47 protein-coding genes, 2 tRNA genes and 1 pseudogene (2 of these 50 cut by a window edge) are annotated in these 57671 nt (G+C 61.1%); 24 read left to right on the plus strand and 26 right to left on the minus strand.

Annotation, left to right across the window (positions count from 1 at the left end):
• Window positions 1-326, minus strand: the 5' portion of a protein-coding gene (locus tag AAHA41_RS06380) for a DUF2750 domain-containing protein (protein WP_071911694.1). The gene continues 67 nt to the left of window position 1, outside the view; 326 of the gene's 393 nt are visible here — the first part of the coding sequence; it begins with the start codon at window positions 324-326; its stop codon lies off the left edge, out of view.
• Window positions 327-485: 159 nt separating this feature from the next.
• Entirely contained in the window at window positions 486-1040 is a 555-nt protein-coding gene (locus AAHA41_RS06385) for a hypothetical protein (protein ID WP_323068797.1), read from the minus strand.
• Window positions 1041-1285: 245 nt separating this feature from the next.
• Between AAHA41_RS06385 and AAHA41_RS06390 the strand changes: the two genes are divergently transcribed.
• Window positions 1286-1534 (plus strand): TIGR02647 family protein, encoded by a 249-nt coding sequence (locus AAHA41_RS06390; RefSeq protein WP_033113423.1) that lies wholly within the window; start codon window positions 1286-1288, stop codon window positions 1532-1534.
• Here the strand turns inward: AAHA41_RS06390 and AAHA41_RS06395 are convergent.
• The 11 genes from AAHA41_RS06395 to AAHA41_RS06445 form a co-directional block, all read right to left on the minus strand.
• Window positions 1521-1754, minus strand: a complete 234-nt coding sequence (locus AAHA41_RS06395; RefSeq protein ID WP_225628434.1) for a hypothetical protein — start codon at window positions 1752-1754, stop codon at window positions 1521-1523. The two genes, AAHA41_RS06390 and AAHA41_RS06395, sit on opposite strands and share 14 nt — an antisense overlap.
• Before the next feature lie 164 nt (window positions 1755-1918).
• Entirely contained in the window at window positions 1919-2128 is a 210-nt protein-coding gene (locus AAHA41_RS06400) for a cold-shock protein (RefSeq protein ID WP_005302803.1), read from the minus strand.
• Window positions 2129-2334: 206 nt separating this feature from the next.
• A complete protein-coding gene (locus AAHA41_RS06405; protein WP_323068795.1) occupies window positions 2335-3435 on the minus strand; it encodes a dihydrolipoamide acetyltransferase family protein in 1101 nt (366 codons plus the stop codon).
• Window positions 3432-4418, minus strand: coding sequence for an alpha-ketoacid dehydrogenase subunit beta (locus AAHA41_RS06410; RefSeq protein ID WP_043850541.1), 987 nt, complete (start codon window positions 4416-4418; stop codon window positions 3432-3434). Before AAHA41_RS06410 ends, AAHA41_RS06405 begins: the two co-directional genes overlap by 4 nt.
• On the minus strand, window positions 4411-5499 hold the full coding sequence (pdhA, locus tag AAHA41_RS06415; RefSeq protein ID WP_064338306.1) for a pyruvate dehydrogenase (acetyl-transferring) E1 component subunit alpha: 1089 nt from the start codon (window positions 5497-5499) through the stop codon (window positions 4411-4413). Before pdhA ends, AAHA41_RS06410 begins: the two co-directional genes overlap by 8 nt.
• Before the next feature lie 267 nt (window positions 5500-5766).
• Complete coding sequence (locus AAHA41_RS06420; RefSeq protein WP_323068792.1) at window positions 5767-6636, minus strand: hypothetical protein; 870 nt, start codon at window positions 6634-6636, stop codon at window positions 5767-5769.
• Window positions 6633-10622 carry an amino acid adenylation domain-containing protein gene (locus tag AAHA41_RS06425; protein ID WP_323068791.1) on the minus strand — a complete coding sequence of 1330 codons (3990 nt, stop codon included), beginning with the start codon at window positions 10620-10622 and terminating at the stop codon, window positions 6633-6635. The genes AAHA41_RS06420 and AAHA41_RS06425 overlap by 4 nt, the downstream gene beginning before the upstream one ends.
• 125 nt (window positions 10623-10747) lie before the next feature.
• Window positions 10748-11509: a 2,3-dihydro-2,3-dihydroxybenzoate dehydrogenase gene (gene dhbA / locus AAHA41_RS06430; RefSeq protein ID WP_071911715.1), complete on the minus strand. Its 762-nt coding sequence runs from the start codon at window positions 11507-11509 to the stop codon at window positions 10748-10750.
• The gene (locus tag AAHA41_RS06435) at window positions 11506-12453 is read right to left on the minus strand and encodes an isochorismatase family protein (RefSeq protein ID WP_071911717.1); all 948 of its coding nucleotides are present in this window, start codon (window positions 12451-12453) and stop codon (window positions 11506-11508) included. Before AAHA41_RS06435 ends, dhbA begins: the two co-directional genes overlap by 4 nt.
• The gene (locus tag AAHA41_RS06440; protein ID WP_071911719.1) at window positions 12450-14096 is read right to left on the minus strand and encodes a (2,3-dihydroxybenzoyl)adenylate synthase; all 1647 of its coding nucleotides are present in this window, start codon (window positions 14094-14096) and stop codon (window positions 12450-12452) included. The genes AAHA41_RS06435 and AAHA41_RS06440 overlap by 4 nt, the downstream gene beginning before the upstream one ends.
• Complete coding sequence (locus AAHA41_RS06445; protein ID WP_323068789.1) at window positions 14093-15241, minus strand: isochorismate synthase; 1149 nt, start codon at window positions 15239-15241, stop codon at window positions 14093-14095. Before AAHA41_RS06445 ends, AAHA41_RS06440 begins: the two co-directional genes overlap by 4 nt.
• A gap of 266 nt (window positions 15242-15507) precedes the next feature.
• Here AAHA41_RS06445 and AAHA41_RS06450 point away from each other — a divergent pair, with 266 nt between their 5' ends.
• Entirely contained in the window at window positions 15508-17460 is a 1953-nt protein-coding gene (locus AAHA41_RS06450; protein ID WP_323068788.1) for a TonB-dependent receptor, read from the plus strand.
• A 118-nt stretch (window positions 17461-17578) separates the two neighbouring features.
• The gene (locus tag AAHA41_RS06455; RefSeq protein ID WP_323068786.1) at window positions 17579-18643 is read left to right on the plus strand and encodes a 3-deoxy-7-phosphoheptulonate synthase; all 1065 of its coding nucleotides are present in this window, start codon (window positions 17579-17581) and stop codon (window positions 18641-18643) included.
• Window positions 18644-18715: 72 nt separating this feature from the next.
• Here AAHA41_RS06455 and AAHA41_RS06460 read toward each other — a convergent pair whose 3' ends face one another.
• The 3 genes from AAHA41_RS06460 to AAHA41_RS06470 form a co-directional block, all read right to left on the minus strand.
• Window positions 18716-19714 carry a LacI family DNA-binding transcriptional regulator gene (locus AAHA41_RS06460; protein WP_042033294.1) on the minus strand — a complete coding sequence of 333 codons (999 nt, stop codon included), beginning with the start codon at window positions 19712-19714 and terminating at the stop codon, window positions 18716-18718.
• Between the two features lie 176 nt (window positions 19715-19890).
• On the minus strand, window positions 19891-21792 hold the full coding sequence (locus AAHA41_RS06465; RefSeq protein ID WP_323068785.1) for a transglycosylase SLT domain-containing protein: 1902 nt from the start codon (window positions 21790-21792) through the stop codon (window positions 19891-19893).
• A 101-nt stretch (window positions 21793-21893) separates the two neighbouring features.
• Window positions 21894-24383: an EAL domain-containing protein gene (locus AAHA41_RS06470; protein WP_323068783.1), complete on the minus strand. Its 2490-nt coding sequence runs from the start codon at window positions 24381-24383 to the stop codon at window positions 21894-21896.
• 370 nt (window positions 24384-24753) lie between these two features.
• Between AAHA41_RS06470 and raiA the strand changes: the two genes are divergently transcribed.
• Window positions 24754-25092, plus strand: a complete 339-nt coding sequence (raiA, locus tag AAHA41_RS06475; protein ID WP_033113440.1) for a ribosome-associated translation inhibitor RaiA — start codon at window positions 24754-24756, stop codon at window positions 25090-25092.
• Window positions 25093-25181: 89 nt separating this feature from the next.
• Here the strand turns inward: raiA and AAHA41_RS06480 are convergent, their stop codons facing one another.
• Window positions 25182-25691, minus strand: coding sequence for a VC2046/SO_2500 family protein (locus AAHA41_RS06480; protein ID WP_209298204.1), 510 nt, complete (start codon window positions 25689-25691; stop codon window positions 25182-25184).
• A 124-nt stretch (window positions 25692-25815) separates the two neighbouring features.
• On the opposite strand from AAHA41_RS06480, the gene AAHA41_RS06485 reads away from it, so the two are divergent.
• A tRNA-Tyr gene (locus AAHA41_RS06485) sits at window positions 25816-25900 on the plus strand.
• Between the two features lie 32 nt (window positions 25901-25932).
• A tRNA-Tyr gene (locus AAHA41_RS06490) sits at window positions 25933-26017 on the plus strand.
• A 159-nt stretch (window positions 26018-26176) separates the two neighbouring features.
• On the opposite strand, the gene AAHA41_RS06495 is transcribed toward AAHA41_RS06490, so the two are convergent.
• A complete protein-coding gene (locus AAHA41_RS06495; RefSeq protein ID WP_323068781.1) occupies window positions 26177-29974 on the minus strand; it encodes a translocation/assembly module TamB domain-containing protein in 3798 nt (1265 codons plus the stop codon).
• Window positions 29971-31746, minus strand: a complete 1776-nt coding sequence (locus AAHA41_RS06500; RefSeq protein WP_323068780.1) for an autotransporter assembly complex family protein — start codon at window positions 31744-31746, stop codon at window positions 29971-29973. The genes AAHA41_RS06495 and AAHA41_RS06500 overlap by 4 nt, the downstream gene beginning before the upstream one ends.
• 497 nt (window positions 31747-32243) lie before the next feature.
• On the opposite strand from AAHA41_RS06500, the gene AAHA41_RS06505 reads away from it, so the two are divergent.
• The 10 genes from AAHA41_RS06505 (at window position 32244) to mltB (ending at window position 41948) form a co-directional block, all read left to right on the plus strand.
• Window positions 32244-32627, plus strand: a complete 384-nt coding sequence (locus tag AAHA41_RS06505; RefSeq protein ID WP_041208422.1) for a hypothetical protein — start codon at window positions 32244-32246, stop codon at window positions 32625-32627.
• 45 nt (window positions 32628-32672) lie between these two features.
• A complete protein-coding gene (locus AAHA41_RS06510) occupies window positions 32673-32951 on the plus strand; it encodes a peptidylprolyl isomerase (protein ID WP_042032429.1) in 279 nt (92 codons plus the stop codon).
• 189 nt (window positions 32952-33140) lie between these two features.
• Complete coding sequence (locus tag AAHA41_RS06515; RefSeq protein WP_323068779.1) at window positions 33141-33815, plus strand: DUF1499 domain-containing protein; 675 nt, start codon at window positions 33141-33143, stop codon at window positions 33813-33815.
• 11 nt (window positions 33816-33826) lie between these two features.
• The gene (locus AAHA41_RS06520; protein WP_323068778.1) at window positions 33827-34408 is read left to right on the plus strand and encodes a carboxymuconolactone decarboxylase family protein; all 582 of its coding nucleotides are present in this window, start codon (window positions 33827-33829) and stop codon (window positions 34406-34408) included.
• A complete protein-coding gene (locus AAHA41_RS06525; protein ID WP_323068777.1) occupies window positions 34408-36576 on the plus strand; it encodes an FAD-dependent oxidoreductase in 2169 nt (722 codons plus the stop codon). The genes AAHA41_RS06520 and AAHA41_RS06525 overlap by 1 nt, the downstream gene beginning before the upstream one ends.
• 5 nt (window positions 36577-36581) lie before the next feature.
• Complete coding sequence (locus AAHA41_RS06530; protein WP_323068776.1) at window positions 36582-37766, plus strand: ABC transporter substrate-binding protein; 1185 nt, start codon at window positions 36582-36584, stop codon at window positions 37764-37766.
• Complete coding sequence (locus tag AAHA41_RS06535) at window positions 37766-39442, plus strand: ABC transporter permease (protein WP_323068774.1); 1677 nt, start codon at window positions 37766-37768, stop codon at window positions 39440-39442. Before AAHA41_RS06530 ends, AAHA41_RS06535 begins: the two co-directional genes overlap by 1 nt.
• Window positions 39443-39465: 23 nt before the next feature.
• Window positions 39466-40104 carry an ATP-binding cassette domain-containing protein gene (locus AAHA41_RS06540; RefSeq protein WP_323068818.1) on the plus strand — a complete coding sequence of 213 codons (639 nt, stop codon included), beginning with the start codon at window positions 39466-39468 and terminating at the stop codon, window positions 40102-40104.
• Window positions 40105-40118: 14 nt separating this feature from the next.
• Window positions 40119-40733, plus strand: a complete 615-nt coding sequence (locus AAHA41_RS06545) for a CDP-alcohol phosphatidyltransferase family protein (RefSeq protein WP_201906869.1) — start codon at window positions 40119-40121, stop codon at window positions 40731-40733.
• A gap of 132 nt (window positions 40734-40865) precedes the next feature.
• A complete protein-coding gene (gene mltB, locus AAHA41_RS06550) occupies window positions 40866-41948 on the plus strand; it encodes a lytic murein transglycosylase B (RefSeq protein ID WP_323068773.1) in 1083 nt (360 codons plus the stop codon).
• A gap of 90 nt (window positions 41949-42038) precedes the next feature.
• On the opposite strand, the gene pgm is transcribed toward mltB, so the two are convergent.
• A complete protein-coding gene (gene pgm / locus AAHA41_RS06555) occupies window positions 42039-43688 on the minus strand; it encodes a phosphoglucomutase (alpha-D-glucose-1,6-bisphosphate-dependent) (protein WP_323068771.1) in 1650 nt (549 codons plus the stop codon).
• A 58-nt stretch (window positions 43689-43746) separates the two neighbouring features.
• Window positions 43747-44262: a replication initiation negative regulator SeqA gene (seqA, locus tag AAHA41_RS06560; protein ID WP_162516824.1), complete on the minus strand. Its 516-nt coding sequence runs from the start codon at window positions 44260-44262 to the stop codon at window positions 43747-43749.
• 292 nt (window positions 44263-44554) lie between these two features.
• On the opposite strand from seqA, the gene AAHA41_RS06565 reads away from it, so the two are divergent.
• From AAHA41_RS06565 to fldA, 4 genes are read left to right on the plus strand one after another with little or no spacing between them, the layout of a single operon-like run.
• Window positions 44555-45319, plus strand: coding sequence for an alpha/beta fold hydrolase (locus AAHA41_RS06565; RefSeq protein WP_323068816.1), 765 nt, complete (start codon window positions 44555-44557; stop codon window positions 45317-45319).
• Window positions 45320-45374: 55 nt separating this feature from the next.
• Window positions 45375-45596, plus strand: a complete 222-nt coding sequence (locus tag AAHA41_RS06570; RefSeq protein ID WP_005334296.1) for a DUF2788 domain-containing protein — start codon at window positions 45375-45377, stop codon at window positions 45594-45596.
• Between the two features lie 19 nt (window positions 45597-45615).
• The gene (gene ybfE, locus AAHA41_RS06575) at window positions 45616-45912 is read left to right on the plus strand and encodes a LexA regulated protein (RefSeq protein WP_005334297.1); all 297 of its coding nucleotides are present in this window, start codon (window positions 45616-45618) and stop codon (window positions 45910-45912) included.
• 39 nt (window positions 45913-45951) lie between these two features.
• On the plus strand, window positions 45952-46476 hold the full coding sequence (gene fldA, locus AAHA41_RS06580) for a flavodoxin FldA (RefSeq protein ID WP_033113451.1): 525 nt from the start codon (window positions 45952-45954) through the stop codon (window positions 46474-46476).
• Window positions 46477-46545: 69 nt separating this feature from the next.
• Here fldA and AAHA41_RS06585 read toward each other — a convergent pair whose 3' ends face one another.
• On the minus strand, window positions 46546-47019 hold the full coding sequence (locus AAHA41_RS06585) for a DUF4442 domain-containing protein (protein WP_033113452.1): 474 nt from the start codon (window positions 47017-47019) through the stop codon (window positions 46546-46548).
• 243 nt (window positions 47020-47262) lie between these two features.
• Here AAHA41_RS06585 and fur point away from each other — a divergent pair, with 243 nt between their 5' ends.
• On the plus strand, window positions 47263-47691 hold the full coding sequence (gene fur, locus AAHA41_RS06590) for a ferric iron uptake transcriptional regulator (protein ID WP_033113453.1): 429 nt from the start codon (window positions 47263-47265) through the stop codon (window positions 47689-47691).
• Window positions 47692-47806: 115 nt separating this feature from the next.
• Here the strand turns inward: fur and glnS are convergent, their stop codons facing one another.
• The 3 genes and pseudogenes from glnS to nagE all read right to left on the minus strand — a co-directional run bounded on the left by glnS (window position 47807) and on the right by nagE (window position 54075).
• Window positions 47807-49468 carry a glutamine--tRNA ligase gene (glnS, locus tag AAHA41_RS06595; RefSeq protein WP_042032417.1) on the minus strand — a complete coding sequence of 554 codons (1662 nt, stop codon included), beginning with the start codon at window positions 49466-49468 and terminating at the stop codon, window positions 47807-47809.
• A gap of 343 nt (window positions 49469-49811) precedes the next feature.
• Entirely contained in the window at window positions 49812-52475 is a 2664-nt protein-coding gene (locus tag AAHA41_RS06600) for a beta-N-acetylhexosaminidase (protein ID WP_323068768.1), read from the minus strand.
• A gap of 122 nt (window positions 52476-52597) precedes the next feature.
• Window positions 52598-54075: pseudogene (nagE, locus tag AAHA41_RS06605) on the minus strand (N-acetylglucosamine-specific PTS transporter subunit IIBC).
• Between the two features lie 272 nt (window positions 54076-54347).
• On the opposite strand from nagE, the gene nagB reads away from it, so the two are divergent.
• Genes nagB through AAHA41_RS06620 form a run of 3 tightly spaced genes read left to right on the plus strand, consistent with a single transcriptional unit; the run spans window position 54348 to window position 57522 of the window.
• A complete protein-coding gene (nagB, locus tag AAHA41_RS06610) occupies window positions 54348-55148 on the plus strand; it encodes a glucosamine-6-phosphate deaminase (protein ID WP_041208406.1) in 801 nt (266 codons plus the stop codon).
• 9 nt (window positions 55149-55157) lie between these two features.
• Entirely contained in the window at window positions 55158-56303 is a 1146-nt protein-coding gene (nagA, locus tag AAHA41_RS06615; RefSeq protein WP_323068766.1) for an N-acetylglucosamine-6-phosphate deacetylase, read from the plus strand.
• 4 nt (window positions 56304-56307) lie between these two features.
• Complete coding sequence (locus AAHA41_RS06620) at window positions 56308-57522, plus strand: ROK family protein (protein ID WP_033113459.1); 1215 nt, start codon at window positions 56308-56310, stop codon at window positions 57520-57522.
• 71 nt (window positions 57523-57593) lie between these two features.
• Here AAHA41_RS06620 and AAHA41_RS06625 read toward each other — a convergent pair whose 3' ends face one another.
• Window positions 57594-57671, minus strand: partial view of a phosphoethanolamine--lipid A transferase gene (locus tag AAHA41_RS06625; protein ID WP_323068764.1) — the end only. The gene runs 1539 nt beyond the window's last position; the window shows 78 of its 1617 coding nt (coding positions 1540-1617); the start codon falls outside the window, past its right edge; its stop codon occupies window positions 57594-57596.

The following is a 57671-nucleotide window of genomic DNA, read 5'->3' on the forward strand; positions in this document are numbered from 1 at the left end:
TCCTGATCCGGAGTCGGGAACACGGCGACGCACAGTTCGTCCTGCTCCATGCCGTCGATCCAGCGCTCCAGCCACACCTTGAGGGTGATGGACTGCGGCTTGCACTCGGCCCACTCCCCTTCGGCCCACGCCTTGGCGTATTCCGGGTGCGGCCATACCGGGATGCAATCTTCATCATCGGTAGTCAGCATCATGACGCCGTGCTCGTCGGTCAGTACAAACAGCTCTTCATGCTCGACCAGCTTGCTGATGAAGTGATCGTAACGGTAGTCAGCGTTCAGTTGCAGCGCGGCATTGCGCTCGGTGTCGCTCAATTCATAGCTCATTGGCCAAGTCTCTCTCAATCGATAAAGGGCGCCATGTTCACATCTTGTGGTCAGCTTGTCCAGCCTGCCGCCCCCTGACGCCAGACGGGGGAACCGAAACGCCCATAAGGATAGAGCAGGGAGCCGGATAAAAAAGCCAGGCTCGCCACATTGGCCGAATTAAAACGCCGGGGTGATCAGCTCCACATCCGGCGTTTCACTCAGTTTTTGCCGCAGCCAGTAGGCTGACTCGACCTCGACAAAGCAGAGCTGATCCCGACCACTCGCCGCCGCACTCATCAACTGCTCGAAGCGGAGTTGCTGCTGGGCCAGCCAGGCTGTCGCCAGTTTGACGCCGTGCGCTTCATCGACCACCTCGCGGCGCAGCTCGAACAGGTTGTCACTGATGGGACTATTGATTTTGGCCGCACTGTGCCAATACATCTGCAGATTCTCCATCATCTCGGCATCGTAGTTGGCCAGGGCATCCAGCTCGGCAGTCGCCCCCTCCTTACCGGTGGCAAAATCGCACCAGCCGGTATCGAGACTTGCCAGTTCACGGGCCTGAGCCCCTTTGGCATGCTTGCGCAGTTGGGCAATATCGCTCCCCTTGCGGGCAGGCAACCACAGATCACCCTCATGACTCTCCAGCAAGGAGGTCAACAGCGAGACGGGGTAGACCGGAAAACCGGCAGAGTGTGAATGCAGCAGGGATACCAGAGTGATCTTGACCATGAGCAATACCTTGAACTGGGCGAACAGTCGCAAGCGAACCGTCCGGTTAACAGGAGGGCTCTATCCTATCACGTTTGGCCTGGTGAGGGGCTTGTAGGAAGAAGTGGCAACCATCTGATTACGCCCAAAAAAACAGCACTCGGCAGGGTATGGCAGAGACAAAGACCAATAGTTTGAACCAGCGCCCACTAAAGTGGATCCGGGAGTGCTAGTTTGCATACATCTTTAGCGTAAGGAGTAGATCCATGATTGGTATCGATCAGATTTCTGATGACGTAATAAACCAGTTGAAGATACTGGCATGCTTTGATCCGGCCAACATGAGCCTGGGGATCAAATTACGCAGCGATATGTCTGAAGAGCTGTGCCAGGCAGCGGTTCGCCTGCACCAGCAGGGGCTCATCAGTGCCGAAGATGGCGGCTACCTCACCCCGTTTGGCATGACCATGGTAGAGCATCTGCAGCACCTGCTGGTCGCACTCAAACCGCTTTGACCGGCTGGGGAGCCCACAGCGAAAAGTTGAGCAGCTCCCAGCGCTCTCCCTGATGGAGATGACAGGCAAACAGCAAAGGACCTTCGGGTCCTTTTACTTTGCCATCGACCAGCCACTCTGACTCCCTGTCGGGGATCAGGCGGGCCTCAATTTCGTCCGGTTGCCGCTCTTCACCTAGCCGCACATGGACAAACTGCTGACAGACCCGCTCTGCCTCCATAGCTGCCTGTACCGGCACGGGCTCATCCACAATCGGGGTCAATGCAGTCAGGAGCAACAGGGTCTGGAACATGATTCACACACCGTATGAGTCAGGAACAAAGGCCATATAAACAAAAAGCCGTGGTACCAGAGGCACCACGGCTTTCTTAAATTCTGTAAGAATTACAGAGCAGTTACGTTCTCAGCCTGCGGGCCTTTCTGACCTTGGGTCACAGAGAACTGTACGCGCTGACCTTCAGCCAGGGTACGGAAACCGTTACCTTGAATGGCGCTGAAGTGAACGAAAACGTCCGGGCCGTTTTCTTGCTGGATGAAGCCAAAACCTTTGGTTTCGTTGAAAAACTTAACGGTACCGGTGATCATGTTAGACATATCTTTAAACCTGTATTCAAAATAATTACTTATGCTTTTCAGCGGGTAAAGCTCAAAAAACGGGATTAATTTATGAACAACAGGAAAAGATGTAAAACATCAAATTCATTGACATAACTATCGCCCTTTCAAGCTGCCTAGGATTATACGTGGCTTTGTAGATTACGCAAACAAATTTGTGCCCTGCCAACGGCAGGGCACACCCTTTACAGGGTCGGCGCTTCCAGCGCTTGTACCAGTGCCTTGAGGAAGCGTGCCGCCTCGCCGCCGGTACAGGCTCTGTGGTCAAATGTCATCGACAACGGCAATGCCCTCACCGGGCGAGCCTCCCCATGGATGAACACCACTTTCTCGAACAACTTGCCCGCCCCTATGATGGCCACCTGCGGCGGCGTCACGATAGGGCTGGCATAACGGCCTGCGATGGCGCCGAAGTTGGTGAGCGTAATGGTCGCCCCCTGCAACATCTCGCGGGGCACGGCACGCGCCTTCACATCGGCGATCATCCGATCCAGCCCTTGCCGCAGATCGGTCCCCTCCCGCTCAGCCACGTTCTCCATCACCGGCACATAGAGGCCATGCTTGGAATCCACCGCAATGGCCACATTGACCTCTTTGAACAACCGTCTTGACAGGGTTTCACCATCAAACCAGGCATTCATCGAGGGCTCGGCGCGGCACGCCACGCCAATCGCCTTGATAAGGCGCACCGTCACATCCTCATCAGGGTGCCAGTGACGCAAATCCACCTCATCAGTAATGCTGACCGGCACTACCGTCTGATGAGAGAGCTCCATCGCCTTGGCCATGGCCCGCCGTGACCCTTTGAGAAACTCGTTGCCACTGCTTTGCTGAGCCTCGAACGCCTGCTGCACATCCAGCTCGGTCACCATACCGCCACTGCCACTTCCCTTGATCCGGTCGATATCCAGACCCAGTTTTTGTGCCAGCAGGCGCACGGCAGGCATGGCTTGCACCAGCGAGCCCCCCGGGGCAATGGCCCCCACCACGAAGTGATCCTCGATATGTTGCTGATGGGCACTCACCTTGCCCACCACGGTGCCATCATCCTCACCCCCCTCGAATTCCACCAGCGGCGCACCGATATGGAGGATATCCCCCTCGGCGCCGCAGAGACGGGCAATCACCCCGGCCACCGGAGAGGGCACATCCACCAGCGCTTTGGCCGTTTCCACCGACAACAGCACCTGATCGACCGCAACGGTATCACCGGCACTCACCTTCCATTCGACGATCTCGGCTTCGGCCAACCCTTCACCCAGATCCGGTAATTTGAAAAATTTCATAGCCACTGGTTCTCCATCAGCTGGTGAGCGGCATCGGCGATATCCTGCTCGGTGATGAGGTAATACGCTTCGTTGCGATAATAGGGGACGGCGGCATCCACGCCTGTCAGCCGTTTGGGCGGCGCCTTGAGGCTGGGAAGTGCCTGCTCGGTCACCCGCGCCACAATTTCGGCCCCGACCCCAAAGCTGCCACATGCCTCGTGTACCACCAGCAACCGCCCGGTCTTGCGTACCGAGGCGAGGATGGTCTCCATATCCAGCGGCTTGATGGTGGCCAGATCCAGCACCTCGCACTGGATATCCTGCTCGGCCAGCAGGTTCGCCGCCCGCATCACCTCCTGAATGCAGGCCCCCCAGGCCACTACCGTGATATCCCGGCCCGGGCGCAGGGTGAAGCAGACATCCAGCGGCAGGCCGACACCGTCATCCACCACCTCGGATTTCATCGAGCGATAGATGCGGTCGGGTTCGAAAAACATCACGGGATCCGGATCGCGGATGGCCGATAGCAGCAGGCCATAGGCGCGTCTCGGGCTGGAGGGGATCACCACCCGCAGCCCGGGAATATGGGCAAACAGCGCCTCGACACTCTCGCTGTGATGTTCCGGCGAGTGAATGCCTGCTCCATACGGGGAGCGATAGACGAGGGGGCAGGAGAGACGGCCACGGGTGCGGTTTCGCATCCGCGCCGCCTGACAGATGATCTGCTCCATCCCGGGGAAGATGAAGCCTTGAAACTGGAACTCAGCCACCGGCTTGAGCCCCTGGGTGGCCATACCGACCGCCACTCCGGCGATCAATCCCTCGGCCAGCGGCGTGTCGATCACCCGCTTGAAACCGAACTTGTCACGCAGGCCAACCGTGGCGCGAAACACCCCGCCGTTGACCCCCACATCCTCGCCCAGTACCACCACATCAGGGTCGTGCTCCATCTCGTAGTGAAGGGCCATGTTGACCGCTTCCAGCAAACTGATCTCACTCATGGCCAACCTCCTGCTTCATCCCCTTGGCAATTACTCGCTCGCGCTGGGGCAAGAGTTCGGCGGGCAGGCTGGCATAGTGATAATCGAGCATCGCCTCCGGTGGCTGGGGTGCCATCGCCTCATAACGGGCGACGGCTTGCTCCACCTCCCGGGTGGCTTCCGCCAGCAGGCTCTGCTCCTGCTCCTCATCCCACCACCCTTTGCTATGCATAAACTGGCGCAGCCGCTTGACCGGCTCTTTCGCCCAGGCGGCCTCGACCTCGGCCCCGTCGCGATAGCGAGTGGCATCATCGGCCGTGGTGTGATCGCCGAGGCGATAACTGACTGCCTCGATCAGAGTCGGCCCCTTACCGCTGCGGGCCCGTTCGACGGCACTGCGGGCGGCATCGTAGACCGCCACCACATCGTTGCCATCGACCTGCAGGCTGCGCACCCCTGCGCCAATCCCCTTCTGGGCCAGCGTAGGAGCGCTCGATTGCAGCTTGCGTGGCACCGAGATGGCCCACTGGTTGTTGTTGACGATGATGACCATCGGCAGGTGCCAGACCCCGGCGCAGTTGAGCCCCTCCAGAAAATCCCCCTTGGAGGTGCCGCCATCGCCGATAGTGACTACAGCGACGCGCGGTTGATTACGCAGTTTGAAGGCAGAGGCAATGCCGCAGGCGTGAGTGATCTGGGTGGCGATGGGGACACAGATGGGGAGATCTTCAGAGGGGGTCCCATCGGGTTTGAGAAAATAACTCCCCCGCTCGTCACCGCCCCAATATTGCAGGTTTTTCTCCATCGGTACGCCCCGCACATAGAGGGTGGGCATGTCCCGATAGTAGGGGACGTAGACATCCTGCGGCTGCATGGCCAGACCAATGCCAATCCCCACGGCTTCTGCGCCGAGATGGGAGGGAAAAGTACCGAGCTTGCCGGTTCGTTGCAGCGCAATCGCTTTTTTGTCATAGCTGCGCACCATCACCATATTGCGGTAGAAGGTGTGCAGTATCGCCTTGTCCAGCCAGGTCGGTAAGGTGGCGACCGGGCACCCTTCCGCATCGAGGTAACGAAGGAAAGGGATGTCGACATGGGTCATAACTGGCTCCTTGCCGTTGTAGGCGTCACCGATGCTGGTGACACTTAGATGTAAATACCTTGTTAAATAAAAAGCAAAGGGATTTACTCAGGTAAGACCAGTAGAAACTTCTTTAAAGTAGCGAAGGAGCTGAATTTTCGGCGATGAGCGGCAAGGTATGCCGTAAATGGTGCAACTTTGCAGTGCTGAATGCAGGATGCCAAATATTGAAAAGGGGAGCCTTGCCCCCCTTCTGTTACTCAAGTCAACGGTTACGACAGCCAGCAGTTACGCCAGCCACTGTTGCAGCTGGCGGGCCATGCCAGCTGGCAGCAAGTGAGCGCGACTTAGCAAGCGGCTGCGCCAAGGCTCGGCCAGCAAGGTGGGACAAATTCGCATCTCCCGTCCCCGGTCAGCCACGCGCACCAACCGATCGATAAGAGTTTCCAGCGGCGGATACGCCGGCCAGTGAGGATAGAGATCGGCGGTCGCAATCCCGGCCAGATCGCACACCCGCTCCTCTTCCCCATCTCCCTTCCCAGCAACCATTGGCCAAGGGTGAATCACCTGCAGCCAACCTGGTCTTGCTGCTTCCAGCAACTGGCCCAGCGTCGGCTGCGCAAAGTGGGGATCCCCTGCGGCTTTGAGCAGATGGCGCGCCCCCGCCAGCAGCACCACGCCGCGGGCGGGAAGTGCAAGAAGATAGTCGGCCAGCGCCTGATCCCGCCCCCTGTTGTGTTGCTGCCAGCGCTCCGGGCTCATCGCCTGCCACTCGAATGAGGGCTCGCAGAGATGCACACGCAGCCGCATATGTTCAGGGCGCGCCATATTGCTCTGGCGCAGAGCGGAAAAGAGAGCCGGAAACTCGGGGGCCATCCAGGCGGGAAAGGCGCAGGAGTCGAGCCAGACCGGATAGAGTCGCGCCAGCGTCAGCGGCTCACCCTGCCAGCTCTCCTGCCCCGTCAGCCAGGCATCGAGCAAGCCTTGATGGCGGCGGTTGCCGCACTCCAGCACCAGATCGTTCATGATTCCCCAAAGCACCGGATCACACAGCCAGGCGTGCTGGCGCCGGATAAAATCCGGGTGCCAGTGCGGCTCCCCCAACCCCACCAGCTTGCCCGCCTGCAAGGCTTCCCGGATGGCGGCAACCGGGGTCATGCATCCCCCTCCTGCCGGATGTGCGGTTGCTGCCCGACCCCATCGACCCGCTCACAAATAAGGGCGCCGACCTTTGCCAGCCAGTCGGGATGCACCATCTCCTGATGCAGGCAGGGGAAGCGCTCATAACGGATTTCGCCTTTTGTCAGCGGCTCCCAACCACGTCCATCCAGCCAGAGCTGGCGGGAGGCTGACGCCTCGATAAAGATCACCTCCCCGTGGTAGCAGTAGTCGACCGGCTGGCGGATCAGCCGGTTGTTGTGGCCAACCAGCTCAATCATGGCGCTCACCACCTGCTCGTCGAGCATGGCCAGCGCACTCCCCTCGGCTCCCAGCCTGGCCACCACGTCGCCCCGAGTAAGGGAATCGAGCGCCTCGTCCGCAACCGCAATCCCCCCCATCCGCAGCAGCGCATCGAGCATCCGCTGCTCGTCGGGCAACGGCTGGGTTTGCCACTGCTGACAGGGGTAGGCGTCCAGCAGCAGCACCATGGCCACCTCCTGTCCCTGCTCTTGCAGCATGGCGGCCATCCGGTGCACCAGCATGCCCCCGAGCGACCAGCCGAGCAGCCAGTAGGGCCCCTCGCTCTGCTGACGACGCAGCTCGGTCACATAGTCGAGAGCCAATTCGTCGAAGCTGGCGGACAGCGGCGCATCCGGTTGGCAGAGCGCCCGCGCCTGCAGGGCATAGACCGCCATGTCGGTCGGCAGATGGGGCACCAGCGGCGCATAACACCAGCCGAGCCCCCCTGCGGGATGGACGCAAAAGAGTGTGGGACCCGATGTACCCGCCGGCGCACCGGGCGCCCGCAGGGGCAACAGCATGGGCATGGCCTCCCGCTCACCACCAAGACGACGCGCCAGCTGGGCTGGGCTCGGCGCTTCGAACAGGCTGGCCAGAGTGAGATCCTGTCCGATTGATTCCTCAATGCGCACCACCAGCTGCGCCGCCAGCAGGGAGTGGCCACCGAGGGCAAAGAAGTTATCGTCGGCGCCGACTCGCGCCAGCCCCAGTACCTCGGCGAAGAGGCGACAGAGCCGCTCCTCCAGCAGGGTTTTCGGCAGTGACTGACCGACCGCCGACGCCATATCGGGCAGTGGCAGCCCCTTGCGATCCAGCTTGCCATTGGGAGTGAGCGGCAGCTCAGCCAGAGTGACCAGGAGCCCCGGCACCATGTAGTCAGGCAAGGCAGCACCAAGGGCAGGTGTAAGCTCGGCCAGCGTCAGCTCGCTGCTATCTGCGGCCACCACATAGGCCACCAGACGGCGATCGCCGGGGGCAAATTCGGGGGCCAGCACCACCGCCTGCGCCACCCGGGGATGGCGCAGCAGCACCTGCTCGATCTCCTCCAGTTCGATGCGCTGGCCGCGGATCTTCACCTGAAAATCGAGGCGCCCCAGATACTCGATGGCACCATCCTCGCGCCAGGCGGCCAGATCGCCGCTGCGATAGAGCCGTCCCGCCCCGAAGGGGTTGGCAATAAAGCGCTCGGCGGTGAGCTCGGGCTGGCCAAAGTAGCCCTCCGCCACCTGCACGCCGCCGATCCAGAGCTCCCCCGCTACACCGGGGGGCACCGGCTGCAACCAGGGGTCGAGAATGTGGATGCAGGTATTCCAGACCGGATAGCCGATGGGCACGCTGGTCACCGCCTCGTCTGCCCGGCAGGGATACCAGGTGACATCCACCGCCGCCTCGGTCGGGCCATAGAGGTTGTGCAGCGGGGCTGAGAATGTCCCATACCAGCGCTGCACCAGATCCGCGGGCAGCGCCTCGCCGGAGCAGAATACCTGGCGCAGGGCGCGGCAACGCGCAGGCTCGGCTTGTGCGACGAAGATCTGCAGCATGGAGGGAACAAAGTGCAAGGTGGTGATCCCGGCCTGCTCAATCAGCTCGGCAAGGTAGGCGGGATCCTTGTGGCCACCCGGTTTGGCGAGCACCAGTCGCGCACCTGTCATAAAGGGCCAGAAAAACTCCCAAATGGAGACATCGAAACCGGCCGGGGTCTTTTGCAGCACCCGATCCGCCGGGCCGATGGGATACATGTGCTGCATCCAGAGCAGTCGGTTGACGATGGAACCATGGCTCACCACCACCCCTTTGGGCCGACCGGTCGAACCTGAGGTGTAGATGATGTAGGCCGCATCTTCCGGTTTTGGGGCTGGCAGATCACAAGGTGCTGTCGCCGCCACGTCTATCGTCGCCAGCTGCTCTGCCACACCGGGGGCATCGAGGCAAACAAGTGGCGCGGCCACATCGAGCGGCATCTGAAGCGTACGACTGGTCAGCACCAGCGCAGGATTGCTGCTGGCGAGAATGTAGCCGATCCGCTCCGCCGGGTAGTCCGGGTCAACGGGTACATAGACGGCCCCCACCGCCATGATGGCCTGCTGGGCGAGAATAAGCTCGGGAGCGCGCGGGATCACCACCGCTACCCGACAACCGGGGCCCACGCCCCTCCCCGCCAGATAGCATGCCAGCTGGCGGGTTCGCAGGCGCAGCTCGGCAACACTCCAGCGCTCGGCGCCACACTCCAGCGCGATGGCGCTCTGATCCGCCGCCGCCAGCCCCTCGGCCAGCAGTGCGCTCAGAGTGGTAGTAGGCAACGGATAGTCGGTCTGGTTCCAGCGCGCCAGCTCAGCCTGCTCGCAAGGCAGCAGCAGCGGCAATCGCACCGCCAGGGCCTCGTCAGCCGCCGCACTCCAAACCGCCAGATAGGCGACCAGCCGGGCCAGATGACGTTCGCTCTCCTGTTGGCTGAAGCGCCCCTGATGTGCTTCGAGGGTCAGGGTCATCGCGCCTGCCTCCTCGGCAAAATAGAAGGCGCACTCCTCCACCGGCCCCGCCGCCAGCACCTGCACCTCGCCACGAACTTCGTTGTGTCCTTCACCCACGCTGAGGGTACGGGCAAAGGGCATCAGATTGACCTGAGGGCCAAACAGCGGCTGGCCCGGCTGACGCTGCTGCAACCACTCCTGACGACAGCCCTGATGACGGCGCAGGGCGGCAAATTGCCGCTCGACCTGTGCCAGCAACGCCCCTACCCGGCTGGAGCCGCTCAGCTCGATGCGCAGGGGCACCACATTGACCTTCATGCAGGGGGTATCGGCCGCCGCTGAGCCCAGCCGCCCCATCAGCGGAATACCCAGCACCACCTCGCCAGCGCCGCTCATTCGCTGCACATAGCTGGCCACTGCCGCCAGCAGCAGGCTGTAGGGGTGGCAGGCCGAGCGACTCGCCCGCGCCACCAATGCCTGCCACTGGTGGCCAGCAAGCCGCTGCTCAAGACGATATGTGGGGCCCGGCCCTTGCGCCGGACGGCGGGAGAGCGACGCCGGGTTATCCACCCCGGCCAGCTGCTGCACGAAGAAATCGCGATCCCGCGCGGCGCGCGGTGAGTCCTGATAGGCCGCCTCTTCGGCCAACAACTCCTGCTGGGTCGCATAACGGCAGGGGACAGGCTGCTCGCCGATGCAAAGCGCCTCATACCAGCTCGCCACCCGCTGGCAGAGCAGGCTCAGGCCAAAGCCATCGATGGCGATATGGTGCACAGCGATAAACCAGGCCCACCGCCCCTCGCCAAGGCGATAGAGCGTCGTGGCAAACAACGGCCCCCCGGCCAGATTGAAGGGGACGGCCAGCTGCGCACGCATCTCGGCCTGCGCGGCTGCGAGTGGATCGGCTTCGCTGCGCAAATCTCGCTCTGCCAGCTGCCAGCAGGCGGGGTTGGCCACCATCTGCGGACCATCGGCAGTAGCCACAAAGGCGCAGTGCAGACCGGGGATCTCGTCGATGGTCTGGCGCACCGCGCGGGTGAAGTGATGGGGAGCCAGCGCCCCCTCCAGCAGCCAGTATTCGCCGGTATTGCAGGCGGGGCTCTGCGGGTATTTTTGCTGGGCAAACCAGATGCCCGCCTGAGCAGTGGTAAGTGGCCAGCGTGGGTGCTCCCCACGCTGGTGGGTGGCGCGCATCGCCATTGTCTGTTCCATGGGAATATCCTTGCGCAAACATCGAGCGGGCAGCGGCTTGCCCCTGCCCGCATGGCTGAAAAGCGAGGAGGCCATGCCTCCTCGATAAAGAGAGAGTCGTACCCTCCACACCGGCAGGCCGAAGATCAGACCCCCAGGGTGGCACCGCCATCGACCACCAGATCCTGCAAGGTAATATGGCTGGCGGCATCGGAGGCGAGAAACAGCACGCAGGCAGCCACCTCGTCGGGTGTTCCCAATTTGCCAAGGGGGATCCCCAGCTTGAACTGCCCGGGCAGGCCTGCGATGGTGCGCAGCTCCCCTTCGCGCTGTTCCCCCTCCTGCCACATGCCGTACAGCATCGGGGTGCGGGTCGAGCCCGGCGACACCAGATTGCAGCGCACGCCGTAGGGAGCAAGTTCCAGCCCTGCCGCTTGAGTGAGGCTGGTCAGCGCCGCCTTGGAGGCGCCATAGATACCCATCCCCACTCGCGGCACCCGACCGGCATTGGAGGAGACATTGACGATGGCGCCCCTGTGCCGCCCCTGAAACCAGGGGGTCAGGGCCCGCATCAGGTAGAAGGGGGCGAAGGTGTTGATGGCAAAGGTGCGCTGCAAGAGGGCATCATCCACCTCATCGAGCCTGCCGGTCGCCAGTACGCCAGCGACATTGACCAGCACATCAGGCCCCAGCCCCTCGTCCAGCAGCTGTTCGCAGCTGCGGGTCACGGCCTCGCTGTCACTCACGTCGATAGTCACCCCCTTCACGTTGCCGGGCAACGCCTCGGCCAGTTGCAGATCGAACGCCACCACGCTGGCCCCCGCCTCGGCAAAGGTACGCGCCACCGCATGGCCAATCCCCTGCGCCGCGCCGGTTACCCAGACGGTTCTACCTTGCCACTCGCTCATGGGGTGCACTCCGGTTCGCTGACGTGCACTTCGTTAGCCTGATAAGCCGTGGCCTGACTGACATTGGGTTGACTGGCATTAAGCTGACGGGAGAGGAGCGCCCACCAGTGAGCCAGAGTCGGCGTGCGGGCCAACTCGGCCAGCTCCACCACCAGCCCCTGCTGACGCCACTCCTCCACCAGCCCCATCACAGCCAGCGAGTCGAGGCCGTAGTCGAGCAGGTTGTCATCCTCGGTGGGTTGCTCATGCTGCATCTCAGCGGGCAGCCGCGCCAACACCAGATCACGCAGTGCCTCCCGAGTCAGGGGACGTTTGCTGGCCGCCATCACCTCGGCCACGGTAATCACGCGACCGGCATTGCGGCTGACGTAGGAGAGCGCCAGCAGATGATCCTCGCGGGAGAAGTCGGCGATGGCATCTGCCACCAGGAAGGGGCGGATATCGCGCATAAAGGCATCGACCGCCGTCTGCATCACCCCGATATGGCCGTAGATGCCGCAGATCACCAGCTGATCCCGCCCCCATTGGGCCATCAGCTCGGCCAGTGGAGAGCGGCAAAAAGCGCTGTAGCGCCACTTGGTCAGCACCGTATCCTGCGGCTCGGGGGCCAGCGCCGGAACGATGGGTTGACGCTCCGGCGCTCGGGTCAACCCGGGCCCCCACATGTCGTTGAGGAGCGCCCGATCGGCCTGACTCTGCTCGGCGGGCTGGGCGGTGTAGACCACCGGCATGCCGAGGGCACGCGCCTGACGGATCAGGGTGGCGATATGGTCGATGACCTGATTGATCAGAGGATTGCCCTCCCCGTAGAAGTCGACGAAATAGTGCTGCATATCGTGGACCAGCAAGGCGGCGCGGCCCGGTTCGAAAGGCCAGTTCACCCGCCCGGTGGGCAGCTCCTCAGCAGTGGGCAGCGGATAGGCGGCGAGGGATTGAATGGTCATGCACACTCCTTGGCGAGCTGCTCGCGCAGCGTCTGTTTGTCTATCTTGCCGACCGGGGTATGGGGCAGTTGCTCCACCAGCACCAGGCGATCGGGTAGTTTGTAATCGGCCACCCCCTGCTCGCGCAGGAAACGGCGCAAGCGGGGCAGATTGAGGGGGGCGCGGCACATCAGAAAGGCGCAGCTGCGCTCCCCGAGCATGGGATCAGGCATGGCGACCAGTGCCGCCTGCCGCACATCTGGATGGGTAATTAGCAGCTCTTCAATCTCGAGGGCGTCGATCTTCTCCCCGCCCCGGTTGATCTGATCCTTGTTACGCCCCACCACCATCAGATGACCGCCGGGCAAGCGGCAGACCAGATCGCCGGTGCAGTAGAAACCGTCCCGATCAAAAGCCCGCTGATTGTGGGCATCAGCCTTGAAGTAGCCGCGAAAGGTGTAGGGGCCACGCGTCCAGAGCTCGCCGCACTCGCCATCGGGCAAGGGGCGCCCGTCGCTATCTCGCACCTCCACCTCGTCACCCGGGCTCATCGGGCGGCCCTGGGTATTGACGATGTGCCACTGGTCATCCTCGGTGCGGGTGTAGTTGACCAGCCCCTCGGCCATGCCGAACACCTGCTGCAAGCGGCAACCAAGGCGGCTCGCTACCGCATCGGCATGAGCCGGACTGAGGCGCGCACCTCCCACCTGCACACACTCCAGAGAGGTCTGCGGATAGTGGCTGGCCGCCTCCAGCCAGAGCGCCAGAGCCGGTGGCACCAGGGCCGCCCAATTGATCTGATGACGCTGCACCAGCGGCAGACAGGTTACTGCGGAAGGATCCTTTGCCAGCACCACGCAGCCACCGGCATAAAACACTCCGAGTGCGCCGGGGGAGCTCAGGGGAAAGTTGTGGGGCGCCGGCAGGGCGCAGAGATAGATCACCCGCTCATCCCAACCACACACCGCTACGCTCTGGCGCACGCTGTAGCCATAGTCATCGTGGGTACGGGGGATCAGTTTGGGAGTGCCGGTACTGCCGCCGGAGAGCTGGAAAAAGGCGACCTGATCGGCCGGGGTTGGTGTAGGCGCTGTGGCCACCTGCACAAAACCATCAGCACGAGCCACGGTTTCAGACTGGCGCCATGCAAACCCAGACTGAAGGTCTGCGCCTTCAGCCGGCTCGAACAGCAGTGTCTGACTGGAGGACGATGCCAACTCGTCAAGGGCCACGAGACTTCCCGCTGCACCGGCAAAGCCGGGGTGAGAAGGGCTGAGTACCAGCAAGGCGGGCTCAATCTGGCGGGCAAAGGCTACCAGCTCGCGCCGCTGGTGGCTGTAGAGGGCATGCACCGCCACTACACCGCAGCGGATCAGGGCAAACCAGCAGATATAGAACTCGGCGCAGTTGGGCAACTGCACCAGCGCGGTATCGCCATGGCCGAGCCCGCGCACGGTCAGCCGCGCCGCCAGCGCATCGACCTCACGTTTTAACTGGCCATAACTGAGGGTGCGCTCGCCGCAGATCAGGGCCGTGCGCTCGGGATAACGTTCGGCGGAGTCATCGAGCAGGGCGGTGAGCGGTTGCCCGCGCCACCAACCTTGTGCCCGGTAGTGGGCCGCCAGCTCTGCAGGCCAGGGGGTAAAGGGCACCAGCGGCTTCATGCGGTTACCTCCGGCTCCCGGCTCTCGAGGCCAAACGCCCGCAGCATGGTGCCAAGCTTGGCGGCGGTCTCCTGCCACTCCGCTTCGGGCGAGGAGCCCACCACCACCCCGGCGCCGGCATAGAGCCGCAGTTGCCTGCCAGCCAGCACGCCACAGCGAATGGTGACCACCCATTCGCCATTACCATCGGCATCCATCCAGCCGACGGCGCCGCAGTAGAAGCGGCGATCGTACCCCTCGAGCCGGGCGATGGCCTGACGCGCTGCCGAAAGCGGCGTGCCGCACACCGCCGGTGTCGGGTGCAGCGCCAGCGCCAGTGCCAGCACGGGAGAGGGCTCATGGAGCCGTCCGGCAATGCGGGTCGAAAGGTGCCACATGGTAGGGGTCGCGATCACCTGCGGCTCCAGAGGGACGTCCAGCTCGCGGCAGAAGGGAGCGAGGGCGGCGGCGACCGCATCGGCCACCAGCGCATGTTCATAGCGCTCCTTCTGCGCCCCAAGCAGTTCGGCACTGGCCGCCTGTTGATCGGAAAACGCGTGGCGCGGACGGGAGCCCGCCAGTGGATTGCTCACCACCGCCATCTCGCTGCGCGATACCAGCAGCTCGGGGCTCGCACCAAGCAGGGTCTCTCCCTCCGGCAGCGGGATCTGGAACACATAGGCGCCCGGATTCTGGGCCAGCAGAGAGCCAAAGGCGTGTGCGGGGGAGGTCTGTTCTGCGCTCTGCACGTCGATGGCGCGTGACAGCACCACCTTCTCAAGCTGGCCCTCACTGAACTGCTGCAGTGCCGCCCGCACCGCCCCCTGATAGTGGGCAGCGCCGGTCACTTCACTCACCTCACCATGGAGCTGGCAACAGCGGGCGGGCAACAGCGCATCCCTTGCGACCCACTGCGATTGCGCCGGGATCACCAGATGCCAGGGGGATTGGGTATCAAACGGGATGGCGCCGATGGCGATGGGATTGACCATCCCCTGCTGGCGCAACTGACGCAGATGGGCGAGCAGCTTCTCCGGCGGGATGCCGGTAAAACTGTCGTGGATACCGGAGGCGACCAGTACCCTGTCACCGCTGGCAAAACAGCACACTTTATCCAGCCCGGCCGCTGTGGCGGGCCACTCTCCTTCCAGTGCATGGTCACACATGACGGTGCTACTCCTTGGAATGAATCACTACCTGAAACGACAGAGTGTGAGTCATTTGACCCACCCTATCGCAGGGTGAGCGGCATCCTAACAAGGAGTGAAAAAACGATCAACACAAATGAGAATCAATTTCATTAACTTCTTTTTAGTCAAAAGAGAGGGGCGAACGAAACCGAACATCGCCGATAAAAAAGAGTTGCGATCGGAGCAAATTCAACTTGATAATGATAACGCTTATCATTCGAATGTTATGGAAGATGTAAATAATGAAATCCTCAACCTCCCGTTTTATTGCCCCCAGCCTGCTGGCCACCACCATAGTCACCCTGCTGACCCAGCAAGCCATCGCCGCCAGCAACGCCCCTCAAGCCGACGAGGTAATCACCGTCACCACCACGGCGCACAATACCCGCTCGGCCCCCGCCTCCATCTCGGTTATCAGTGCCGAACAGATCAAGGCCGCACCGGTCAATGACCTTGCCGACCTGCTGCGCCACGAGGTGGGCATCCAGGCCGAGACTGACACCAATGGTCGCAGCGACATCGGCATTCGCGGCATGTCGGGCAAATACACCCTGATGCTGGTGGATGGCAAACGCCTCTCCTCCTCCAATGCCCTGTGGCGCGGTGGCAACTTCGACAACACCCCGGTGCCCCTCGGCATGATCGAGCGGGTCGAGGTGATCCGTGGCCCCATGTCGGCACTTTACGGCTCCGATGCCATCGGCGGTGTCATCAACATCATCACCAAGCAGCCGGGCAAAACCTGGCAAGGGGCAGCCGATGCTGACTTCAAGGCCATCGAGGGCAAAGATGGCGGCGATCAGCACAGAACCAACCTGGGCTTTACCGGCCCGCTGACCGATAACCTGCTGATCCGGATGAATGGCGAAGTGTACGACCGTCAGGCCTGGACTCCGCCGGAAGCGGCCGATGGCATCCCGCTCATCGAAGCCAAGCAGACCCGCAACTTTGCCTCCACCCTGAGCTGGCTGGTGGATAAGCAGCAGCGCTTCGAGTTTGACTATCTCTACAACCAGGATGAGCGGCCCCTCGATATCTTCCGCAAGACCGGCAACAAGGTGCACAGCCGCCAGCAGCAGAACGATCGCAACCTGTTTGGCCTGACTCACAAGGGGAACTGGAGCTGGGGTGACACCACCGTCATGGCCAACTATGAAAGCTCCCAGATCGATGATTTCAATACCAGCTACTCGGCCCCGCAGCAGCGCGAACTGGAAGAGAACACCTTCACCCTCAAGGGCTACACCAACCTGGCGCTGGCCAACCACTACCTGACCCTGGGTGGTGAATATCTGGATCGGGAGCTGGTAGATGCGGTGAGCTACAAGGATATCGGCGGCAAGGAGAGTCACTCCCAGGAGGCACTGTTTGCTCAGGACGAGATCGGCCTGACCGACAGCCTGACCCTGACTCTGGGCGGCCGTTACGATCACCACGAGATCTACGGCAGTCACTTCACCCCGCGCGGCTATCTGGTGTACGAACTGAACGATGTGGTGACCGTGAAAGGTGGTGTCAGCCAGGCCTTCAAGGCGCCGGCACCGCACCAGTACTCCAATGGCTACAGCATCGAGAGCTGTGGCGGCAGTTGCCGCATCTATGGCAGCGACAAGGTCAAGCCGGAAACCAGCACCAACTACGAGCTGGGCGTCATCGCAGGGCAAGGGATCTGGGAAACCAGCGCCACCCTCTTCTACTCCGATATCGACGACATGCTCACCTTCAAACAGCTGCCAAACTCCACTGACCGCACCTGGTACAACCTGGAGAAGGCCACCACCAAAGGGCTGGAGCTGACCGGCAGGCTCGATCTGACCGACGACATCAATCTGGGTGCCAACTACACCTACCTGAAAGCGGAAGGCGATCAGGGTCAGGCCCTGCCCGAACGGCCGGAGCACAAGGCCAACGCCAAGCTGACCTGGCAGGCCACCGAGCGGGTCAACGCCTTCGTTGGCACCACCTACACCGGCACCCAATATGCGGAGCAGACCGTCAACAAGGCCGTGGTGCTGCACAAGCTGCCCAGCTATCAGACCTTCGATCTCGGCACCGGCTTCAAGGTCACCGAGAACTTTGATCTGCGGGTCGGTATCACCAACCTGACCGATGTTCGCCTGCAGGAGAAAGACCCCACCTTCCAGAACGTGGAGCCGGGTCGCAGCTACTACATCAGTGGCTCGGCCCGCTTCTAAAGCTCATCAAGCCAACAGCGCGGGCCCATGCCCGCGCTGTGTTGCCCGACACAATAAGGGGAAGATCCCCACTGGACAGCAATGAGCATGCAGGTTTCCATTTTCATAAGGATCGCTCATGTTCACCTCACTACTGAACGCATCACCCCTTGCCACCCTGCCCACGCCGGATGAGTTGCTACAAGATCACCCCGTTCCCCCCCGACTCGCCCGTCAGATAGCACGCAGCCGCCAGCAGGCTCGTCATATTCTGCAGGGAGAGGACGACCGCCTGCTGCTGGTGATCGGTCCCTGCTCCATCCACGATCCGGCCGCCGCCCGCGACTATGGTGGCCGGCTGGCCGAGCTGCAGGGCCAATACGGGGATCAGCTGCAACTGGTGATGCGCACCTATTTCGAAAAGCCGCGCACGACGCTCGGCTGGAAGGGATTTATCTTCGACCCGGGTCTGGACGGCAGCGATCGGCTGGCAGAGGGATTGCGCCAGGCGCGCGAGCTGCTGCTGGCTCTCGGGCAAGAGGGGCTCGCCTGTGCCACCGAATTTCTCGATCTCACCAGCATGCTCTATCTGGGGGATCTCATCAGCTGGGGCGCCATCGGTGCCCGCACCACCGAATCCCAACTGCACCGCCAGCTAGCCTCGGCCCTCCCCTGCCCCATCGGTTTTAAAAACGGCACCGATGGCAACGTCCGGATCGCGGTCGAGGCCATCCTTGCCAGCCGGGCCGCGCACCTCTATCCACAGCCTTCCGGTGACGGGCGGCTGACACTGGTGCGCAGTCATGGCAACCCCGATGGTCACCTGATCCTGCGCGGTGGCCGCTTGCCCAACTATCAGAACAATCATGTGGCAGAGGCTGGTGAGCTGCTGCGCCAACACCATCTCTCCCCTCGCCTGATGGTCGATTGCAGCCACGGCAACAGCCAGAAACAGCACGCCCGCCAGCTACCCGTGGCCCGGGATCTGGCTGCCCAGCTGGGCAACGGCTGCCACACCATCGCCGCCGTCATGGTGGAGAGTTTTCTCAAGGAGGGACGCCAGGATATAGCCAGCAAGCCGCTGTGCTACGGCCAGTCGGTCACCGATGGCTGCATCGGCTGGGAGCAGACACGGGTAGTGCTCGATACCCTTGCTGAAGGGGTGGAAGCGCGCCGCCAGCAGCGTATTGCCCTGGCGGGGTAAAACCGGAACGCATGTGGCAGATAAAGATATGGCCCCGATGGGGCCATATTGCTCAGGACTTCTCGCCGCAGATCAGGCGACCGATTCACGCTCCACCAGCTGGGCTTCGAATTTGAGCGGCAACCCCTCTACCGGCTTGTGATCGAGCAGACGCAGGGCCAGCTCGGCGGCACGGCTGCCCATCTCCTCGATGGGGTAGCGCACCGTGGTGAGCTTGGGATAGATGTAGCGGGCATAGGGAATATCGTCGAACCCCACCACCGACACCTGTTGCGGGATCTTGTAACCACGCTCCAGCAGACAGGAGATGGCTCCGGCCACCATGCCATCGTTGAAACCGAGCACGGCAGTGAACTCGACACCGCGCGCCAGCAGTTCGCTCATCGCCACATAACCACCGTTCTCGTCGGCAAAGCCGCGGCTGATCAGGGCAGGATCAAGGGCGATACCAGCCCGCCCCAGCGTCTGGGTATAGCCTGCCATCCGTTGCTGACCATCGACGAACTCCTCGTCATCGGAGGTAATAAAGGCAATTTTGCGATGACCGGCATCGAGCAGATGCTGGCAAGCCGTGGTGATCCCGGCCTTGTTGTCGAGCCAGACGCAGCGATCTTCGGCGCCCGGCACCTGACGGTTGATAAAGACGATAGGAGTGGTGCCCGCCGCCAGCTCGCTCAGCTCCTCGTCAGGTAGCGCCTTGCTGTGCAGGATCAGGGCATCGCACTGTCGCTGCAGCAGAGCCTGAATGGCATGGCGTTCGCGGGTAATGTCATGGTTGCCCGACATCACAATGGTGAACTTGTTTGCCCGATCGACCATGGTTTCAATGCCCCGCATCATCTGGGCGAAGAAGGGGCCACCACAGAGGTCGCCGACCAGCACGCCGATGCAGTTGGAACGCTTGCTGACCAGAGCCTGGGCAAAACTGTTGGGCCGAAAATTGAGTTCCTTCATGGCCGCCAATACGGCCTCGCGCTTTTCCGGGGCGACCTGCGCCGTGTTGTTGATCACGCGCGATACGGTGGAAATAGACACATTTGCCAGCTGAGAAACGTCTTTTATCGTTGCCACTATCCATTCCTTTATTGTGAGGGGAACCTGCTGGTGCCGACGGCCGAGTATATCCCGCTCCCAGGAACATTTCCCGGAGCCCGATCACCACTCATGTTTCCTTTTGTAACAGAGCGTTGCTGATGATACCTGCTGCCTGCGGGATTTGAAAACGGGGCCGACTGGCGGCCCCGTGCTCAATAGGCGTGGTTGAGCTCCCGATCCGACATGAAGCGCAGCGGCTGCTGCAGCTTGTGCTGATAGATGAGGTCAAACGACAGCACGTTCTGCACGTAGTTGCGCGTCTCCTTGTAGGGGATGCTCTCGACCCAGACATCCATCGGCTTGTTTTCACTCTGATCGCGCCAGCGCTTCACCCGACCGGGCCCGGCGTTGTAGGCCGCTGCCGCCAGGATCCGGTTGCCATCGTAGAGATCAAGCAAGCGCTTGAGGTAGGCGCTCCCCAGCCGGACGTTCATCGCCGGGTCAAACAGCTGCTGTTCGCTGCGATAGGGCACACCGAGCTTGCCGGCAGTCTCTTTGGCGGTCGAGGGCATCAGCTGCATCAGGCCGCGTGCCCCCACCGGTGACTGGGCCATCGGATAGAGCGCGCTCTCCTGACGGGAGATGGCGTAGAGCAGGCTCATGTTGACCGCCCGCTCCCGCGCCACCTGACTGAAGGTCTGGGTGTAGGGTTTGGGGAAGCGCAGCTCCAGTGCATCCCACGCTTCGGCGCGGATGCTGGAGAGAATGGCCAGCTCATGCCACCCCTGATTGAGGGCAATATGACCAAACTCGATGCGTTGGGCCACCGGATTGCGATCCATGTTATGGATCCACTCGGCCCGTGCCGCCGTAATTTCGTTCATCGACAGCAGCTCGCGCACCCGCAGCAGGAAGGGCCAGCGCTGGCTGGCAGTGCGCCAGTCAGGTACATGCTTCACCCCCTGATTGACCATGCGGTAGGGCACGCCGGTACGCTGGGCCGCCATAAAACCGTAGAAACCGCGCAGGTTGGCGGTCTCCAGATAGAGATCCTGAGCCGGTTTCTTCTGCCCCTGCACTTCGAGAGAGCGCGCCATCCAGTAGCGCCAGCGATCCTCTTTCTGACGCGCCATCGGCATCTTTTTCACCCAGCCGGAAAGGCCGCGCCAATCCTGTTCCCAAATCGCAAGACGGGCCCGCAGCTCGGTGATATCGGGGTCGGCCAACCGCACCACGGTATTGTCGAGCCAGCTGCGCTGGGCCAGTGAGCGATCCAGCAACAGACGCCGGGCAATGGCACGCTCAACCGGTTTGACCTCGGCCTGAGTCAGTCCAAAGCGGCTGCGAAAGAGCGTCAGCTGGCGCAGTACCGCTTCCGGCTCCTGATTAGCATAACGGGCCAAACCGAGCGAGAGCAGCTTCCTTGAGTAGGGATTGCTACTGAAATAGGCGGGATTCATCGCCTTGGCAGGCTGCTCGAACAGGGTCACCATCTGATCGCCATAGCTTTGCAGGCTACCCGACAGGTTGGCCCCCAGATGACGGATCAGGTTGGGGTTCTCCGCCTCGAACGCCAGGGTCATCCGCTGCCAGATCTTCTCCTGGGTACGCTGACCCGATGCCTGCCACAGCTTGAAGAGCGGCGAGCAGGCATCGGGGCGGGATTGGCCGCTCATCCAGAGTTTGCCAGCCCCCTGCAGCGCTTCACCCTGTTTGCCGGTGTTGTAGAGCGCCTGATAGTGCATGCAGAGCAGATCGGTGGAGCTCGGCTTGGCCGGATAGAAGCGCAGGAATTGCGACCACTGCTCGCTCTGGGCCAGATAGGTGAGGTAACTGCGCTCCAGCCGGTTTGACTGGGGGGTATCGCCATGCTCGCGGATAAAGCGGGTCACATCGTTGTAGTCGGCCGCCCCGGGCCGAAAGGCGAGCTGGTAGTAATCGAGGTAGGGCAACAGGGGATAATGAGCCAAACGGGCTCGAATTTGCTGGAAACGGGCCTGATCATCGGCCTTTACCGCATCGTAGGCCTGACGGTACAGCGACTGCTCCGCTGTTTGTGCCATCAGACCCGGCGCAAACAGCGCCGACAAAACAATTCCCCATACAGCTTTCACTGAACATCTCCATTGCGAGGCAAGAACACCGCCCGCGGGCGGTGGGTCTACTGCCTCCCATTCTACCCGTTGCCAGCCAAGGCGACAGCGGGGAGAGGAGACTATTTTTCTACGCCACTCAGCTGAATTTCGCGCGGGTATTCTTGTCTCGCGAGGCGCTGCACATATTTCTCCAGATAGGGCACCGGCAACGGCTTGGAGGCAAGATAGCCCTGATAGAAGCTGCACCCCTGCGCCTTGAGAAACTCCAGTTGCTGGCGTGACTCCACCCCTTCGGCGGTAACGTTGAACCCCATGTGGCGCGCCATGGCGATCACCGCCTCGACGATGGCCATGTTGTCGCCATCCTTGGGGATGTCCTGAATGAAGGAGCGGTCGATCTTGAGCTCGTCGGCGGGCAGCCGTTTGAGATAGCTCAGGGAGGAGTAGCCGGCACCGAAATCGTCGATGGCAAAGCTGATGCCAAGGGATTTGAGATCCGTCATCTTGCTGATGGTGTCCTCGGCATGGCCCAGCACCACGGATTCGGTGATCTCCAGATTGAGGCAGGCCGGATCCATGCCGGTTTGCGCCAGCACGTCGTGGATCCGCTCGACAAAATCGGTGGCATGGAACTGCTTGGCACTGACGTTGACCGAGATCTGCGGGATATGGATTCCGTTTTCCTCCCACAGCACATACTGGGCACAGGCTTCGTGGAGCACCCAATTGCCGATATCGACGATGAGATCGCTCTCCTCGGCGATGGGGATAAACTCGGCCGGGGAGACCAGTGCGCGTCCCGCCGGCTGCCAGCGGATCAGCGCCTCGACGCCGATGATGTCGCCGCCATCCACCAGATGCTGGGGCTGATAGTAGAGCGTCAGCTCCTGCTGGTTGAGGGCATTGCGCAGCTCGTTGTGGATGTGCAGGCGGCGATCCGCCTGCTGCTGCATGGAGGCGTCAAAGAAGCGGCGAGTCTTGCGACCGGCCGACTTGGCCTGATACATGGCGGTATCCGCCTGCTTGAGCAGATCATCGACCCCCTGCTCCCGATCCGGAAACAGGGTGATGCCGACACTGGCACCGATGTGCAGCACCTGCCCCGCATAGGTGTAAGGCGCGGCAATCTCGGTAATGAGCCGCTCAGCAATGATGTCGGCCTGCATCTCCGCCTGGGGCGGGCTGGCCGACAGCGACGGCAGCAGCAGGACAAACTCATCCCCGCCGAGGCGAGCCAGACAATCGCCCTGACGCACCAGCCGCTTGAGCCGGGTCGCCACCTCTTTCAATAACCAGTCGCCGGTGGCGTGGCCAAGGGAGTCGTTGATGGTCTTGAAGTGATCGAGATCGATAAAGAGCAGCGCGCCGATCAGGCAGCTGTGGGTCGCCTCGTTGAAGGTCTGAACCAGGGTTTCATGCAGCTGGCGGCGGTTGGGCAGACCGGTCAACTCGTCGTAATAGGCGAGATCCTGGATCCGCCGTTCGGCCGCCTTGCGCTCGGAGATATCCTCGAAGCAGATGACGAAGTGGCTTATGCCTCCCTTCTCATCCTGTACCGGCGTCACGATTTCCCATTGGGGATAGGTATGACCATCGGCGTGCAGACGCTGGGTTTCACCCTGCCAGCGGCTCAGGGGATTGAGCTCATAACCGAGCCCCCCCAGATTGGGCCAGAGATCCTGTTCCAGCTGCAGGCCGAGCACAGCCTGGCTGTCGAATCCGGTGATCTGGCTAAAGGCGTTGTTGACCCGCAGGATCTTGAAGCCCGGGTCGGTGATGATGATCCCCTCATGGGTTTCGAAAGCTACCGCAGAGAGGCGCATCTGGGCATCTGATTGCAGCCGTTCCAGCTCGGCAACCATCCGCACAGTGAAGGTGTTGAGCACCGAGTTGAGGTTTGCCATGTCTGCCGGCGCCGAGCTGAGCAGCGCCAGATGGCCCAGCAGTTGCCCACGGCCATCAAACAGCGGCTGACCGTAATAGGTCTGACCGGCGGCCAGCCACGGCTGGTACTCTTCCTGCTCGGAGAGCACCTCTAGGCAGACCGCGCCCTGTCGATAGAGCTGCTGGCAGGGTGTTCCCGCCAGCGGGTAATCCTTGAGCGCCAACCCGTCGGCGGCCAGCACCCGCACTCGATCCGCCGAGCTCAGCTCACCGACCCAGACCGCATCGACTTGCAGAATGTGGGAGAGCTGTTTGACCAGGGTGTTGAAGAAGTCGAGCCCGGTGCGGGCAGAGAGTGCCTGCGCCAGCTGGGTGAGCAGGCTGGTCTGCAGCAAAGGCAGAGAGAGCTTGAGAGAGGTTGCGGCAAGCGGGATCAGCCAGCCACAGCAAACCTCCTGGTTGGGCACAAACTGGCCGCTCCAGAGCACATGGTTGAGGGCTCCCTCTTTATCTCTGAGGTGGCCGATAAACTGTTCCGGCAGGTGTGATTCATGAAGGCGGATGAGGAAGTCGGCAAAGCCCGCTTCATCTTCCGGCAGCAGCTGGTCGGCCCATGGATGGACTCCCTTTCCTTGCCACTGCTGGCAGGTGCCCTGCTCAGAGAGACTCCACTGATCATGCTGCCGATCAAAAAACCACATGACCTGCGTGGCTTGATGCTTCATTTATGACTCCAACACAACAACCGACCACGTTTGATGTCCAGCAACAGGCAGCAGCAACCGCTCCGGATCCGCTCATGAGGTCGAAGAGAGGAGGGGCAAAGTGCAAACATGCGATATCAAGCAGTGGGAACCGGATATGAGGTCGACACAGGGTGCTGCCAAGAGGGGACAGAAACGATCCTATTCCCGTCATACTGCCTGCCAGTTTCAAGGAGCTCAAGCGATTTTTGGCACGAAACCGGAAAAGATCACAATTTATAAGTTGCTGAATAATGATGGCTGCATTTTGTGATTCAGATCACATTTTAAGTACCACCAATCAGTAATCTGAAGGTGAAGACACAAGCAAGACGACCCGAAGGGGGCCTATATGAAAATCGAAATTACCAGCAAAATCATCGACATCACCCCGGCTATTCGCGAGCGTATCGAATCCCGTTTTGAAAAGCTCGAACGTCTTCAGGTGCCTCTCATCACACCCCATGTGATTGTCTCCAAAGAGCGTCTGATGTTCATTGTCGAAGCCAGTGCTGGCATCCCCAACGGCAAACTGTTTGCCCAGGCAGAGCATGAGGATCTCTACGCCGCCATCAACGAATTGGGACAAAAACTGGAGCGTCAACTCAATCGCCATACCGAAAAACCCATTGCCCGTCGCGCCAATGCCGCGTTGAAGGAGCAGGTTGAAACGGACGAAGCTGACGCATAAGGCATCGCGGACCACAAAGAGCATAAAGGCGGGTTATCCCGCCTTTTTGTTTGCCTGACTTTCAGCAGGCTGAACAAAAGCACCAGCCCCTAGCTGAGCCAGTGAAGACGGGTATCGACCCCCTGCTGCAACCGGTCGAGCACCGGCAACAGCACCAGCGGATCCTCCTCCCGCGGCACACTGGCTACCTTGTGTTGCAGCTTCTCGCGCCCCAGCAGCGTCAGATTGTCAAACACAGCCTCATCGATCAGTGGCTGTCTGGCTACCAGTGGCGGCGTTTGCAGTGCCAGCCAGAGCCGCACATCTACCATGCTCCCCCCCTGCTGCAACCGCTCATTGATGGCACTGCAGTCACTCCCCGCCCCCTCGGCCATCAGCACCTGAGCCTCTCGCAGCTCAAAGTGCGCTCGCCAGTCCCGTTTGTCCGAGCTTGCCGCCGGCTTGGCATCGAACCAGGGCTGCTCTTCAACCGCATCGGTCAGCAGCGCCAGCTGCAATCGGAAATCAGCCCGATCGCCATGCTGAAGATCCAGGTTGAGGCGTTGCCCCAACTGGCCTTCATCGACGAGCAGCTGATTACGGATTGAACTGGGTAGCATGGGATAACTCTTGGAAATGGTGATTTCATCTCTTATCGGCCACATATCCAATTCTTTTAATGGAAAAATCCGCTTCAGGGGTTCACAAAAGCGGAAGATCTGTTAGTATGCGCCTCGCACTTGGGGAGGGGTTCCCGAGCGGCCAAAGGGATCAGACTGTAAATCTGACGGCTCTGCCTTCGAAGGTTCGAATCCTTCTCCCTCCACCATTCAAGTGCAAAAATATGAAGCAATACCCCGTGGAGGGGTTCCCGAGCGGCCAAAGGGATCAGACTGTAAATCTGACGGCTCTGCCTTCGAAGGTTCGAATCCTTCTCCCTCCACCATCATTCAGAAAACCCGGCCTAGCGCCGGGCTTTCGCTTTTCTGGCACGTTCAATCCGTTATCCCTCTGCACACCCAACCTTTAGCGCCATTTGCCTGTTGGCGAGCACGCAATAAAAAACGGGAGGCCAGCGCCTCCCGTTGTTCAGTTCTCACCGTCATCAGAGCGTGAAGCGATAGAAGATATCCACCGCTTGTGCCACCCCGCTCATCGCCTGCAGATAGAGGCGCGGCAGCAGTTCGTAGCGCAGTTTGAACTCGGCGATGGGGCTGAACACCCCGACCCCGTATTGGAACTGCAGGCCCGGCAGCAGATAGGCCGACAGGGTCACCTGGGTGTTGTCACCACTACCTGCCGTATCGAGGGAAACATCGCTCATCCCGAGCGACTCGCCAATGCTCGACACCACCCCATTGGCCTGACTGACCGCACCCGCCACCAGCAGACCGTTGAAACCGCCATCTTCCCCGGTAGTTTGCAACCCTTTACCGCGCAGCAGGTAGGAGAGCTGTTCCGACTGCGCCATCTGCGGCTCGGAATAGACATTGATCGCCGGCTTGCTGGCCGGGCCGGTCACCCGCACCCCGACCGTCACCTGCCCCTCGATGGTATCGGGATCACGGTACGCCTCGATATTGAGGAAGGGGCGATCGAGCGGACCGGAGAAGAGGATCCGCCCCTCCTTGATGATCAGGTTCTGGCCATAGGCCTTGAAGCGACCATTGGTGAGCACCAGCTGACCATTGCCTGCCAGCGGCTTGCCCGGATCCTGACGAATATTGAGGCCGCCCGATACATCGGTCTTGAGCCCCATCGCCTCCAGCTTCACATCGTTGCCAAGGCGGATCGCTACCTTCATCGCCAGCGGCAGGCTGGCCTGCTTGGGCGGTGGGGGCAGATCGTCATAAACCACGGTGACATCGTCAGAGACGGCGACCGCAGAGTCAGGCAGGCTCTTGACCAGAATGCGTGCCCAGGGGATATCCACCTGACCGGTCACCCGGGTTTCGTCACCCAGTGAGACGGCGATATCGGGGGAAACCTTCACCCGCCCCATCCCCGGATACTGCGCCTCCAGCTCCTTGCCCTGAATGGTGAGGCTGCCGGTCACCGGCATCTTGGCCCAGCTGAGCCAGCCTCCCAGTGCCAGCGGCCCCTTGCCAACCAGCATGGAACCATCCAGCTCGGCCCGATTGCCTTCAATCTTGAGGCGGGTCACCAGCTTGGTCAGGGTCACCATGTCGGAGTGGGTCTGCACCTCGCCATCGCTCAGATTGAGCTGGCCAAACAGCAGCGGCGCCGCCAAAGTGCCATCAAAACGGGCATTGGCCGAGATGACCCCGTGCAGGGAGCGCACTTCGGGAATGAGCGGGGCGAAGGTGTCGAGCTTGAGATCATCAAACTTGAGCTGGCCGCCGAGCAGACCGCGACCGGCAGGCTCCCTGATCAGCAGCTCGGTGTCGATATTGCCGATCTGCCTGGAGGCAAAGTCGAGACGAATGGCCGCCTGCTGCCGCTCGAAATCAAGGCCCAGCGCCAGCTGCTGGTAGTCAGTCTTGAGATCATCGGTGACAAAGGTGCCCGGCGTAGTGCGCACCACCGCATGGAGGGTCGGCTGATTGCCGCGCCAGCTGGCCCGGCCATCGGCAGAAAGCACCGCCTGCCAGCTAAAGTTGTCCGGCAACCAGGGACGCAACCGCTTGAGGTCAAACCCGGCCAGTGCAAACTCCAGCGAGCCTTGCGCTGCCGACACCTGGCTTCGTTTCACGCAGAGGCTGGCCCCTTGCGAACCGAGGCAGAGATCCCCCATCGCCACGCGCTGGCGCGGCAGATCCACATCCAGATCCCAGGGCGAGGCGAGATCCCAACGACGCAGCGGAGTTTTGAGCTTGAGCTCGGAGAGCGCGCCACGCCAGTGATCCCCGCGCATGCCGCCCGCCAGTTTGAGGTTGGCCGCAACCGGGTCACCCTTCATGGTCAGGGTCAGCTTATGCTGGTTGAAATCACCGTTCAGATTGAGCAGCAGCTGGCTCAGCTTGGTGGCCCCCTGGGTCAACTCGGCAACCGAGAGTGTCAGCTCGCCTGCGGGCTTTGCCCCCAGCGCGCCGTTGCCCTTGAGGGTAATGCCACCGAGATTGGTTCCCGCGTAGTAGAGGCGTCCAGCGGTCAGATCGGCTGCCACTCTGGGGGTCTGCTGGTTACCGCTTACCTTAACCTGCCCTTTGATATCCCCCTTCAGACCGGGATAGATGCCGCCGAGCTGGGGCGCCTCCAGTGCCGCATCCAGCTGCCAGCGAGCGGGTGCTATGCTCCCCTTGGCCTGCAGCTGGTTGGGGCCGCTTTGCAGCGAGAGGGTCGGGATCTGCCACTCCATCTTGTCGTTGCCGCGCAGCTCCCCTTTGAGGGCCAGCGGATACTGGTTAAGCTTGCCATCGATCTTGAGCTTGGGCAGGTTGAGTTCCCAGTGGCCCGCCTCGCTCATCGCAAACCGGCTCTCCAGCTCTCCCGCCAGAGTGCCCTTGAGTTCTGGCAACAATTCGGCCGGATTGATCCCCTTGAACAGGGTCGTCCCCTGCCATTCGATCCCCTTGTTCCAGGCGAGCTTGCCATCGAGTTTGAGCTCCCCCTTGAGGGCGTTGAGCTGCAAGGCGATCTTGCTGAGCCGATCCAGATCCCCCTTCCCTTCCAGCGCAACCTTGAAGGGAGGCACGTCGGTACCCTTGCCGGAGGTATTAAGAGCAAATTGATAGCCGGAAAGCTTGCCCTTGGCAGTCAGGCTCCCTTTATCCAGCCGATAGTTCGTCTCATCTTTAGCGGGCTTGTGCAACGGCCAGCCGAGGCTCTTCCAGTCGAGGGCCAGATCGAAAGGCAGATCCGGATCGAGCGCGGCCAGAGACCCTTTGAGGTTGGCGGCCACCGGCCCCTTGGCGGCCAGCGTCAGTGCCAACTTGCCAACCGACCCACCCAGAGTCAGGGTCGCCTGCTCCCCTTGCAGCTCGCCATCGAGCAACCCCTTGCGGGCCTTGGCATCCAGGGTCACCGCCAGCGGATAGTCATCCCCCAGCCGGATATTGCCCTTGAGCGCCAGATCCGCCATGGCGTGGCGCAGCGACAGCTCGCGCACCTCGATGCGATCGCCGACGGCACTGGCAGAGAGCTGCAACTTGTCGATCCCTTCGACCAGCTCCCCCTGCTTGTATTGCACCCGGGTCGCGCTCACCCCTTCAAGCTGAATGGGGAATGGTAGATGGATGGCGGGCAGCACTATGGGTTCTGCCTTTGTAGCCTTGTCGCTGCTAGCTTTCGCTATCTTGGGCGCCTTATCGCTGTCACCCTTGGCTGCGCTCTTTGCTACCGGGGAACTTGCGACCTTGCCGCTAGCCTGAGCCGGCGCCCTGGCTGAGGTGCTGGCAGGGGCATCAGCAATGGTCACGCTCAGCTTGTCGAGCACCGGCCCGCGCACGATCAACCCCTTGCGATTGAGGGTGGCGCCGATATCGAGTGATCCCAGCGTCACGGCAACACCGGGTACCGCCAGATCGAGGTCAGCCACCTTGAGGCTGTCGACCTGAATTTTGAGGGGGAGCGGATGCCAGACAAAAGGCGCCGATGGCTCTTCCGGGGCAGGCTCCGAGTCGGCCACCTTCACCACCGGATGGGTCACTTCAAGCGATTTGATCCAGAGTTTGCCCTGCAGCAGTTTGCCAAGATCCCAGTCGAGCACGGCGCGATCGACGGTGACATCCACCAGCTCATCCTGCCAACCCGCCCCTTCCAGAGTCCAGCCATAGCCAAGCTGACCCGCGACCAGCTCCCCCTTGAGGGAGGGCAGCGCCGCCCTGGCCTGTTGCCACAACCACTTGTTGCCCTGATGGGTGAATCCCAGCAGGCTGACGCCGATGAGCAGCAGGAAAATCAGCCCCATCAGCCAGAGAAAGATGCGTTTTACCCAGATCATAATTCAGGCCCCAATGCGAAATGCAGCCGCAAGGGCTTGTCCTCTTCCGATACCCCGACCGCCAGATCCAGCCTGACCTGACCGATGGGGGTCACCCAGCGCACACCGACACCGGTACCAATCTTCCACGGCTCGCTGTAGTCGTTGGTGGCGGTACCGCCATCCACAAACAGGGCTCCCAGCCACTTGTCGCTGAAGCGGTAGTTGTACTCCATGCTGGCGACGCTGGTGTAGCGGCCACCGGTCAGCTTGCCGTCCGAGCCGGTCGGCGAGATGGTCTCGTAGCCAAAGCCGCGCACCGTCTGATCACCACCGGTAAAGAAACGCAACGACGGCGGCACCAGCGAGAAGCTGTCGCCTATGATGGCCCCCTGCTCGGCACGCATCAGGAATCTGTGGTTATCCCCCAGAGTACGCAGCCATTTGCTGCGCCCCCACACCCGCATAAAGCTGATGTCGGAGCCCCAAGTGGGGTCGGAGAACTCCAGCGTCAGCTGCTGGCGATCGCCCCAGTCGGGCACCAAACCGCCACGCACCCGCAGCCGCGACCAGGAGACTCCGGGGATCAGCAGCAAACTGTTCCCCTCGTCGGCCCCCTGGGTATAGATTTCGTTCTCCAGCCGGATAAAGACGTCACGGTCCCAGCTCTCCGGTCGCCGCGTCCAGCGGTGCACACCGACGGTCGTCAGGTCGGAGCGGGTATCGTTGTTGTCCTTGTACTGGTAACCGGTCTGGATCGAGTAGTAGTCCCGCAGCGGGTTGCCCACCGGGATCTGGTAGTCGAAGCTGAGTTCGGCCTCCGGCTGGGAGACCTTGGCGGTAGCAAAGAGGCGGTGACCATAGCGGTTGACCCAGGGCTTCTCCCAGGTGGCGCTCATCCGCGGCCCCACATCGGTGGCGTAGCCGATACCGGTCTCGATCTCGTGATCGACCCGGTTGTCCAGCGTCACCGAGATGGGCACCCGATAGTTGCGCGCCTCGCTCAATACCGGCTTGATATCGACCTGACGGAACAGCTTGGTGGAGGAGACATCCTGTGACATCTCGGCCAGACGGATAGCGAGATAGGGGTCACCACTCTTGATGTTGATAAGCGGCCGAATAAGGTGGAGCGCCTCGGGGGTGGCGTCGTAGCGGATCTCGCCAAAGTGGTAGCGATGGCCCGACAGGAAGAGGATGTAGATCTCCGCCGTCCCCTTGTCCGGGAACACCTTGACCTGACTCTTGCCCAGCTTGGCATCGAAGTAACCGCGGGCCAGCCCGAGGCTGCCCAGATCCGCCTTGATCGACTCATATTTGGCGTGATTGAGGGGATCCCCCTCTTTGAGCGGCAACTGATCGAGCAGGGCGCTGTAGACCTCGTCGCTGCCGGCATCCCCCTCCAGCAGAATATCGAGGCGCGAGACGATGACCGGCTCCCCCTTGTCCACGTCAATCAAGACTTTGGAAGGGGTCTTCTTGTCGCGACTCAGGGTGATTTTGGGCTGGTAGTAGCCATACACCTGCAACGCCTTTTGCACGCTCTCGGTGATTTTGGCGCGAGCCGGGCGGTATTGCCGCTCCTGATAGACGGGCAAGGCGTTGAGGTAGGCTTCAACGTTATCCTTGTTCTCCCCTTTCAACCCCTTGACCTGATAGGTGAGCTTGGCAGCCAGTGCGGGGGGGGCCATCAGCGACAGCATAAGGCCCAACCCGAGCACCAGGAGGCTACGTCGAAGGGCTGAGCCAAAGAGCGAACTCCCTGTCAGCAGGGACGGATTGCATCCTGTCAAAGGTCAATATTCCTGAAAATTGGTTAAGATGGCGGAGCGGCTCACGGCACATCGGAAGCAGAGAAACGGAGCACCCCAGCAAATTGCGAGCCCTATCCTAACATAGGCACTAGCTGGCAACAGTGCGGCATCCGTGGCAAATTCACCATATCTTTGAAGGCGTTGGCTACAAATCATCCGCTCTGGCACACATCACCGGGTTAAAAAACGCCGACCCCAGCCTTCATCTCACCCCAACGCCGCGCTCACCAGTACCACATACCCGCTACGTCCGGATTCCCGCCGGCAATGGCACGCAAAACAACATGCGACAGGGTTTGTCGGCAGCCGGGTTCCACGGCACACTTTCGCGGCAGAATCTCGTCGAATGCCAGTGCCCCGGAGCACACAACCGATGCCGGTTAAGAAATGCTCGTTCAGGGCAATCGAATTATCCCGCTCCCCTTGCCGCCCCCCCTGCCCCACACTTGAAGTCAGCAATGTAAAGGAGACACATCATGCATGCACGTAGCGAACAGATGGCTGACTATATTGCCGATCGTCTCGAGTTCATCACCTTTCTCGCCTGTTGCAGCGCCCTGCTGGCCCTGCTGACCGGCATGAGTGGCCAGCAGGCGCTGGCCTTTACCGCCCTCAACCTGCCATTTGGCCTCGGGATCCTGCTGGCCATGGCTCTGCTGGCGCCGCTACCCGCCTACTGGCGCCTGCCGGGCATTACCCTGCTGCTGGCAGCCGGCGCACTGATGACTCTGCAACTGGGCGGCGAGTGGCTCAATCCGCTGGCCATCTGGAGCCTCTACGCCCTGCTCGGGCTTGAGATAATCTGGCAAGCACGGCCCAAAGCTGCTCTGGCGGCTGACGGACGCGGCCAATTGAGGTAACCTTGCGCCCCCGATTTGCCAACCCCAATACCCGAGGAGCGCCCGATGAAAAAAGCCTGTGCCCAGCACATTCTGGTCAAGACCGAAAAACAGTGTCTGGAGATCAAGGAGAAGATCGAAAAAGGCGCCGACTTCGGCCAGATGGCCAAGCGTTTTTCCACCTGTGCCTCTGCCAAACGCTGCGGCGATTTGGGGGAGTTCAACAAGGGGGATATGGTCAAGCCCTTTGACGATGCGGTATTCAAGGGCGAGCTGCTCAAGGTACTGGGGCCGGTGCGCACCAAGTTCGGCTTCCACCTTATCAAGGTGCTCTATCGCAACTGATCCATCCCGTCAGCGCGACCCAATCCCCTTCCAGCGAGGCCCGTTTGCAAGGGGCCTCGCGCTGTTTTACCGTCTCCCTTGACTCATGGGCCAAAAGCCCCCCGAGCACATACGAATTTACTAACGTTATCAGGCTATTAAGTTTATTCTTCTCGGCACGTTCCGCACTTCGAGGATGGATCCCGCGCTATGCCCAGCTTATACAGGTGGCCACTGCTGGCCTGGTTGCTCCCTTTGGCAGGGGCTCTTGGCAGCCGCTTTCATCTCTGGCCCTGGTGGCTCGGGTTCACCCTCTGCCTGCTTGGCGCCATCATCTCTCTGGTGTTGCTGGTGCGCCTGCCCTGGTGCCGCAGCCGACACGCCAATGGCTGGGGCGCCGTGCCGCTGCTGTTGCCCCTAGCCTTTGTGATACAGGCGCTGCGCGTACCGCTGGTCAACGATGTCAGTACGGATCCTTACAACCCGCCCCTGCTGCGCTGGGCCAGCGAGCTCAGAACGGCGCAGGATCTGCCGATTAATCCCGCTCCGTTGAAAGCATTGGAGGGTAAACCCGGTCCTCTCTATACCAGGGCCTCCCCGGCCGAAGTGATCACCGAGGCCCACGCCCTGATGGAGCAGCTCGGCTGGCAGGTGCGGCCAAGCCCTGATGGCCTCGATGCGGTGGTTACCACCGGCTGGTTCGGTTTTCAGGATGATGTGGCGCTGCGAGTCTTTGTCGGCCCCAGCGAAACCCGCATCGACATGCGCTCCGCCTCCCGTCAGGGGCAGAGCGATCTGGGTACCAACCGGGCACGGATCGAGGATTTTCTGATCCGCCTCAACGAGCGGCTGGGTCAGGCCTACAAACCCAATTTGAAGCAATAAGAAGGTCAGCAATGCGCGTCGAGGTGAAACCCGACCGGGAATATGCCTGGTTTGTCCGCCCCTTTTTCTGGCTGCAACAGCGCAACTACGGCCAGGTGCTCATTCCGGGCAAGTGCTGGGGCCGCTCGCCGCGCCTGTTTGCCGCCGTCGCCACCCTCTATGGCGTCATCAACCGCAAGCGCTCTCCCATCGATCCCGTACTGCGCTCTCTGGTGACGGTGCGGGTCTCCCAGCTCAACTGGTGCCGCTTCTGCGTCGACATCAACGCCATGACCCTCATCAAGCGCGCAGGCTCCAGCGAGAAGGTGGAGGCGCTCGCCAACTGGCGCGAAAGCCCCTTGTTCGATGAGCGGGAGCGGGCCGTGCTCGACTACACCGAGGCGATGACGGGTCTCGATGGAGTCAGCGATGAGCAGGCCGCCCGTCTCAAGCCCTGGTTCGACGACGACGCCATGGTGGAGCTCACCGGCCTCATCGCCTTCCAGAACATGTCGGCCAAGTTCAACGCCGCCCTCGATATCGCCCCGCAGGGCTTCTGCCAACTGCCGGTGCAACCCGAACGGCCAGCCCAACCGGATAACAAGGACGCCTGATGAAAGGCTCCCGCCTGCTGCTGGTGCTGGTGATGGGCTGCCTCATCGGTGCCTTTTTCGCCTTCGACCTTGGTCACTACCTGAGCCTGCCCCAGCTGCAGGCCAGTCAGGCCGAGCTGGCCACTCTGGTCGATCGCCATTTCGTCAGCGCCGCCCTGCTGTTCGTCGCCGTCTATGTGATGAGCACAGCCCTCTCCCTGCCCGGTGCCAGCCTGCTCACCCTGGCCGGCAGCGCCGTGTTCGGCGTTGTCTGGGGGCTGCTGCTGGTCTCCTTTGCCAGCAGCATTGGCGCCACCTTGGCCTTTCTCAGCGCCCGCTTTCTGCTGCGCGACTGGGTCGAGCGGCGCTTTGGTGACAAGCTGGCCAACTTGCAGGCCGGCATGAAGCAGGAAGGCGCCCTTTATCTGCTAAGCCTGCGCCTCATCCCTATCTTCCCCTTCTTTCTGGTCAACCTGCTGATGGGGCTCACCCCCATCAGAGTCAGCACCTACTACTGGGTGAGCCAGCTCGGCATGCTGCCCGGCACTTTCGTCTACGTGCTGGCAGGCAGCGAGCTTGCCAACCTCACCAGCACCGGCAATATCCTCTCCCCCGGTCTGATGGTGGCACTGACCCTGCTCGGCCTGATGCCGATGCTGCTCAAGGGTCTGCAGCGGCGCCTCGCTCTGCATCGGCTGCACGCCCCCTACCGCAAGCCGACCCGCTATGACTACAACCTGCTGGTGATTGGCGCCGGGGCTGGCGGCCTTGTGACCAGCTATATCGCCGCGGCGGTGAAGGCCAAGGTAGCGCTCATCGAGAAGCACAAGATGGGCGGCGATTGCCTCAACAGCGGCTGCGTCCCCTCCAAGGCGCTAATCCGAAGCGCCCGCTTTGCCGCCGAACAGCGTCGGGCCAGTGAACTGGGCTTTGGCCCAAGTCAAGCCAGCGCCGATTTCGCTGCCGTGATGGAGCGGGTCGCCCGCGTCATCAAGGAGGTCGAACCCCACGACTCCATCGAGCGCTATCAGGGGCTGGGGGTGGAGTGCATCGAAGGGGAGGCCCGGCTGGTCTCCCCCTGGGAGGTGGAGGTGAACGGCCAACGCCTTGCCAGCCGTCATATCGTTATCGCCACCGGCGCCCGGCCGCTGGTGCCCAAGCTGCCGGGCCTTGAGCAGGTGCCCTGGCTCACCTCCGACACCCTCTGGCAACTGCGCACTGCGCCGCGCCAGTTGCTGGTGCTGGGCGGCGGCCCCATCGGCTGCGAGCTGGCCCAGAGTTTCGCCCTGCTCGGCATTCCCGTTACCTTGGTCGAACTCTCGGATCAACTGCTGCCCCGCGAAGAGCGGGAGGTGGCCGAGCTGCTGGCGGAACAGCTGGCCCACGACGGCGTACGGGTGCTCACCGGCTGGCGCGCCGAGCGAGCCGCCTATCTGCCTGCGACTGAGGGAGATCTCCCCATCCGGCTGCAACTGAGCCGGGGCGACGAGATGCAAACCATTGCAGGGGATCAGCTGCTGCTGGCGCTGGGCCGGGTCGCCAACGTCAGCGGCTTCGGGCTCGAAGAGCTGGGAGTGGAGCTGACCCCGCGCGGCATGGTGGCGGTTGATGGCTTCCTCGCCACCAACTACCCCAGCATTCTGGCGGTGGGGGACGTAGCGGGCCCTTACCAGCTCACCCATGCCGCCGCCCATCAGGGCTGGTATGCCGCGGTCAATGCCCTGTTCAGCCCGTTCAAGCGTTTTCGGGCCAACTATCGGGTCATGCCGGCCGCCATCTACACCACGCCAGAAATCGCCCGGGTCGGCCTCAACCAGAAAGAGGCCAGGGCGCAGGGCATCCCCTTCGAACTGACCCGTTTCGAGCTGGCCGAGCTGGACAGAGCCATCGCCGACGGTGAGCGTCAGGGCTTTATCGAGGTGCTCACCGTACCCGGCAAGGATCAGATCCTGGGTGCCACCATAGTGGGCACTCACGCCGGCGAGCGGATCGCCGAGTTCGTACTCGCCATGCGCCACCGCCTCGGCCTTGGCAAGATCCTCGCCACCATTCACGCCTACCCCACCCTGATGGAGGGGAACAAGTATCTGGCGGGCGAGTGGCGACGGGCCCGTCAGCCCGCCACCCTGCTGGCGCTGCTGACCCGTTATCACCGCTGGCGCCGCGGCGCCAGACCCAACTCCAGGTAACCCGGATGCGACACTCATTGCCTTCGTTCAAACAGCTGTTGTGCGCCCTGCCCCTGCTGGCAGGCACTCTTCTCTTTACTCAGGCCAACGCCGCCGACAACCCGCAGTGGCAACAGACCCTTGATGAGGCCAAAGGGCAGACCGTCTACTTCAACGCCTGGGGCGGCAGCCCGGAGATCAACGCCTATCTGGTGTGGGCCGGGCAGGAGCTGGCGCGCGACTATCAGGTCAAGCTGGTGCAGGTGAAGGTGGATGACATCGCCCAGAGCGTCAGCCAGCTGCTGGCCAACAAGCAGGCGGGCAAGCAAAGTGGCGGCCCCATCGACCTGCTCTGGGTCAACGGCGAGAACTTCAAGGCGCTCAAGGAGCAGGGGCTGCTCGGTGCCCCCTTTACCCGGGAGCTCCCCAACATGGCGCTTGTAGACAACAACCTGCCGGTGAGTGAGGACTTCACCTTGCCAGTGGAAGGGTTGGAAGCCCCCTGGGGCATCGGCCAGCTCAATCTGATGGTCGACACCGAAGAGGTCACCAGCCCCCCCACCTCGGCTGCTGCCCTGCTGGCGTGGGCCAAGGCCCACCCCGGCCGCTTTACCTATCCCAAGCCGCCCCAGTTTCACGGCTCCAGCTTTCTCAAGCAGATCTTGCTGGAGCTGACGCCGGATCCCGCCCCTCTCTATCGGGAGGCGACCGATGCCGAGTTCATCAGGGTCACAGCCCCGCTCTGGGCCTGGCTCGATGAGCTGCATCCGGCACTCTGGCGCAAGGGCAAGCTGTTTCCGGCCAGCGCCGCCGAAACCCGCCAGCTGCTCGATGATGGCGAGCTGGCGATGGCCATCAGCTTCAACCCGCAGGAGGCACAGAGCGCCGCCCAGATTGGTGCCCTGCCCCCCAGCGTCGAGGCGGTCGCCATGGCAAAGGGGTCGCTCACCAACAGCCATTTTCTCGCCATCCCCTTCAACGCCAGCGCCCGTGCGGGGGCCAAGGTGGTCGCCAACTTCCTGCTAAGCCCAGCCGCTCAGGCGCGCAAGGCTGATCCGGCGTACTGGGGTGATCCCAGCGTGCTGCGCAGCGATGCCCTGCCGGACTCAGCCAAGGTACAACCGGCTCTGCGCTTCAAAGCCGTGGCAGAGCCCCACCCCAGCTGGCAGCTCAGGCTCGAAGCCGCCTGGGCCGAGCGCTACGGCCACTGATGAGCCGGTTTGGCTACGCTCCCCTCGGTTGGCGCCCCCTGTTCACCGCAGGGTGTGCTCTGGTTTTTGGCCTTCCATTGCTGGCGGGGGGGTGGCTGCTGCTGGCTGAGGGGCTGACCCGACCCCATCTGCAATTGCTGCTGGCCCAACCGGGCCTGTGGCACTCGGCGCTGCTGAGTCTGTGGATTGGCGCCGCCTCGACCCTCACCAGCCTGCTGCTGACCGCCCTGCTGCTGGCCCACAGTGACAGCCGGGCCTTCTGTTGGCTGCGTCGGTTGCTCTCGCCCTTGCTGGCACTGCCCCATGTCGCCTTTGCCATCGGCTTTGCCTTTCTGCTCGCCCCCTCCGGCTGGTTGCTGCGCCTGCTCTCACCGACCCTCACCGGATTTGAACTGCCTCCCGACTGGCAGACCCTGCGCGATCCCGCCGGGCTTGGGCTCATTCTCGCCTTGACCCTCAAGGAGACCCCCTTCCTGCTGCTGATGGCACTCGGTGCGCAAGACCCCGCCAGGGTGGCACGCCAGCAGTGGCTGGGGGCGAGTCTGGGTTTCAGTGCCCCACAGATCTGGTGGCGCCTGCTGCTGCCTGCGCTCTGGCCTGCCTTGCGCCTGCCCCTCTACGCGGTGGCAGCCTACGGGGTAGCCGTAGTGGATCTGGCCCAGCTGCTCGGGCCCGATCTCCCCGCCCCGCTGGCCGTGCGCCTGTGGCTCTGGTATCAGGATCCTGATCTTCTCTGGCGCGGCGCCACCGCCAGCGGCGCCCTGCTGCTGCTCGCCATCACGACGCTGCTGCTGGCCCTGCTGCGGTTGCTGGAGCTGGCCCATCGAACCCTTGGCAAACCCGACTGGCTCGATGGCAGACGCTCAAAACCAAGCGCTCTTGGCCACACCCTTGCCACCGGCAGCGTGGCGGCCCTGAGCGCCATCAATCTGGGGGTATTGGGGGCGTTGCTGCTCTGGTCGCTGGCCCGACGCTGGCCCTTTCCCGCCCTCTGGCCGAGCCAGTGGAGCGGCCGTTATTGGCTCGACCTGCTGCCGACCCTGTCGCCGCTGCTGACCACCAGCATCCTGCTGGCGCTGGCAAGCGGGGCGATAGGGCTGGCGATGGCGGTGCTGAGTCTGGAGGCACAGGCGGGCCGTCGCCCCTGGCCGCTCTGGCTCATCTGCCTGCCGCTGCTGCTGCCGCAGGCCAGCCTGCTGTTTGGCATCCGGCTCGGGGTGGACTGGTTCAGTCTCGGATGGGGGGGCGGTGGCATCGGCTGGGGCTGGGTGCTCTGGAGCCAGCTGCTGTTTGTCTCTCCCTATGTCTATCTCTGCCTGCACGGCCCCTATCGCCAGTTCGACCCGCGGATCACCCAAAGCGCCCTGCTGCTGGGGGCTACGCCGTGGCGAACCTGGTGGCAGGTCAAAGCACCGCTGCTGGCGCGCCCGCTGCTGTTTGCCTTTGCGGTAGGGGCTGCGGTGAGCCTGGCCCAATACCTGCCAACCCTGCTGTTTGGCGCAGGCCGGGTGGTCACCATCACCACCGAGGCAGTGGCCATCGGCAGCGGCCTCAACCGGCGGCTGGCGGGCCTCTACGGCCTGCTGCAACTGCTGCTGCCGCTCGTTATCTATCTGCTGGCGCTCTGGCTGCCGGCGCAACTCAATCTGGCGCTCAAGGGGATCGGCCAACGATGAACTCTCATGATGGAAATGGCCATATGCTGAGCACCACGCCTCTTCGCCTCTATCTGGAGGAGAGCCTGCTGTTTTCGCTGCCCGCCCTGCAGGTGGCGCCGGGCGAGGTGCTGACCCTGATGGGGCCCAGCGGCTGTGGCAAGAGCTCGCTCTTGGCGGCGCTGGCGGGGGTACTGCCCCCAAGCGGCCCGCTCCGGCTGGAGGGGGACGTGATCCTTGGCGAGCGCCGGCTCACCCAGCTGCCGCCCCAGGCGCGGCATATCGGCATGCTGTTTCAGGATGACCTGCTGTTCGACCACCTGACGGTGGCGGAGAACCTGATGTTTGGCATGCCGGCCAGCGTGAAAGGGCACAGGGCGAGGCGGGAAAAGGCGGTGGCTACGCTGGCGCAGGTGGATCTGACAAGTCAGGCAGACAAGCTTCCGGGGGCGCTCTCCGGCGGCCAGAAGGCTCGCGTCAGCCTGCTGCGGGCGCTGTTGGCCGAGCCCGAAGCATTGTTGTTGGACGAACCCTTCTCCCGCCTCGACAAGCCGCTGCGGGCCGCCTTTCGCGAACTGGTGTTCGCGCAGATCAAGGCGCTGGCCATCCCTGCCATTCTGGTGACCCACGACGAAGAGGACGCGCCGGGCACCATACTTCAGCTCACCGAATCCCGTTTTTGACCGAGGAGTTCACCTTGTTTGATCGCCATCTGATCCCCGTTATCCGCAGCCCCCTCACCCGGCTCGCCAAACCGCTCTGCCGCGCCGGGGTCAGCGCCAACCAGATAAGCCTCACCGGCTTTGCCATCGGCATGCTGGCGCTGCCGCTGCTGGCCTTTGGCTGCTATCAGTGGGCGCTCGCGGCCATCCTGTTCAACCGGCTGCTGGACGGACTCGATGGCGCCGTGGCGCGGGAAACCGGCATCACCGACTGCGGCGGCTTTCTCGATATCACGCTGGACTTTATCTTCTATGCCGCCGTGGTGCTGGGCTTTGCCCTCGCCGCCCCCGCCAATGCGCTGCCCGCCGCCACCCTGCTGTTTGCCTTCATGGGCACCGGCTCGAGCTTTCTGGCGTTTGCCATCATGGCGGGCAAGCGGGGCATCGACAATCCGGTCTACCACCACAAGTCTCTCTACTATCTGGGCGGCCTCACCGAGGGGAGCGAGACCATCGCCCTGTTCGTGCTGATGTGCCTGTGGCCCGCCGCCTTCGCCCCGCTCGCCTACGGCTTTGCCCTGCTCTGCGCCATCACCACCCTGACCCGGCTCTGGAGCGGTTACCACACGCTACGCCCCCCCCGGTGCTAACCAGTGCAGCCCTCACCGGAGGGCTAATCCATCACGCGATGAATTGGCGATGGGTGCGGCGCACGGAACACTTGCGCCCGGATGACAATGTTTTACCATGGCGGCACTTTTATCAGTCTCCTTGAGAACCCTATGCGTCGCCTTGCCTCTCTTCTCACTCTGTCGTTGTTTCCTCTGCTCGGTGGCTGCAGCAGCACGCCGGCTGCCAAGCCAGTGGTCGTCCCCCAACCCAAGAGCGCCTTCATCAACCAGACGCCGTCGCGCAGCCCCGTTTACAGCCAGGGGGTGAGCAAAGGGGACTTCGCCAATCGCACCAATGTGGACAGATTCGTCCAGAAGATGGTCGAGAAGCACGGTTTTGACAGCGCCCAGCTCCATCAGGTGCTGGCGCAGGCAGAGCGCTACGACTGGATCATCCGTCTGATGGATGCCCAGGCGCCGACCACCAGCAAACCGACCGGCCCGACCGGCGCCTGGAACCGCTACCGCGCCAAGTTCATCACCCCGGACAACGTACAGAACGGCGTCAACTTCTGGCGCGAATACGCGAGCGAGCTCAATCGGGCGGAGCAGATCTACGGAGTGCCGCCCGAGATCATCGTCGGCATTATCGGGGTCGAGACCCGCTGGGGCCGGGTGATGGGCAAGACCCGCATTCTGGATGCGCTGGCCACCCTGGCGTTTGATTACCCGCGCCGCGCCGAGTTCTTCACCAGCGAACTGGAAGCCTTCCTGGTGATGACCCGCGATGAGGGGATGGACCCCACCGAACCCAAGGGCTCCTACGCCGGTGCCATGGGCTACGGCCAGTTCATGCCCTCCAGCTTCCAGCGCTACGCGGTGGACTTTGACGGCAACGGCCACACCAACCTGTGGGATCCGGTGGATGCCATCGGCAGCGTCGCCAACTACTTCAAGGCCCACGGCTGGGAGAAGGGGCAACCGGTGGCGGTGCGCGGTCAGGGCCAGCTGCCCGGCTATGAGCACGGCTTCCAGACCCGCTACCCGGTGGCCTCTCTGCGCCGCGCCGGGCTGACCCCCACCAGCAGCCTTGGCAACCACAGCGATGCGAGCCTGCTGCGCCTCGATGTCGGCACCGGCTACCAATACTGGTACGGTCTGCCCAACTTCTACGCCATCACCCGCTACAACCACAGCACCCACTACGCCATGGCGGTGTGGCAGCTGGGGCTGGCGGTGAAGGCGGCGCGCTGACAAACCGCGATCAGCAGATAAAAAAAGGAGCCTTAACGGCTCCTTTTTTATACCAATTACTTTATTTATTCACGGCAGATTGACCCGAAATCAGACCCCGGCCTTGGCCAGTGCCGCGGAGACGATCTGCTGGGCTTCCTGCTGGATGAGGTCGAGGTGCGCGTCGCCCTTGAAGCTCTCCATGTAGATCTTGTAGATAGACTCGGTGCCGGAGGGGCGCGCCGCGAACCAGCCGTTCTCGGTCACCACCTTGAGGCCGCCGATGGCAGCATCGTTGCCCGGCGCCTTGGTCAGCTTGGCGATGATGGGCTCACCGGCCAGAGTGGAGGCTTCCACCAACGCCGGATCCAGCTTGGAGAGCACTGCTTTCTGGGCGCTGTTGGCCGGGGCGTCGATGCGGCGGTAGCTGGAGCTGCCAAATTTGGCTTCCAGTGCGTCGTAATGAGCCTGCGGATCCTTGCCGGTGACCGCCAGAATTTCTGCCGCCAGCAGCGCCAGAATGAAGCCATCCTTGTCGGTGGTCCAGACGGTGCCATCTTTGCGCAGGAAGGAGGCGCCTGCGCTCTCCTCGCCACCAAAGCCGAACTCGCCGCTGTAGAGGCCATCCACGAACCACTTGAAGCCGACCGGCACCTCTTTCAGAGTACGGCCAATCTCGCCGGCCACCCGGTCGATCATGGAGGAAGAGACCAGCGTCTTGCCGACGGCCGCATCGGCAGACCAGCCGGAGCGATGGGTAAACAGATACTGGATCGCCACCGCCAGATAGTGGTTCGGGTTCATCAGGCCGGACTTGGTGACGATGCCGTGACGGTCGTAGTCAGGGTCGTTGCCAAGGGCGATGTCGAACTTGTCTTTGAGGGCAATCAGGCTGGCCATGGCGAACGGGCTGGAGCAGTCCATCCGGATCTTGCCGTCTTTATCCAGGGTCATGAAGGAGAAGGTCGGGTCGACCTTGTAGTTCACCACCTCGATGTTCAGGCCGTAGGTCTTGGCGATGACGTCCCAGTAGGCGACGCCGGAGCCGCCCAACGGATCGACACCGATCTTGATGCCCGCGTTCTTGATGGCATCCATGTCCAGCACGTTCTTCAGATCATCCACATAGGGGGTGACATAGTCGTGCTCGACCACGAACGGGCTCTTGAGCGCCTCGGCGAACGGCATCCGTTTCACGCCGGCCAGACCCGCTTCCAGAATGGCGTTGGCACGATCCTCGACCCACTTGGTGATCTCCCCTTCGGCGGGACCACCGTGAGGCGGGTTGTATTTGAAGCCACCATCTTCCGGCGGGTTGTGGGACGGAGTGATCACCACACCGTCAGCACGGGCAGCCGGTTTGCCTGCATTGTGGCGCAGGATGGCGTGAGAGATGACCGGGGTCGGGGTAAAGCCGAGGCCAGCCTGAATGCGGGTTTCAACGCCGTTGGCGGCCAGCACTTCGACTGCGCTGGCAAAGGCGGATTCGGACAGGGCGTGAGTATCCATGCCGACAAACAGCGGGCCAGTGATACCGGCCTGCTGGCGATACTCCACCAGGGCCTGGGTCACCGCCAGAATATGGGATTCGGTAAAGGCGCTGTGCAGGGCGCTGCCGCGGTGGCCGGAGGTACCGAAGGCAACTCGTTGCTCGGGGCGGCTCATGTCCGGCTTGTTGAGGTAGTAGGCGCTGACCAGACGGGGAATGTTGGTCAGGTCGCTTAAACGGGCCGGCTGACCGGCGTGGGAATGCTGAGCCATGGCGTTTTCCTTGCGTAATGGCGGCCTTGCCGGGCAAGGCCTGAGTCTTGAAAAACCGTTAGATTGCGCCGCACACCTGCGCGATCACCTCGTCGCCGTAACCCATGCTGCTCATCAGCTGGGCCACCATGTTCTGCTTGCGACTGGTGTTGGTGTTGGTGATCACCCAGAACGGGGTTTCCGGTACCGGCTTGGGCTTGGTGGTGCTGCCACTGGCGCGCAGAGCCTCGGGATCCCGCGAGAAATAGACGCGCTTGCGCCCCTTGATTTCGGTGGCCTGGGTAAACCCGACCGGATCATCCCGGTAGAGGGTACTCAGCACCTGCATGAAACGGTTGATGGACTTCTCTTCCTGCTGCAGCTCGCCTGAGTCGAGCAGGGCTTGCAGCCCCTGCGGCGCAGCAACGGCACGGGATGGTGCCGCCACGGCTGGCTCGGCAACGGCGGCTGACGCTGCCCCCTGAGCAGGCTGTTCCAGCAGACGGCGCAGGATGTCGGAGGCACTCTCACCGATGTGCCGGGTCTGGCTAGCGATATAGAAGTAGAGATCGTCATCAAGCTCGATGGTTTTCATAGGGATGCGCTGGACTCGTCGAAATTCGGATGCGGCGATTATACATAGGCAAACCCGACAGCCCAAGGGAGGGGCTGGCAGATGTACATGAATCTCATCGAGAATACGGCATAATAGCGGCCCAAGTGTGTGATCGGCCGCACTGATAGCCGATCTGAACGGGATTTTTTAGAAAAAAAACCACACAAATTTTCCCTTCATCACACGAAATCCTTTTCTTTCCAGTGCGTTAAATCATATCGGCAACGCACTCATGGCCGAACAAGGTGTCATTTTGCAACAAAAGAGCGTAGTGAACTTCAAAGAGCAGGGTCAGGGACCGGCCGTCATTCTGATCCACGGGCTGTTTGGCAGCCTAGATAACCTGGGTCTGCTGGCCCGCGCCCTCGGCGAGCACTATCGGGTCATCAGCGTCGATCTGCGCAACCACGGCACCTCGTTTCGCAGCGACGACATGAGCTATCCGGCGCAGGCCGCCGATATACTCGCGCTGATGGATCACCTTGGGCTGGATCAGGCGGCGATAGTCGGCCACTCCATGGGGGGCAAGGTCGGGATGCAGCTTGCCAAGCTGGCGCCCGCGCGGGTGAGCCGGCTGGTGGTGGCCGACATGGCGCCGGTCGCCTATCCCCACTCCCGCCACCAGAATGTGTTCGCTGGCCTCAACGCCACTCTGGCGGCTCAGCCCCAGAGCCGCAGCGACGCGGAGCGCATTCTGGCCGAACATATCGAGATCGCCGGGGTGCGCCAGTTTCTGCTCAAATCCTTCGCCAAAGGTGACGATGGCTGGCAGTGGCGCTTCAATGTGCCTGCTCTTGAGGAGAACTACGCCAACATCATGGGCTGGCCCGAGGATGAGCGCCGCTTCGAGGGGCCAGTGCTCTTTATCAAGGGGGGGGATTCCGATTACATGCAGCCGCAATACAGCGAGGCGGCACTGGCCCAATTCCCGGCAGCAAAGGTGCGCGTCATCGCCGGAACCGGCCACTGGCTGCATGCGGAAAAACCGATGTTGTTCAACAAACTGGTTGTGGATTTCCTGTCCACAGGCGGTTAACAGTTCCAAATCCTTTGTGATATAGTGCGCCCGTCATAAGGAGTGTGCGCAATCCATGCTAAGTGAACATATCGACCTGATCGAAAGTTTGGGCCTCAAGTTATTCTTTGTGGCCATTTTCATATTGATTGGCCTGGCCATTCAGGACGTTCTCAAACGCGGCAACGTGCCCCGTTTCGGTCGTTTCATCGTCTGGTTGGTACTGTTTCTGGGTTGTGCAGGTTTTGTCGCCAAGGGGCTGATCGAACTGGGCTGGGAAGGCTCAGGACTAGGCTAACAATTTTCATCTGTGATGTATGGCCAAACAGCAAACTGATCGAACAACACTGGATCTGTTCGCAAACGAGAAGCGCCCCGGCAGGCCAAAGACCAACCCACTCCCCCGCGAGACCCAACTCAAGATCAACAAGCGTAACCAGCTTAAGCGCGATCGGGAGAATGGGCTGAAGCGGGTAGAGTTAAAGGTGGAGGCCGAGTTGCTGGAGCGCCTGAACCAACTTGCGTTGCAACAGAACATCAGCCGAGCCGAGCTGATCCAATCTATCCTGAAGCAACAGATTGAGTCCGCCTTTGCGGTGGATATTGCAGTCTGAGCGTCAAGCATTAACACCAAATACGGGTAACTAAACACTATGGCAAGTGTAGGTCTGTTTTTTGGCAGCGATACCGGTAACACCGAAGCTGTCGCCAAGATGATCCAGAAAGAGCTGGGCAAGAATCTGATTGAAGTCCGTGACATCGCCAAGAGCAGCAAGGCCGACATCGAGAACTTCGATCTGCTGATGTTCGGCATCCCGACCTGGTACTACGGCGAAGCACAGGCCGACTGGGACGACTTCTTCCCCGATCTGGGCGAAATCGACTTCACCAACAAGCTGGTTGCCATCTTCGGTTGTGGCGATCAGGAAGACTACGCCGAGTACTTCCTCGACGCCATGGGTACCCTGCGCGACATCGTTGAAGCCAAAGGCGCCATCATCATCGGTCACTGGCCGACTGCCGGTTACGAATTCGAAGCCTCCAAGGCGCTGGTAGATGACAAGCACTTCGTGGGTCTGGGCATCGACGAAGATCGTCAGCCGGAGCTGACCGCCGAGCGCGTCAAAGGCTGGTGCAAGCAGTTGCACGAAGAGATGTGCCTGGGCGAGCTGGAGTAATCTCCTCCCCCTGCTTGCAGCAACAAGGGCCCCGTTGGGGCCCTTGTTCTATCTGCAATTTGCGCTCGTTCACTCTCCCCTGTGCTCGGGCTTGGCCCGCACATAGAGAGTACGTTTCACCTGCGCCACCAGCTCCCCCTGACCGTCCTGCACCGTCACCTCGAATTCGGGAAAGTACTTGATGCCCCCCTCGGTCGCCGCCACGATCTCGGCCAGCTTGCCGTCGCTCAGGTTGAATTCCGCCACCAGCTTGCCCTTGCCCGGCTTGATGTAGTTGATGCTGCCCGCCTTGTCCCAGACGTAATAACGGTTCTTGAAGTAGCCCATCAGCATCAGCGGATAGATGGGATCTGTCATGGCAAACATGCTGCCGCCAAACTGGGTGCGGTTGGCGTTCTTGTTCCACCAGCGGGATTTCAGGGTCACCCGGCAGTAGCGAAAATCATCGCTCAGGGTCTCTATCTTGATGCCGGCACCCCAGAAAGGGGGCCAGGCATTGAGGGCGCGGCGCACCCAGGCCGCGTTGTCAAAAAGCCAATCCATGGATCTCATCCGACCAGATATGTGAAAGTTACATCTTATCAACATCTGCCATCCCGGCAAGTCGATCAAGGTGATTGATTATTTCAATCCAGACCCGGATGAGTGGCTAAACCCTTTGAATTTGCGGGTTTATTTTTAGGGATGCAACGACCTATAATGACAGGCCAAGCGAGTTGAAGGTTGCCATTCCCGCGGCAGTCCATCAGAATAAACCCCACCTTCGAGAATGCGAATAAGTAGAATATGGCAGACAACAACCAAGCGTTAAAAAAGGCCGGGCTCAAGATCACCTTGCCCCGGGTCAAGATCCTGGAAATCCTGCAACAGCCGGACTGCCAACACACCAGTGCCGAAGATCTCTATAAACGCCTGATCGATCTGGGTGAAGAGATTGGCCTCGCCACCGTCTACCGCGTTCTCAACCAGTTTGATGATGCCGGTATCGTGACCCGTCATCACTTCGAAGGGGGCAAGTCGGTATTCGAGCTGGCGACTCAGGAGCACCACGACCATCTGGTTTGCCTGGACTGCGGCAAGGTGATCGAGTTCTCCGACGAGGTGATCGAGCAGCGCCAGAGCGAGATTGCCAAGAAGCACAATATCCGTCTCACCAACCACAGTCTCTACCTCTACGGTCACTGTGCCAGCGGTGAGTGCAAGCACGACGACTGAGTCGGCTGCAACATCAGATCACGGACAATAAAAAAGCCAGCATCAGCTGGCTTTTTTATTGTCCGAAACAGGATAGAAGCACAATGGAGGGCAGAGTCTCCCCTGCCCCACTGTATCAGCCTTCTACCTTGCCCCAAGAGTCGCGCAGGGCAACGGTGCGGTTGAACACCAGATGCTCCGGGCTGGAGAGCTTGTTGTCGGCGCAGAAGTAGCCTTCGCGCTCGAACTGGTAAGCCTGCTCCGGCTTGGCATTCTTGAGCGAAGCCTCGACACGGGCACCCTCGATGATCACCAGGGATTCCGGGTTCAGGGCCGCTTCGAAGTCCTCTTCGGCGCCCGGGTTCGGCACCTTGAACAGACGGTCATAGAGACGCACTTCAGCCGGCAGGGAGTGAGTAGCGCTGACCCAGTGGATCACCCCTTTCACCTTGCGGCCATCGGCCGGATCCTTGCCCAGCGTCTCGGGGTCGTAGCTGCAGTAGATGCAGGTGACTTTGCCATCAGCATCTTTCTCGATGCGCTCGGCCTTGATCACATAGGCATTGCGCAGACGCACTTCCTTGCCCAGCACCAGACGCTTGAACTGCTTGTTCGCCTCTTCTTTGAAGTCCGCTTCGTCGATAAAGATCTCGCGGGTAAAGTTCAGCTCGCGGGTACCCATCTCGGCGTTGCTCGGGTGAGCCGGGGCGGTCAGCACTTCATCGGCAGCCAGGTTCTCGATCACCACCTTCACCGGGTGCAGCACGGCCATGGCGCGCGGCGCATTCTCGTTGAGGTCTTCACGGATGCAGGCTTCCAGCATGCTCATCTCGACGATGTTGTCCTGCTTGGTCACGCCGATGCGCTTGCAGAACTCGCGGATGGAGGCCGGAGTGTAACCACGACGACGCAGACCGGAGACGGTCAGCATGCGCGGGTCGTCCCAGCCATCGACGTGCTTCTCGGTCACCAGCAGGTTCAGCTTGCGCTTGGACATGACGGTGTATTCGAGGTTCAGACGAGAGAACTCGTACTGACGCGGGTGGCAGTCGATGGTGATGTTGTCCAGCACCCAGTCGTACAGACGACGGTTGTCCTGGAACTCCAGAGTACAGATGGAGTGGGTGATCCCTTCCAGGGCGTCCGAGATGCAGTGAGTGAAGTCATACATCGGGTAGATGCACCACTTGTCACCGGTCTGGTGGTGATGGGCAAACTTGATGCGATAGATAACCGGATCGCGCATCACCATGAAGGGAGAAGCCATGTCGATCTTGGCGCGCAGGCAGACAGAGCCCTCGGCAAACTCGCCGTTCTTCATCTTCTCGAACAGGGCCAGGTTCTCTGCCACGCTGCGGTCACGGAACGGGCTGTTCTTGCCCGGCTCGGTCAGGGTGCCGCGGTACTCGCGCATCTGCTCGGGGGAGAGCTCGTCCACATAGGCCAGACCCTTTTCGATCAGCTCAACGGCGTAGCCGTGCAGCTTGTCGAAATAGTCGGAGGAGTAGCAGATCTCGCCGTTCCACTGGAAGCCGAGCCACTGCACGTCCTGCTTGATGGACTCAACGTACTCGATATCTTCCTTCGCCGGGTTGGTATCGTCAAAGCGCAGGTTGCACTGGCCCTGATAGTCGCGGGCGATGCCGAAGTTCAGGCAGATGGATTTGGCGTGGCCGATATGGAGATAACCGTTCGGCTCGGGCGGAAAACGGGTATGCACGCTGCTGTGCTTACCGCTGGCCAGATCTTCATCAATGATCTGACGAATAAAGTTAGTTGGGCTGTTCGCCTGACTCATGGCTCACCTCAAAAAAGCGTCACTGGCGGAAGTTGTGCCGGCTGGCACCCTCATCCCCCCGCCGTCAAGCCGGATATGATCCCTCATTACGCGCCCTGCCTCAACCTGAATTTGGCAGTTCCGGGCTATTGGCGTGCTAAAAAGCGGGTCAAAGCTGCCTCGTCACGCAGGATGTATAAAAAAGCCCCGCACTGGGCGGGGCTGAAAGTGATGAAAAACAAAACAGACAATACACACACAACAAAGGCTCACACGCACAGTCAACCTTTCCCAAATCCGATAGACCATCGCCCTTGGGAAAGGCGGGTCTTGCGACCCACCTTGCGTTACGACATCTGTACTATCAGTTCAGCTCGGTGACTCGGCTGGTACGCTTGCCATCGAAGCTGGTGGTACGCAGGTAGACCTTGCCATCAACGGTCGGTTTGGCCGCGGCGTCGTAGGCAGTCCAGGTCTTGCCGTCCAGGCTGTACTGGATAGGCAGGCCCGGCAGATCCACGTTCGCTTCCAGCACACCGTTCACCACTTTGGCACCCGGTACGGAGAGGCGGTATTCAACACCGGCCTGATCCAGTTTCGGCAGGACGCGCTGACCCAGCACGTTGGCGAACTGGTTCCACTCTTTGTTCAGAGTGGCCTTGTTGACATGCTTGGTCTCGCCGGAGAACTCGCGACCTTTCACATAGTTCAGCTCGAAGCCACCCTTGTGCCATGCGCGCTCGGCCATGGAGAAGATACGCGGGTAAACCATGTACTCGTACTGAGCGTCGGTACGTACGGTTTCACTCCACTGCTGACCGGAAATGCCCTTGAACTTGACCGGATCCTGGTCACCCTTGGCCACGAAGGCGTTGCCGTCGCGGTCAACCGAGGTCTCGGCGTTCTGCGGCAGGTTTTCCGGGGCGAAGGCGAACACCTTGCGGGTGTCGTTGAAACGGGTTGCCCAGTAGTAGCCACGCTCAGCCGGGTGCACCTCGTTCGGGAAGTCGAAGTAGAGGTAATCCGGGTTGGACAGGACCACTTCGTAACCCTTGTGCGCCCACTTCATCGCTTCGTTGAAGCCACCCCAGTAGAGGGTTTCCCAGAAGTTGACACGGGTGTTGTCGGTGGCGAAGTCCTTGGCGCTGTTGGCGTACTTCAGACCATCTTCCCACGCCTGCAGGGTGGAGAAGCCGTGGCCCTTGACCATCTCGCCCACTTCCTTGGCGAAGTAAACCGGCAGTTCAGCAACGTCCTTGATCTTGCCATCGTCGATCATCTTCTGGCACATCGGGGACTTGCCAAACGGCTTGTCCTGCTTGCTGGAGTCGACGTTGCCTTTCCATGCCACCAGCTCTTCTTTCTTGGTGACAGCCGGATCCTGATAACCACCGCCCTGCATGATGTTCTTCGCTTCGTCACCACCGTAGTGCCATGCGGTCAGCGGCTGGCCGGCGGCCTGGTGCATCTGGGCAACTTCATCCATTACCTTGGCCACGAAGGTGGCAGCACCCGGCTGGCAAGGGTTGATGAAGGACATCTTGTCGTAGAACTGGACTGAGGTAACGTTGGAGGTATCAGCCGGGTCAGTCAGGCGGAACTGGTTGGCTTCGGCTTCTTTGCCCTCAGCCATCAGACGCTTGTAACGCGCTTCCATGGAGACCACGGCGGCACGGGCGTGCGCCGGCATGTTGATCTCGGGGATGACGGTCACACCGCGCGCTCTGGCATAACGCACCAGGTCGATATAGTCGGACTTGCTGTAGAAGCCGGAGCCCTGGTTGTCGCTGGTCGGGCCAGAGCCCAGTTGCGGCAGCAGGCACTTGGTTTCGGAGAGATCGTGGCAACGCTGGCTACCGACCTGAGTCAGTTCCGGCAGACCCGGGATCTCGAGACGCCAGCCTTCATCGTTGGTCAGGCCCAGGTGCAGCACGTTGAGCTTCATGGCAGACATCTGGTCAACCAGTTTCTTCATGGTCTCCAGGCTGCGGAAGTGACGAGCCACATCGGTCTGCATACCGCGATATTCAAAGCGCGGCGCATCTTCAACGGTCATCTGGCTAACCAGCTTGTCGTTGACCCCCAAGAGGGAGATCAGGGACTGAGCACCCCAGTAGGCGCCTTCGATGTCGTGACCCTGGATAACAGTGCCTTTCTTGCCGATGGTCATGTCATAACCTTCGGCCTGCTTGAGCTTGCTGCCCAGCTTGATGGTGACCGGGTAGCCGGTGTCGGAGAGGGTAACACCCAGCTTGGTCAGTTGTGCTTTCAGGGCTTCGGCGCGATCGCTCGGCAGATCCAGGGCATTGAGTTTGATGGTGGAGAAGTCAACCTGCGGGCCAGCCTTGACCACCTGCTTCATCGGGGTCGGCAGGATCTGGTTATCGACCTTGCCAGCCGGCAGCAGAGTGCTGGTCTGGTTGGCAGCGAAGCGGGTCTCGCTGTTCATCAGGATGTTCTTGTCATCCTTGATGCGCTTCCAGCCATCAGCCGGCATCGGCTTCTCGTAGGTGGTGGCATCATCGATGTTGCTCATGCTGGCCAGCACTTTCGGCTCGGCACCTTCGCTGGCGACATACCAGTTCGGCATGATGTCAGATTCGAACAGTACCCAATACTCGACCACCAGCGGTACTTCGACGGTGGCATCCTTGGCGAACCCCTGGAACTTCTCGGTTGGCGTCAAACGATAGAGGTCGCCGGTCAGGTGAGTAATGGTGAACTGGTCGTTGTCCACACGCTGGATGCGGCGGATGGAGGATACATAGATGCTCCAATCCTTGGAGGTGACGTCAGCACCGGTGTTGGTCAGGTGCAGCTTGGCAACGCCACAGCTCGCCCACTCGGAGCCCAGCGCCTGGCAATCGAGACCGGCACCGGCGCCATCGTTGGTGACCACTTCATACTTGACCACCAGGTTGTTGGCGAGGGAGTCGACCACGGCTTGCTTGGCGGCATCGGCTGCCTGGACCTGGCTGACGAAAACGGTAGACATGGCAATGGCTAACAGAGAATGTTTCAAGTTCATAACTGCTGCTCTCATTTGAAGTAAAGGTTGGATTTTCTTGGCTTTTTTTATATGGGGCCCCGAGGCGGGGCCCTTAGTTATGTCAACAATGGACTTAGACTTGAGGTGAGCGAGTCGCTCGATTAACGCAGGGCTTTCATCTCACCGGCGATGATTTCGGCCAATGGGCCCAGAATCACCTGCAGGTTCTGCTCACCGAGCTTGACCACACCGGCCGCACCCAGGGCTTTCAGCTTGCGCTCATCGACGATGCTGCGGTCTTTCAGGGTCAGACGCAGACGGGTGATGCAGGCATCGATGGTAACCAGGTTGTCCTGACCGCCCAACACTTCCAGATACTGCTTGGCCAGCTCGGTACGGTTGGTGGACTGGGCAGCAGCCGGAGCAGCAGCTTCATCATCTTCACGACCCGGAGTTTTCAGGTTCAGCTTGGCAATGACTACGCGGAACACTGTGTAGTAGAGGCCGAAGAAGACCAGACCCTGAGGGATCAGCATGTACCAGTTGGTTGCCAGCGGGTTGCGGCTGGAGAGCACCATATCCACCAGACCGGCACTGAAACCGAAACCGGCCATCCAGTGCATGGAGGCAGCGATGAACACGGAGATACCGGTCAGCACGGCGTGGAGACATACAGTACCGGAGCTACGAACATGAAGGAGAATTCGAGCGGCTCGGTTACACCAGTGAAGAAGGAGGCAAAGGCAGCAGCGATCATGATGGACGCAACTTTCTCTTTGTTCTCTTTCTTGGCGGAGTGGTAGATGGCCAGAGCGGCACCCGGCAGACCGAACATCATGATGGGGAAGAAGCCAGCCTGGTACATACCGACCACGCCTTTCACCTGATCAAGGCTCTTGCCAGCGGCCAGAGCGGCATCGATGGTAGCCTGACCACCCAGGAAGTTCGGGATGTCGTTGATACCGGCCACGTTGAACCAGAACACGGAGTTCAGGGCGTGGTGCAGACCAATCGGGATCAGCAGACGGTTGAAGAAGGCGTAGATACCGGCGCCGGTGGAGCCCAGGCTCACGATGGACTCACCGAAGGAGACCAGACCACCGTAGATTGCTGGCCATACTGCCATCAGGATGAAAGATACGACGATCATCACGACGGAGGTTACGATCGGTACCAGACGACGACCGGAGAAGAAGGAGAGGGCCTTGTGCAGCTCGACGCTGCTGAAGCGGTTGTAGAGCTCAGCGGCGATAACACCACACAGGATACCCACGAACTGGTTGCTGATCTTGGCAAACGCGGCAGGAACCTGCTCCACCGGGATGCTCTTGATCTGGGCCACAGCGCCCGGGCTCAGCAGGGTGGTAACGACCAGGAAGCCGACCAGACCTGCCAGAGCAGCAGAACCGTCTTTATCCTTGGACATACCGTAAGCAACACCGACTGCGAACAGTACGGACATGTTATCGATAATGGCTGCGCCCGCTTTAATCAGGAAGGCAGCCAACGCGCTCTCACCACCCCAACCATTCGGGTCAATCCAGTAGCCAACCCCCATCAGGATCGCGGCGGCAGGCAATACCGCTACCGGCACCATCAGGGCACGGCCGATCTTTTGCAAATAACCGAGAATGTTCACGGTTCCTCTCCTTAGTTAATGTTTTTCTAGAAATTAAGTGCTTATCACGTTTGACGCATAAGCCATCAAGGCTTGATTTGCAGTCTAGGGCTTTTATTTCGCTGCGCAAATTAATAAACCGATAATCGTGATCGTTATCACCCAAACAAGATAAAGGTGGTGGATAGATGTGGCTTAGTTCGCAATCTTTATTTACGCTATAAAACAACTTAAATTCGTCTTAGCCCATTGCCACCGTCAAGCCGGTCGCAACCCGACACAGAGGTATCCATATGCGCCTGATCCCGTTGAAGTCCGCCAGCCAAGTAGGCCTGTGGTCTGCCCGTTACATCGTTGACCGTATCAATGCCTTCAAGCCGACAGCAGACCGCCCCTTCGTACTGGGCCTGCCCACCGGTGGCACTCCGCTCAATACCTACAAGCGTCTGATTGAGTTGCACAAGGCTGGCGAAGTGAGCTTCCAGAACGTGGTCACCTTCAACATGGACGAGTACGTCGGCCTGCCGGAAGATCACCCGGAGAGCTACCACAGCTTCATGCACAACAACTTCTTCAGCCACATCGACATCCGTCCCGAGAACATCAACATTCTCAACGGCAATGCCGAAGATCTGGTGGCCGAGTGCAAGCGCTACGAAGAGAAGATCAAGTCCTACGGCAAGATCCACCTGTTCATGGGTGGCGTCGGCAATGACGGCCACATCGCGTTCAACGAACCGGCCTCTTCCCTCTCCTCCCGTACCCGGGTCAAGACCCTGACCGAGGATACCCGCATCGCCAACTCCCGCTTCTTCGGTGGCGACATGGAGCAGGTGCCCAAGCTGGCGCTGACCGTGGGTGTCGGCACCCTGATGGATGCGGAAGAGATCATGATCCTGGTGACCGGCCACGGCAAGGCACTGGCTCTGCAGGCCGCCGTGGAAGGCAGCGTCAACCACATGTGGACCATCTCCACCCTGCAACTGCATCCGAAGGGAATGATGGTGTGTGACGAGCCCTCCACCATGGAGCTCAAGGTCAAGACCGTTCGCTACTTCCAGCAGCTGGAAGCCGCCAACATCGGCCGTTTGTAAGGAGCGCCCATGTACGCATTGACCAACTGCACTCTCTATACCGGCAGCTGCGTGCTGACCGGTTACGGGGTGCTTATCGAGGGCGACAAGATTGTCGCCATCTCCCGCGAGGCCGAGCTGCCTGCGGGTATCGAGCAGATTGACCTCAAAGGCGCCAATCTGACCGCCGGTTTCATCGACGTGCAGCTCAACGGCTGTGGCGGCGTGATGTTCAACACCGACATCACCACAGAAACCCTGGCCACCATGCAGGCGGCCAACCTGAAATCCGGTACCACCAGCTTCCTGCCGACCCTGATCACCAGTCCGGATGCGGACATGAAGCAGGCCGTCGCCGTCACCCGTGACTACATGGCCGCCCGCCCCAACGAGGTGCTGGGTGTCCATCTGGAAGGTCCCTACACCAACCTCAAGCGCAAGGGGATCCACCCTGCCGCGCAAATCCGCCAGCCAGCGGACGAGATGATCGACTTCTTCTGCGCCAACGCGGACGCCATCGCCAAGATCACCCTGGCACCGGAGCGCAACGATCCGGCCCACGTTCGTCGTCTGGTGGATGCGGGGATCCTGGTCTCTGCCGGCCATACCGCCGCCAGTTATGACCAGGCGATGACTGGCTTTGACAACGGCATTCGCTTTGCCACCCACCTCTACAACGCCATGACCCCGACCCTCAACGGTCGCGAGCCGGGTGTGGTGGGCGCCATTTATGACCGCAAGGATGTCTACGCTGGCGTCATCGTCGATGGCCACCATGTGCACTGGGCCAACGTGCGTCTGGCACACAAGATCCTTGGTGAGCGACTGGTGCTGGTCACCGATGCCACTGCCGCGGCAGGGGCGCCGGAAGGGTTTGAGAAATTTGATTTTTGTGGCACCACCGTCTTTTTGCGCGATGGTCAGTGCATTGACGAGAATGGTACACTCGGCGGTTCCTCCCTCACCATGATTGAAGGGGTGGAGAATCTGGTCAAGCAGGTCGGATTACCGCTCGATGAAGCACTGAGAATGGCCAGCCTCTATCCCGCGCGCGCCATTGGATGGGACTCACGTCTCGGTAGTATCCAGGTCGGTAAAGTAGCCAACCTCACTGTCTTCGATCAGGACTTCACGGTCCGTGGGACCGTGGTTAACGGACACTACACACAACAGTGACATCATGACTGGCGGACAAATAGCAAACGTAGATCTTATCAAGCAGGTCAACAGTGCAGCCGTATATCGGCTCATCGACCTGCAAGGCCCCATCTCGCGGGTCAAAATTGCCGAGTTGAGTCAGCTGGCCCCGGCCAGCGTGACCAAAATAACCCGGCAACTGATCGAGCATGGCCTGATCAAGGAGACCTCTCCGCAAGCCTCCACCGGCGGGCGGCGAGCCATCTCGCTGACCACCATCAAGCATCGCTTTCAGTTTGTCTCCGCCAAGCTGGGCCGTGGCTACCTGCAGCTGAGTCTCTATGATCTCGACGGCAAGGAGCTCGACCAGCACGTCATTCAGGTGACCGAGATCGACCAGCAACCCGTGGTCGACATGCTGCTGCGGGAAATTGGCGCCTTCATCGACGCCAACGCCGAGCGCAGCCGCAATCTCATCAGCATCGCCCTCACCATGCCGGGTCTGGTCAATCCGGAATCCGGCATGGTCATCTATACCCCCAAGTACCAGATCCGCAATCTGGGACTGGCAAAGCTGCTTGAGAACCACTTTAACCTCCCCTGCTATGTGGGCAACGACACCCGCTCGCTGGCGCTGGCCGAACACTTCTTCGGCGAGTCCCGCGACTGCATGGACTCCATTCTGGTGAGCGTCCACCAAGGCACAGGCTCCGGGATCATCACCAAGGGTCAGGTGTTCCTCGGTCAGAACCGCAACGTCGGCGAGATCGGCCATATCCAGGTCGAGCCACTCGGCAAGCGCTGCCACTGCGGCAACTTCGGTTGCCTTGAGACCATCGCCTCCAACGAAGCGATCATCGATAAGGTGAAGGAGCTTATCAGCCGCGGCCACCAGAGCTCGCTGCAGGAGAAGCACATCACCATTCAGGAGGTGTGCAAGGCGGCGCTGGCGGGCGACGAACTGGCTCGCAGCGTCATCGAGAACGTCGGCGAACATCTGGGACGGGCGGTGGCCATCACGGTCAACCTGTTCAACCCGCAAAAGGTGCTGATCGCCGGCGAAATAACCGCAGCCGAAGAGATCCTCTTCCCGGCTATCCGCCGCTGCGTTGAGCACCAGTCCCTGCCTAGCTTCCACCGTGGCCTGCCCATCGTGAAGGCGCGCTTCCAGAACCAGCCGACCTATGGCGGCTTTGCGCTGGTCAAACGTGCCCTGCTGGAGGGAGACCTGCTGCAGATCATCATGGAGCAGAAGTAAGGTTTATCCTTTGCAATAAAAAACGGCAGCCAGTGGCTGCCGTTTTTTATTGGGCGAATCTCGACCCCTTATCACTGACTTCTGCAAGCTTTGAACAGATCCAGACCCCCGTCGTAGACCTTGGTCTGCACATCCATAATCCCCAGCAT

Source organism: Aeromonas sp. SER, from assembly GCF_038739615.1.
Lineage (GTDB): Bacteria > Pseudomonadota > Gammaproteobacteria > Enterobacterales > Aeromonadaceae > Aeromonas > Aeromonas jandaei.

What these genes read in the sequence shown, in the direction of transcription:
- AAHA41_RS06525 (WP_323068777.1), top strand. Translation starts at nt 34,408, where the DNA reads ATGAAAGGCTCCCGCCTGCTGCTGGTGCTGGTGATGGGCTGCCTCATC.
- mltB (WP_323068773.1), top strand. Translation starts at nt 40,866, where the DNA reads ATGCGTCGCCTTGCCTCTCTTCTCACTCTGTCGTTGTTTCCTCTGCTC.
- AAHA41_RS06535 (WP_323068774.1), top strand. Translation starts at nt 37,766, where the DNA reads ATGAGCCGGTTTGGCTACGCTCCCCTCGGTTGGCGCCCCCTGTTCACC.
- AAHA41_RS06470 (WP_323068783.1), bottom strand. Translation starts at nt 24,383, where the DNA reads ATGAAGCATCAAGCCACGCAGGTCATGTGGTTTTTTGATCGGCAGCAT.
- AAHA41_RS06480 (WP_209298204.1), bottom strand. Translation starts at nt 25,691, where the DNA reads ATGCTACCCAGTTCAATCCGTAATCAGCTGCTCGTCGATGAAGGCCAG.
- AAHA41_RS06410 (WP_043850541.1), bottom strand. Translation starts at nt 4,418, where the DNA reads ATGAGTGAGATCAGTTTGCTGGAAGCGGTCAACATGGCCCTTCACTAC.
- AAHA41_RS06520 (WP_323068778.1), top strand. Translation starts at nt 33,827, where the DNA reads ATGCGCGTCGAGGTGAAACCCGACCGGGAATATGCCTGGTTTGTCCGC.
- AAHA41_RS06505 (WP_041208422.1), top strand. Translation starts at nt 32,244, where the DNA reads ATGCATGCACGTAGCGAACAGATGGCTGACTATATTGCCGATCGTCTC.
- AAHA41_RS06445 (WP_323068789.1), bottom strand. Translation starts at nt 15,241, where the DNA reads ATGTGTGACCATGCACTGGAAGGAGAGTGGCCCGCCACAGCGGCCGGG.
- AAHA41_RS06385 (WP_323068797.1), bottom strand. Translation starts at nt 1,040, where the DNA reads ATGGTCAAGATCACTCTGGTATCCCTGCTGCATTCACACTCTGCCGGT.
- fldA (WP_033113451.1), top strand. Translation starts at nt 45,952, where the DNA reads ATGGCAAGTGTAGGTCTGTTTTTTGGCAGCGATACCGGTAACACCGAA.
- AAHA41_RS06440 (WP_071911719.1), bottom strand. Translation starts at nt 14,096, where the DNA reads ATGAAGCCGCTGGTGCCCTTTACCCCCTGGCCTGCAGAGCTGGCGGCC.
- pgm (WP_323068771.1), bottom strand. Translation starts at nt 43,688, where the DNA reads ATGGCTCAGCATTCCCACGCCGGTCAGCCGGCCCGTTTAAGCGACCTG.
- AAHA41_RS06420 (WP_323068792.1), bottom strand. Translation starts at nt 6,636, where the DNA reads ATGACCCCGGTTGCCGCCATCCGGGAAGCCTTGCAGGCGGGCAAGCTG.
- glnS (WP_042032417.1), bottom strand. Translation starts at nt 49,468, where the DNA reads ATGAGTCAGGCGAACAGCCCAACTAACTTTATTCGTCAGATCATTGAT.
- AAHA41_RS06395 (WP_225628434.1), bottom strand. Translation starts at nt 1,754, where the DNA reads ATGGAGGCAGAGCGGGTCTGTCAGCAGTTTGTCCATGTGCGGCTAGGT.
- AAHA41_RS06495 (WP_323068781.1), bottom strand. Translation starts at nt 29,974, where the DNA reads ATGATCTGGGTAAAACGCATCTTTCTCTGGCTGATGGGGCTGATTTTC.
- AAHA41_RS06585 (WP_033113452.1), bottom strand. Translation starts at nt 47,019, where the DNA reads ATGGATTGGCTTTTTGACAACGCGGCCTGGGTGCGCCGCGCCCTCAAT.
- AAHA41_RS06450 (WP_323068788.1), top strand. Translation starts at nt 15,508, where the DNA reads ATGAAATCCTCAACCTCCCGTTTTATTGCCCCCAGCCTGCTGGCCACC.
- nagB (WP_041208406.1), top strand. Translation starts at nt 54,348, where the DNA reads ATGCGCCTGATCCCGTTGAAGTCCGCCAGCCAAGTAGGCCTGTGGTCT.
- ybfE (WP_005334297.1), top strand. Translation starts at nt 45,616, where the DNA reads ATGGCCAAACAGCAAACTGATCGAACAACACTGGATCTGTTCGCAAAC.
- nagA (WP_323068766.1), top strand. Translation starts at nt 55,158, where the DNA reads ATGTACGCATTGACCAACTGCACTCTCTATACCGGCAGCTGCGTGCTG.
- AAHA41_RS06540 (WP_323068818.1), top strand. Translation starts at nt 39,466, where the DNA reads ATGCTGAGCACCACGCCTCTTCGCCTCTATCTGGAGGAGAGCCTGCTG.
- AAHA41_RS06600 (WP_323068768.1), bottom strand. Translation starts at nt 52,475, where the DNA reads ATGAACTTGAAACATTCTCTGTTAGCCATTGCCATGTCTACCGTTTTC.
- AAHA41_RS06405 (WP_323068795.1), bottom strand. Translation starts at nt 3,435, where the DNA reads ATGAAATTTTTCAAATTACCGGATCTGGGTGAAGGGTTGGCCGAAGCC.
- AAHA41_RS06425 (WP_323068791.1), bottom strand. Translation starts at nt 10,622, where the DNA reads ATGGAACAGACAATGGCGATGCGCGCCACCCACCAGCGTGGGGAGCAC.
- seqA (WP_162516824.1), bottom strand. Translation starts at nt 44,262, where the DNA reads ATGAAAACCATCGAGCTTGATGACGATCTCTACTTCTATATCGCTAGC.
- dhbA (WP_071911715.1), bottom strand. Translation starts at nt 11,509, where the DNA reads ATGAGCGAGTGGCAAGGTAGAACCGTCTGGGTAACCGGCGCGGCGCAG.
- AAHA41_RS06515 (WP_323068779.1), top strand. Translation starts at nt 33,141, where the DNA reads ATGCCCAGCTTATACAGGTGGCCACTGCTGGCCTGGTTGCTCCCTTTG.
- AAHA41_RS06510 (WP_042032429.1), top strand. Translation starts at nt 32,673, where the DNA reads ATGAAAAAAGCCTGTGCCCAGCACATTCTGGTCAAGACCGAAAAACAG.
- AAHA41_RS06620 (WP_033113459.1), top strand. Translation starts at nt 56,308, where the DNA reads ATGACTGGCGGACAAATAGCAAACGTAGATCTTATCAAGCAGGTCAAC.
- AAHA41_RS06455 (WP_323068786.1), top strand. Translation starts at nt 17,579, where the DNA reads ATGTTCACCTCACTACTGAACGCATCACCCCTTGCCACCCTGCCCACG.
- pdhA (WP_064338306.1), bottom strand. Translation starts at nt 5,499, where the DNA reads ATGACCCATGTCGACATCCCTTTCCTTCGTTACCTCGATGCGGAAGGG.
- AAHA41_RS06530 (WP_323068776.1), top strand. Translation starts at nt 36,582, where the DNA reads ATGCGACACTCATTGCCTTCGTTCAAACAGCTGTTGTGCGCCCTGCCC.
- AAHA41_RS06390 (WP_033113423.1), top strand. Translation starts at nt 1,286, where the DNA reads ATGATTGGTATCGATCAGATTTCTGATGACGTAATAAACCAGTTGAAG.
- AAHA41_RS06435 (WP_071911717.1), bottom strand. Translation starts at nt 12,453, where the DNA reads ATGACCATTCAATCCCTCGCCGCCTATCCGCTGCCCACTGCTGAGGAG.
- AAHA41_RS06400 (WP_005302803.1), bottom strand. Translation starts at nt 2,128, where the DNA reads ATGTCTAACATGATCACCGGTACCGTTAAGTTTTTCAACGAAACCAAA.
- fur (WP_033113453.1), top strand. Translation starts at nt 47,263, where the DNA reads ATGGCAGACAACAACCAAGCGTTAAAAAAGGCCGGGCTCAAGATCACC.
- raiA (WP_033113440.1), top strand. Translation starts at nt 24,754, where the DNA reads ATGAAAATCGAAATTACCAGCAAAATCATCGACATCACCCCGGCTATT.
- AAHA41_RS06570 (WP_005334296.1), top strand. Translation starts at nt 45,375, where the DNA reads ATGCTAAGTGAACATATCGACCTGATCGAAAGTTTGGGCCTCAAGTTA.